The sequence below is a fragment of the Rhizobacter sp. P2_D12 genome (assembly GCF_056404395.1).
Genome location: NZ_JBFUEB010000005.1, coordinates 1 through 57,278, shown reverse-complemented (window position 1 = coordinate 57,278; position 57,278 = coordinate 1). Strand labels below are relative to the sequence as shown.

Here is a 57,278-nt window from a genome sequence, read left to right as displayed (position 1 = left end):
CGTTGAGGGCGTTCAAGGCCTCGGCACATTCCTTCACCAGCGGCACCGACACCTGGTTGGACGGGCGTGGCGACGGGATCACCTGCGCGACGATGGTGCCGCGCGCGAGGCCCCCGACCGATTCGGCCAGTTCGTCCGGGTTCACGAACGACAGCGCCGCCACCGGCACCGGCGTGCCCTTGTCGGTGGACACCTTGAGGAAGTCGCTGACCGCGCCGTACTGCGTGGTGGCGAGCACGTAGTGCGGCGCGTCCTTGAGCAGCGCGTCGATCGCGGCCGCGTCGAGCGGCGCACCGCGCTTCACCGCCACGCCCTTCGGTTTCGGCATGTTCGCTTCGGTGAAGGCACTGGCGACCGTCTCGTAGTTGCTGCGGCCCACCTCGTCGTCATAGTGCAGCACCACCGCCTTGGTCGAACCGACGCTGCGCTTGGCCTCGACGATCTTGACCGCCTCGTCCTTGTACGACGCGCGGATGGTGAAGACGTTGGGGTGGCTGCGCAGGCTGGCCGAGCCGCTGAAGGGCGCGAAGAACAGCAGGTTGTTCTGCGCCGCGATCGGCAGCGAGTCGATGCTGGTGGTGGCCGAGTTGTAGCCGAACAGCACCATCGCGCCGTTCTGGGCCACCAGCTGCTGGGTGTTCTCGAGTGCGCGCTGCCGGTTGTTGGCGTTGTCCAGCGTCACGAGCTGGATCTTGTGCGGCAGCGCGTTGCCCGCATTGGCCTTGGCGAACACCGCGAGCGCGCCGTCGCGCATGTCGCGGCCGATGTCGGCGTTGGGTCCGCTCAGGGCGACCGACTGGCCGACCACGATGTCCTGCGACCAGGCGGCCTGTGCGGCCGCCAAGGTCAGCGCCAGGATGGCGATGCTCTGTTTCATCCGATGTCTCCAACAGCAATGGAACGGGATGTCGTTCGAAGCGATACGCATCCCTTGTCCGGCGTCCAGCTTAGTCGGCGACGCACCGACCTTGCCAGCTTATTCGGCGAACAAGTTCACGCGTTGCGCCGGCAGGCGATGGAGACAGGCCGTTTTCGGGTGCGCTAGGAGCGTGCCGCCGCATCGGTCGCGGCGGTGACGATCAGGTCTGCGACCTCGCGGGGATGGCTGATCAGCGACAGGTGGCTGGACGCCAGCTCGATCGTGCGCGCCTTCATGCGCGCGGCGACGAAGCGCTGCAGCTCCGGCGCCGTGGTGCGGTCCTGCGTCGTGATGGCGTACCACGACGGCTTGCTGCGCCAGGCCGCGGCGCTGGTGCGCGACGCGAACAGCGTGTCGGCGATGCGGCCCTGCAATGCGTAGAGCACGCGGGCCCGCTCGGCGGGCAGGTCGCCGGCGAAGTCGCGCAGGAAGGCTTCTTCGTTCAGCTGCGCGAAGCCACCCGACTTGACCAGGCCGGCGCTGGCCGGCGGCGTCGGGAAGCGGCCGGCGAGCGCGGCGTAGTCTTCGCTGGCATCGGGGGCGCGCGCCGACACGTAGACCAGGCCGGCCACCTTCGGGTCGACGCCGGCTTCGCTGATCACGGTGCCGGCCCACGAGTGGCCGACGAGGATGGTGGGCCCGTCCTGCAGGGCCAGGATGCGCTGCGTCGCGACCACGTCGTCGGCCAGCGAGGTCAACGGGTTCTGCACCGCCGTCGCGCGGTAGCCGGCCTTCTGCAGCAGCGCGATCACGTCCGACCAGCACGAGCCGTCGGCATAGGCGCCGTGCACCAGCACGATGTTGCGGATCGGTGCCGGGCCCTCGGCACGGGCGATGCGGCCAGCGGCGGCGAGGCCGAGGCCGGCGACGAGCTGGGCGCAGAAGTGGCGTCGGTTGAGCATGGGAAGTCCCTGGGTGTGGAACACCCTCGGTCGCGGCCTGCGCGCCGGTTCTTACACGGGCCCGCGCGACATGACTCGTCATACAAGTGACCCGTCGGCATGGCCGATATCCCCGGGCTTACCCGCATGGCAGCGGCCATCCGACCCTCCTCATAATGCGTCCCGCGTTCAAGTTGTACGATGACGTACGACAAGCTGAACGCGATCTACAAGAAGTACCACGGCAAGGACCTTCCGTCGACGGTCCATCCCTGAAGGAGACACGCATGTTCAAGACGATCCTGACTGTGCTGGCGAGCAGCCTGGCGCTGTGCGCCTGTTCGGTGATGCCGGCCGGTGCCGGCGGTGGCGATTCGGCCGTCGCGGCGGCCGAGAGGCTGCGCGTGGCGATGGTCGATCCCGACCAGGCGGTGCTGTCGTCGCTGGTGGCCGACGAGCTGAGCTACGGGCACTCGAGCGGCAAGGTCGACACGAAGACGAGCTTCATCGGCGACCTGGTGGCCGGCAACTCCGATTTCGTCAGCATCGACATCAGCGACCAGGCGGTCAAGGTGGCGCAGGACGTCACGATCATCCGGCACACGCTGGTCGCGAAGACGAACGACCGCGGCGTGGCGGGCAACGTGAAGCTGCACGTGCTGCAGGTGTGGCAGCGGCAGGGCGGGGCGTGGAAGCTGCTGGCACGGCAGGCGGTGCGACCGCCGGCCTGAGAAATGGCTGTCGGTTCAGAGCCGCTGTTTCATGGCGTTGCCGGATGCTGATGGGCCAGCAGCCATTGCTGGCCCCCGGCAGTCAGCCGGTAGCGCTGAAGCCGGCTGGTTGGCTGGTCAGGCAAGGTCATTTCCAGCCAGCCCGCCGTGATGGCGGGTACCAGGTAAGCCTTGCGAAAGTGCTCTGCGTTTCTGAGGCCCAGCGCGGCCTGCAGCGCCTGTCTCGGCATCTCTCCCTGTACAACGCGCAGCAGGGCGGTGACTTCCGTGGTGACTTCCGTGGTGACTTCCGTGGTGGATATTGCGGCAGCCGCTGAAACGGGTCGCGCTCCGTCGTGCACTGGCAGCCGGATCACGAACGATGCGCGGTCGTCGTCGGTCTCGAACAGTGGAGGCGGCGACCCGTTGGCCGCCATCACCTTGAGGATCTTGGGAATGCCGGTGGCCCGTCCTTCGGTCAGGTCCAGCTCTTTCAAGAACTCGCCGATGCGTCGATTGCGGTAGCGCCGACTCACTGCGCGGCCGGCGTGCAGGTCGGCCAGCGTGATCGAGCGGTCCGGCCCCGGAAAACTCAGCACCACCAGTTCGTCGGGGCCGATGCGCACCTCGATCGGTTCGCGTTCTTCGTACGAGCGGTGGTAGACGGCGTTCACGACCGCTTCTTCGATCGCAGCGTAAGGGAAGTTCCAGAACCGGTCGGCCTCGGCACGTTGGGGGTGCTTCACCACCGTTTCGTGCAGGTAGTTGCGCTGGATGTAGCCCAGTGCCTCGCGCGTCATGCGGCCGAGGGGGCCTTTGAAGCTCTTCTCCTCGAAGCGATCGCCACCGGCGCCTTCCGGAAACCACAGCACGTCGATCTGCGTGCCGGGGAAGAAGCGATCGGGCGTTTCGTTGAAGAACAGCAGCCCCACGTTCTTCGGCATGGGCGATTCGGTGGCCCCGCCCACCACATTCATCTGTCGGCCCAAAGCCTCGAGTGAGAACGCAGGGCCCACGACATCGGCCAGTTCGCTGTCGACTTCGCGCAGGAAGGTCTCCATCAACGAGTGCGACAACGCGTCGAGGGGCGCGCCTTGGTGAAAGCGGTCGTCGAACGGCACCTTGGCCGCCAAGCTCAGCAACTCGATCTCGTCGTCGCCTTGGGCTTCCACCGTGCAGGTGTAGCGACGGATGTAGTAGTGCCAGGTCTTTTGCTTCGAAGTGACTGCGGCGGGTACCTTGTAGGGCCGGGTCTGCCCGCCTGGCGCCCAGAGCACGATGAGCTTGCGACCTTCGACTTCCGCGATGCTCAGGATCGGGAAGTAAGGTGGCTGGATCAACTGGCAGTGGGCCAGAAGCTCGCGCTGAATCTTGTCGAGCTGGTTGTCGGCCAGGCCGATGGGAGGAAACACAGGCCGGCCGTCGGCGTCGCAGTCCTGTCCGATGACCAAGTAGCCACCGCCCAGATTGGCGAAGTCGTTGGCGAATGCGCAAAGGGTGCGCAGGACCGGGTCGGGATTCCAGCCGGCCTTGTACTCGATGCGTTCGCCTTCGACGGTGCGCTGCCGCAGCAGGTCGTCCAGGTTGATCGGTAGCTTGGCGGGCATGGGGCTGGCTGGAACAGCAAGTTCGGATTCTGCCCTGACGGGCGTCCCCGAGGACTGGTCTCAATGACTCTCATCGGGCTGCGCCTTCAACAGCCCGATGCCGCTGTACCACAGCGGGCCCGGGTTGATCCGGTCGGGGTGCAGCGCGACCATCCTGTCGAAGAACTCGCGCGGCGTCGGCGTCGGCTTCTGGGCCAGCAGTTGCAGCGCATCCAGCAGGTACTTGCGCGTGTCTTCGAGGCAGGCCGGATCGTCGCTGCGTGAGCGCTGCTTGTGGCCGGCCACGACGGCCCGCGGCTTCAACGCCTGCACGCGGTCGATCGCCTTCAACCACGCCTGCAGGCCGCCGTCGCCGCCTTCGAGCAGGTACTGGTGCAGCCCGTTGTAGGCCACGTCGCCCGCCACCACCAGGCCGATCGATGGAACGTGCAGCACCGTCGTGCCGTCGGTGTCCGAATGCCCGACGGACACCGGCTGGATCCGCTTGCCTTCGAGCAGAAAGCCTTCCGCAGGCACCGGCTTCGCGAGCACCGGCGTCGGCCCGATCTGGCCCGGGAAATCCTTGTCGTACTTCGCGCGGCCGTCGGCCGCCTTGTGCATCTGCCGGATCACGTCGTCGGTCGCATAGACGGTCGCGTCCGGAAAACGCTCCAGCACCTGAGCCGTCCCGAACCAATGGTCGCCGTGGCCGTGCGTCGAGTAGATGACCTTCAGCCGCTTGCCCGACTGCGCGACCCAGGCGATGACCTGCTCGGTCTGCGAGCGCGTCAGCGGCGGGTCCACGAGCACGGCATCCTTCTCGCCGTAGATCAGCGTGCTGGACACCGGCGACGACACGATCGGGCCGCCATCGGGCAGGCGCAGCTCGGAAGCGCGCTGCACGCCATCGGTGACCAGCACCTGGTACGACAGCGGCGGCGAGGCGGTTTGCGCATGGGCGAGGCAGGGCAGCAGCACGGCCGCGGCCAGGGCGCGGCGAAGCGACGAAACGAGTGACATGATGGGATTCCTTGGATGCATGCGAGCCGGAGGGCTCGGACGCCAGTCTGGGCTACAGTGATCGCGGCTTCAAACGGTCTTTTCGCATGGCCTGCATGCGATATCGGAATGCCAAACCATGCGCCGCTACGCACTGCCCCCGCTCGACCAGCTCGAGGCCTTCGAGGCCTCGGCGCGCCACCTGAGCTTCACGAAGGCCGCCGAGGAACTGTTCCTGACACAGTCGGCCGTGAGCCGCCAGATCGCATCGCTCGAGGCGCACTACCAGCTGCCGCTGTTCCGGCGCCTGCACCGCGCGCTGACGCTGACCGACGAAGGCCAGCGCCTGTACCGCACGGTGGGCGAGGTGCTGGAGCGGCTGCACGAGGCCGGCGCGGCGCTCAAGCGCACCCGTGCCACGCGCACCGTGGTCGTCACGACGACGCCGGGCTTTGCCGGCCTGTGGCTGATCCCGCGCCTGGCCGGATTCACCGCCGCCCAGCCCGACGTCGACGTGCGCATCTCCGCCACCTATGACGTGGTGCACCTGAACCGCGACGGCGTCGACCTGGCGATCCGCTACACCGATGCCGAGCGCGCCGGTGCGTCGGCGCAGCTGCTGTTCAACGAGGTGGTGTTCCCGGTGTGCAGCCCGCGGCTGCTGCGCGACCCGAAGCGGCCGCTGAAGCACCCGCGCGACCTGTGCCGGCACACGCTGCTGCAGAAGGAGGCCGACCCGGTCGATTCGCTGCAGCACTGGTCGACCTGGCTGAAGGCGATGAAGCTCGACGACCTGAAGCCGGCCAGCACGCTGCAGTTCACGCTGTACGACCAGCTGATCCAGGCCGCGGTCGACGGGCAGGGCGTCGCGATCGCGCGCAGCCCGCTGGTCGAAGACCTGCTGCGCAAGCGCAAGCTGGTCGCGCCGTTCACCGCGACGCTGGCCTCGCCGCGCAGCTACTACCTGCTGCAGTCGACCGCGGCGCAGCGCAAGCCGGAGGTGCAGCAGTTCATCGCGTGGCTGCGCGCCGAGGTGGACGCGATCCGCACGCCCTGAGGCCGCGGCGCTTGCCATGCGCCGGCCTGCTTCCTATACTAAGCCATATGGCTAACCAATCGATGCAGGCCGCGGCGCAGCTGACCGACGTGTTCTACGCGCTGGCCGACCCGACGCGGCGCGCGATCGTCGGCGCGCTGGGGCCGGGCCCGGCGTCGGTGTCGACGCTGTTCGAGCCGTTCGCGATGGCGCTGCCGTCGTTCATGAAGCACCTGTCGGTGCTGGAGCGCAGCGGGGTGATCCGGTCGAGCAAGCTCGGTCGCGTACGCACCTGCGAGCTGCAGCCCGAGGCGCTGACGCAGGCCGAACAGTGGATGGCGCAGCAGCGTGCCGCGTGGGAAGCCCGAAGCGACCGCATGGCCGCCTTTGCCGAGCAACTTCACCAGGAGAGCCTGTCCCATGACCGACCGAAACGCCGGCGCTGAAACGCGCGACCTCGTCATCTCGCGCCTCGTGCGCGCGCCGCGCGCCACGCTGTGGCGCGCCTGGACCGAGCCCGAGCTGCTGAAGCAGTGGTGGTGTCCGAAGCCGTGGACCACCGAGCTGCGGGCCTTCGACCTGCGCGCCGGCGGCGACTTCCACACCTTCATGAGCGGCCCGGACGGCGGCACCAGCGACAACCCGGGCAGCTTCCTCGAGATCGTGCCGCAGTCGCGCATCGTCTTCAGCTCGCTGCTCACCGGCGGCTGGCGGCCGGCCACGCCGTGGATGCCGTTCACCGCCATCATCACGCTGGCCGACGAAGGCGAGGGCACGCGCTACGTCGCGACCGTCATGCACCCCGACCAGGCCACCAGCGACAAGCACAAGGAGATGGGCTTCTTCGACGGCTGGGGCACCTGCATCGACCAGCTCGCCACGCTGGCGGGCCAGCTCGCGGGCCGCTGATGCGCCCCGCGCTCAGTCCCGCGCCTCGACGGCCGAGGCGAAGACGTAGCCCTCGCTGCGCACCGTCTTGATGTAGCGCGGTTCGCGCGCGTCGTCGCGCAGGCGCTGGCGCAGCCGGCTCACCAGCAGGTCGATCGAGCGCTCGAAGAGTTCCGCGTCGCGGCCCTGCGTCAACCCGAGCAGCTGGTCGCGGCTCAGCACCTTCTGCGGGTGGTCGAGGAAGACGCGCAGCAGCCGGTACTCGGCACCGCTCAGCGCCACCATCACGCCGCTCTCGTCCAGCAGGTGGCGCGCGGTGGTGTCCACCTCCCATTCGCCGAAGGCCAGCCGCGTCGCCGCCTCGGTCGAGCGCATGTTCGGCGGCAGCATGCGGGTGCGCCGCAGCACCGAGCGCAACCGCGCCAGCAGCTCGCGCGCCGAGAACGGCTTGGCCAGGTAGTCGTCGGCGCCCATCTCGAGGCCGAGGATGCGGTCGGCCTCGTCGTTGCGCGCCGTCAGCATCAGGATCGGCGTCGCCTTGTACTTGCCGCTGCGCAGGTCGCGGCACAGCGACAGGCCGTCCTCGCCGGGCAGCATCAGGTCGAGGATGATCAGGTCGAACGGGCCCGATTCCTCCAGCGCCGCGCGCATGTGCCGGCCGGTGGGGACGGCGACCACGCGCAGGCCGTTCTTCACCAGGTAGGTGGTGAGCAGCTCGCGGATCTCGCGGTCGTCGTCGACGATGAGGATGTGGTCGCTGGACTTCGAATTCATGGCCCGCACTGTAGACCGGCTGCCGAGGTGGCCGCGGCGGTTTGTATTCCCATGTATCCGGCCGCGCACGCAGGTACGTGCCAATGCAAATCCCCGGGGTGGCCGACACACCGTCGATACACGCGGCGGGTGCAATGGCGGCTCCCAACCACCTGAACAAGGAACCACCATGACCACGAAGCTCGACAAGCTGCTGTACACCGCCCACACCCACACCACCGGTGGCCGCGACGGATCCGGCCGATCCAGCGACGGTGCGCTCGACGTCAAGCTCAGCCCGCCCGGCTCCGGCAAGCCCGGCACCAACCCGGAACAGCTGCTGGGCGTGGGCTGGTCGGCCTGCTTCATCGGCGCGATGGGCCTGGCGGCCAAGAGCCTGGGCCTGAAGATGCCGCAGGATGCCGCGGTCGAGGCGAACGTCTCGCTGGGCATGACCGACGCCGGTGCCTACGGGCTGGCGGCCACGCTGTCGATCACGCTGCCGGGGCTCACCGCCGGGCAGAAGCAGCAACTGGTCGACACTGCGCACGACACCTGCCCGTACTCGAAGGCGCTGAAGGGCAACATCGAGATCACGCTGCTGATCGCCTGACCCGAACGACGCGCCGACCGCCTGGAGACCCCCGTGACCCGCACCATCGACTACTACTTCGGCCCGCTCAGCCCCTGGTCCTACCTGGGCCACCGGCGCTTCACCGCCATCGTGCAAGAGGCGGGCGCGGCCGTTCGCGTGCGGCCGGTGGACATGAACGCGGTGTTCGCGGTCTCCGGCGGCCTGCCGCTGGGCCAGCGGCCGGCGCAGCGCCAGGCCTACCGGCTGGTCGAGCTGGCGCGTTTCTCGAAGGAACTCGGGGCGCCGATGAACCTGCAGCCGAGGCATTTCCCGGTGCCGCCCGATCACGCGGCCAAGCTGATCGTGGCCGTTGCGCTGCACGATGGCGACGCGGCCGCGATGCAGGTCACGGGCGCGGTGCTGGGGGCGGTGTGGGCGCGCGAGCTCGATGTCTCCGATCCCGAGGTGCTGGCGCAACTGGCCGTCGAATGCGGGCTGCCGGCGCAGCGCGCGATGCAGGCACTGGGCGAGGCGGTGGGCGCGCGGTACCAGGAGAACACGCGCGAGGCCATCGCGGCGCAGGTGTTCGGCGCGCCCAGCTACCTGGTCGACGGCGAGATCTTCTGGGGCCAGGACCGGCTCGAGTTCGTGCGCCGCGCGCTGGCCGCATCATGAGCTTCGCGCCCCGCACGCTGTTCGCGCGCGTGACCCTGGTCATCGTGGTCGGCCTGACGATCGCCCAGCTGCTGACCTTCGCGCTGATCCGCTTCGAGCGCGGCACGGTGCTGCGCGAGCTGATGATGCTGGGCGTCGAGCGCGACATCGCCAGCTCGGTGGCCATCCTCGACCGCCTGCCGGCGGACGAGCGCGATGGCTGGCTGGCGCGGCTGGAGCGTCGCAACTACCGCTTCCAGCTGGGCGGCACGGCCGAGGGCTTCGCGATCGAGTCGCCGTTCTCGCGCATGTTCGCCGACTCCGTCACCGAGGCGCTGCGGCCGTTCGAGATCGTCAAGGTGCTGCAGGTGGCGCAGCCGCGCGACGGCCTGCAGATCCAGGTGCGGCTGGCCGACGGCTCGTCGCTGGTCATCCACTGCCGGCGCGTCGAGATGCCGGTGTCGAACTGGGTGCTGTGGGTGCTGCTGGGGCAGCTGGTGGTGCTGGCGGTCTGCGCCTGGGTGGTCGTGCGGCTGGTCACGCGGCCGCTGGCGCAGCTGGCCGCGGCGGCCGATGACCTGGGGCCCGACCTGAAGGCGCCGCTGGCCGAGGAAGGCCCGAGCGAGGTCGCCCATGCGGCCCGGGCCTTCAACGCGATGCAGCAGCGCATCGCCGGCTACATGGCCGAGCGCGTCGAGATCCTGGCCGCGATCTCGCACGACCTGCAGACCCCCATCACCCGCATGCGCCTGCGCACCGACCTGATGGACAACGAACAGGACCGCGACAAGTTCCGCCAGGACCTGGACGAGATGCTGGCGCTGGTGCGCGAAGGCGTCACGTATGCGCGCACCCTGCATGGCGCGACCGAGCCGGCCTGCCGCATCGATGCCGACGCGCTGTTCGAGAGCATGGTCGCCGACTACGAGGACTCGGGCGAGCAGGTGCGGCTGCAAGGCCGGGCCGGCGCGCCGATCGTGACGCGGCCGAACGCGCTGCGCCGCATCCTGATGAACCTGATCGACAATGCGCTGAAGTTCGGCAGCGACGTGCAGTTGCGCGTGCAGGCCGACGGCGGCCGGCTGGTGCTGGCCGTGCTCGACAACGGGCCGGGCATCCCGCCGGACCAGCTCGAAGCGGTGCTGCAGCCCTTCTACCGCGTGGAGAGCTCGCGCAACCGCAGCACCGGCGGCACCGGCCTGGGCCTGGCCATCGCGCAGCAGCTGTCGGTGGCGATGGGCGCCGAGTTGAAGCTGATGAACCGTGCCGAGGGCGGGCTCGAAGCCCGGCTGACGCTGGGCCCGGGAGACGAATCGTGATCCTGCTGCTCCTTGCCTGGCTGGGCGGCGTGCTCACCATCCTGAGCCCATGCATCCTGCCGGTGCTGCCGTTCGTGTTCGCGCGCGCCGACCGGCCGTTCCGCTCGCACGGGCTGCCGATGCTGGCGGGGATGGCCGTGGCCTTCGCGGCCATCGCGACGCTGGCCGCGGTGGGCGGCGGCTGGGTGGTCGCGCTCAACGAACACGGCCGCCATGCGGCGATGCTGCTGCTGGCCGGCTTCGGCGTCACGCTGCTGTTCCCGGCGCTGGCCGAGCGCATGAGCCGGCCGCTGGTCGCGCTGGGCTTGCGCATTTCCGGATCGCAGCAGCGCACGTCCATCCTGTCGCCGCTGGCGCTGGGCGTGGGCACCGGGCTGCTGTGGGCGCCGTGCGCCGGCCCGATCCTCGGGCTGATCCTGACCGGCGCGGCGCTGAACGGCGCGAGCGCGGGCACCTCGGTGCTGCTGCTGGCGTATGCCGCCGGGGCCTGCAGCTCGCTGGCGGCGGCACTGCTGTTCGGCGGGCGCCTGTTCGCGGTGATGAAGCGCTCGCTGCACACCGGCGAGTGGGTCCGCCGTGCCGCGGGGGCCGCAGTGCTGCTGGGCGTCGGCGCGATCGCGCTGGGCCTGGACACCGGCCTGCTGAGCCGCCTGTCGATCGGCACCACATCGACGCTGGAGGAATCGCTCGTGCAGCGACTCACCCGTAGCCCGGATGCCAATCCGGGACCTACCGCGTCAGTCAAGCAGAAGCTCCCCGTCGAAGGCATCCTGCCTCCGCTGGCCGGCGCCACCGAATGGATCAACTCGCCGCCGCTGACCGCCGAAGGCCTGCGCGGCAAGGTGGTGCTGGTCGATTTCTGGACCTACTCGTGCATCAACTGCCTGCGCACGCTGCCCTACGTTCGCGCCTGGGCCGACAAGTACAAGGACGCGGGCCTGGTGGTGCTGGGCGTGCACACGCCGGAGTTCGCCTTCGAGAAGCAATCGGGCCACGTGCACCGCGCGGTCGCCGAGCTGCAGGTCGGCTACCCGGTGGCGGTCGACAGCAGCTTCGCGATCTGGCGCGCGTTCGGCAACCGCTACTGGCCGGCGTTCTACTTCGTCGATGCACAGGGCCGCATCCGCCATCACCAGTTCGGCGAAGGCGACTATGCGCAGGCCGAGCAGGTGATCCAGCAACTGCTGGCCGAGGCCGGGGCTGCCGCGGTTCCCGCCGGCCTGGTGGCGCCGAAGGGCGAGGGCACGCAGGCGGCACCCGGTGCGTCGCCGGCCTTGTCGCCCGAGACCTACCTCGGCTACCAGCACGCGAGCGGTTTTGCGTCGCCGGGCGGCATCGCCGCCGACCGGGCGCAGGCCTACCAACTGCCGGCCTCGCTGCAGCGCAACCAGTGGGCGCTCGCCGGCACCTGGAACGTGGGCCCCGAGGGCGCGGTGCTCGGCCAGGCGAACGGCCGCCTCGCGCTGCGCTTCCAGGCACGCGACCTGCACCTGGTGCTGGGGCCATCGGCCGATGGCGAGCCGGTGCGCTTCAGGGTGCTGGTCGACGGCAAGCCGCCGCTGGCGGACCGCGGTGCCGATGTCGATGCGCAGGGCAACGGGGTCATCGGTGCGCAGAAGCTCTACCAGCTGGTGCGCCGCTCGGCGAACGGCGGAGATGCCTTGTTCGAGATCGAGTTCCTCGATCCGGGCGCGCAGGCCTTCGTGTTCACCTTCGGTTGACGGCATCCGGCCGCTGTCGATTCCGCCGGGTGTCGATCGTCGTGGTGAGAACCGCAGGAGCAAACCATGACCTCATCCGACACCAACCCCGTCTTCCAGGCGCTCGAAGGCTACCAGTCTGCCGTCCTGGCCAAGGACGCCGGCGCCTTTGCCGCGCTCTACGCCGCCGATGTCCGCGTGTTCGACATGTGGGGCGCCTGGTCTTTCGACGGCCTCGAAGCCTGGTGCCGGGAGACGGCCGACTGGTTCGGCTCGCTGGGCGACGAGCGGGTGCGGGTCGGGTTCAGCGACGTGCAGGCCAGCGTCTCGCAGGACCTGGCCATCGGTCATGCTTTCGTCAGTTTTGCCGCGCTGGGCCCCGACGGCGTCGAGCTGCGCTCGATGAGCAACCGCCTCACCTTGGTGCTCCAGCGCCGGGGCGGCGCCTGGAAGATCACCCACCAGCACACCTCGGCACCTGCGGATCCGCAGACCGCGAAGCTGATCTTCAAGCGCTGACGCAGAAATCGCTCAGTCCCGCCGCGCCTGCGCCGATAACCGGACGCATGGCGGTGCAGATCGGGTCGCTCGAACCTCGCAATTGAGTCTGAATTGCGCGGCAAGGCAAAGTCGTAGCCATTCGTGAAAGACGGCTCAAAGTCGGACTTGATTGCACTTGCTGAAAGGCAAACGTTTCAACACCATTGCAGCATTAAACGAACAGTTCAGGGAGTAGAAGAATGATTCTTTCGAACCTCAAGATAGGTTCGCGGCTCGCGCTGGCCTTCTCGGTCGTCATCGCGTTGTTGCTCGTGATCCTGGCCGTCGCCACCTCGGTCCTGAACGGATTGAGCTCGGTGATGGACAACGTGGTCGACGACCGCTATGCGCAGATCGCGCTGGCCAACAAGATCAAGACCGTCGGCGACCACGGCGCCGTCACCGTCGGGCGCATCCTGCTGGCGACCACGCCGGAGCAGTTGAAGAAATACACCGACGAATACGCGGCCATTCGCGCGGCCAATACGCAGAACCTGGCCGATTTCGAGAAGCTGATCCACACCGACGAAGACAAGGCGCAATTCGCCGAGCAATCGGCGGCGCGCAAGGAATACGGCGTCGTGGTGCGCAAGGTCTTCGACCTGATGGCCGCCGGCAAGCGCGACGAGGCGATGGTGGTCTACCAGGACGAGATGGCCGCCCCCCAGGCGCGCTACTACGCGCTGATCGACAAGATGGTGGCGCGCCAGGCGCAGAGCATGGTGAACGACGTCGCCAGCGCCAAGACCACCTCGCGCTCGGCCAAGATGCAGATGATCGCCGCCTCGGTGCTGGCCATCCTGCTGGGCGTGGGCACGGCGTACTACATCACCCGCTCGATCACGCGCCCGATCCAGCGCGCCATCGGCCTGGCCGAATCGGTGGCGGCCGGCAACCTGACGCACCGCGTCGAGGTCGAGAGCAAGGATGAAGTCGGGCGGCTGATCACCGCGCTGCAGCACATGGTCGAGAGCCTGCACCGCATCGTCTCCGAGGTGCGCACCGGGGCCGACACCATCTCCACCGCGGCGCACGAGGTGTCGCAGGGCAACATGGACCTGTCGTCGCGCACCGAGCAGCAGGCGAGCGCGCTCGAAGAAACCGCCTCGGCGATGGAGCAGCTCACCGCGGCCGTCAAGCTCAGCGCCGACAGCGCGAGCCAGGCCAACCAGTCGGCGATCTCCGCGTCCACCGTCGCGACGCAGGGCGGCGAGGTCGTCGGCCAGGTGATCAACACGATGAGCTCGATCTCGACCTCGTCCAAGCGCATCGTCGAGATCATCGGCGTGATCGACGGCATCGCCTTCCAGACCAACATCCTGGCGCTGAACGCGGCCGTCGAGGCGGCGCGGGCCGGCGAGCAGGGCCGCGGTTTCGCGGTGGTGGCCGCCGAGGTGCGCAGCCTGGCTCAGCGCAGCGCGCTGGCGGCCAAGGAAATCAAGTCGCTGATCTCCGAATCGGTCGACCAGGTGGACCAGGGCAGCAAGATGGTCGAGCAGGCCGGCGTGACGATGAAGCAGGTGGTCAGCAGCATCAAGCGCGTCAGCGACATCGTCGCCGAGATCAGCGCTTCGAGCCGCGAGCAGAGCATGGGCATCGAGCAGGTCAACAGCGCGATCCTGCAGATGGACGATTCGACGCAGCGCAATGCGGCGATGGTGGAGCAGGGCACGGCCTCGGCCGGCGCGTTGAAGGACCAGGCTCGGCAACTGACCGACGTCGTGCGCGCCTTCGAGCTGTAGCCACCCGCTCACCCGACGGGGTGAGAGGAGACACCGTCGGGCGGCAGGCGCCACAGAGCGCCGTCCCGCCTTCCGCAACGTTTCTGTCAGGGGGATGGAATGTCAACCACGTCATACCACGCGGACGCCGAGTTGCGCCCGCTCCACATCGCACCGGACGTCCAGCGCTTCATCGACGCGCACCGCGAGCACGGGCACCGGCATGCGGCGCTCGACCCGCTGGGCGTGTCGAACCCGATGGGCGCGCAGGGCCTGGCGCCCGAGCGCTTCGGGCTGTCGCCCACCGATCCGCACACCGCCGAACTGGACCGGCGCCTGAAGGCCGCCTGGTGCGGGCCGCTGGCGCTCGACGCATCGGCCGTGCGGGACGAGACCCGCCGCGCCTGGCTGCACGCGCGCATGGAGGCCGATGCCGGCGCGGCGCCGCCGCCGGACACCGACCTGCTGGACCGCCTGATCCAGGTGCAGGCCTGGGAGCAGCACGTGGCGCAGCACTTCCCGCACGGCAAGCGCTTCTCGCTGGAAGGGTGCGAGGCGCTGCTGCCGCTGCTCGATGCGTTGATCGAGCAGGCGGCGGCGCACGGCGTCGCCGACGTCTTCATGGGCATGCCGCACCGCGGGCGCGTCAACGTGCTGGTCAACCTGCTGGGCATGGCCCCGGCGCAGGTGCTGGGGTACTTCGACGCGCAGGCGCCGCAGCCCGAACTGCAGCGCGACCTCGTCTACCACCTGGGCGGCCGGCGCACGCTGCCCACGCGCCATGGCGACGTGGCGTTGACGCTGGCGCACAACCCGTCGCACCTGCAGAGCGTCTACCCGGTCGTCACCGGCATGGCGCGCGCGAGCCGCAGCGCGGCGCTGGCGATCGTGATGCACGGCGACGCCGCATTCGCGGGCCAGGGCGTGGTGATGGAGACGCTGATGCTGACGCGCAAGCCGGGCTACACGGTGGGCGGCGTGTTGCACGTCATCATCAACAACCAGCTGGGCTTCACCGAGCCGAACCGGATGGACGCCGACGGCCAGCGCTATTGCACCGACGTGACCCGCATGGTCGACGCGCCGGTGCTGCGCGTGAACGCCGATGCGCCCGGGCAACTGCAGCGGGCCGCGGCGATCGCGCTGGACTACCGCCAGGCGTTCGCGAGCGACGTGGTGATCGACCTGATCGGCTACCGCCGGCTGGGCCATTCGGAGCACGACCTGCCGGCGCTGACCAGCCCGCACGTGTACCCGATGGCCGAGCGCAAGGCCTCGGTGGTCGAGGTGCATGGCGCGGCGCTGGTCGCGGCCGGCCGGGCCACCGAGGAGAGCATGGCGTCGTACATCGCCGACGCGCGGGCGGCGGCGTTCGAGGCGTTCGGGGCGCTGGAGGACTCCGCGCGCGAAGCGGTGCCGCGCCCGGCCGAGGCGCATGCAACGGCGCCGGCCGGGCTGTCGCTCGAGAACCTGCAAGCCGCGGTGTCGGCGATGACCCGGCTGCCGGCGGACTTCCAACCGCATCCGCTGGTGCAGTCGCTCGCACAGCAGTGGGAGCACGCGGTTCGYGGCGAGGACTCGCAGGTCGATTGGTGCCTGGCCGAGAACCTGGTCTATGCGACGACGTTGGCGGCCGGCGTCGACGTGCGCATCTCGGGGCTGGACGTGCAGCGCGGCACCTTCATGCACCGCCAGGCGGTGTGGCACAACCAGGGACAGGGGGGGGCGGCGGAATTCGTTCCGCTGCAGCAACTGGGTGCGGGTCGCTTCGAGGCGGTCAACTCGGTGCTGTCCGAAGAGGCGGTGCTGGGCTTCGAGTACGGGCACAGCGTGCAGGACACGCGCGGCCTGACGGTCTGGGAGGCGCAGTTCGGCGATTTCGTCAATGGCGCGCAGGTGTATGTCGACCAGTATCTCAGTGCCGGCGAGGAGAAGTGGGGCTGCCGTTCGGCGCTGGCGGTGTTGCTGCCGCATGGCTACGAGGGCATCGGGCCGGAGCATTCGAGCGCGTTCCTCGGGCGCTTCCTGCAGCTGTGCGGCGGCGACAACCTGCAGGTGACGGTCCCGTCGACCTCGGCGCAGTGGTTCCACCTGCTGCGCCGGCAGGCCTTCAACGCGGTGCGCAAGCCGCTGGTGGCGATGACGCCGAAGGTGGTGCTGTACAAGGAGCCGAACTCGCACTCGGGCTTGCGCGAGCTGCTGGAGGGGCGCTTCGAGCCGGTGCTAGGCGATGCCGACGTGGCGGATCCGCTGGCCGTGACGCGCGTGGTGGTGTGCAGCGGGAAGCTGTACTACGACTTGCACTGCGCCCGTGTCGCCCAGGGCCGGATCGACGTGGCCTTGCTGCGGCTGGAGCAGTTGTATCCGTTCCCGCATGAAGCAATGCGGCAGGCGCTGCAGTGCTACCCGAACGCGCGCGAGGTGGTGTGGGCGCAGGAGGAGACGCGCAACCAGGGCGCGTGGGCCTTCGTGCGCGATGACCTGGCGGCGGCCTGCCCGGCCGGCCTCGGGTTGAGCGAGGTGTCACGACCGGTGACCGCGTCGGGTGCGACGTCGTCGCAGGTGGTGCACCAGCGCGAGCAGCGCGATCTCGTCGCCGCAGCGCTGTCGTGACCCGGATGCCGATCCGGGATGTGTTGGACAAACCCGGATTGGCATCCGGGCTACAGATCGTGACATTGCCGGACACGGATCAAGGGTTAACCCGAAGGTGACTCCGGTCGCGCACAAGAAGAATCCCGGACTGGAACCGTTTCCACATTCACCCCAGTCCGCCCATGAAACTCCTGCAGCGTTTCGCTCTCCTCCCGCTGGCCGCCTTGATGCTGGCCGGCAATGCCCTGGCCCACAGCAGTTTCCTGAAGGTCGACGGCCGCACGGTGCGCAACCAGAACGGCACCGGCGACCCCATCTACCTGCGCGGCGTCAACCTCGGCGGCTGGCAGGTGCACGAGACCTGGATGTCGCCGCTGGCTGGCGCCGGCGACGACTACACGATGCGCAAGACGCTGAGCCAGCGCTTCGGCGACAGCGGCCGCGATGCGCTGATCAACGCCTACCAGGACAGCTACCTGCAGGAGAAGGATTTCCGCATCCTCGGCGACCTCGGCATGAGCGCGGTGCGCCTGCCGATCTACTACCTGAACCACATGAACGAAGACGGCTCGTGGAAGCGCGACCCGTCCGGCAAGATCGACTTCCGCCGCATCGAGTGGGTGGTCGCGATGGCGAAGAAGTACCGCATGTACGTCATCCTCGACCTGCACGGCGCTCCCGGTTCGCAGAACGGCGCCGACCACAGCGGCCGCATCGGCGGCTCGGGCGCGCTGTGGAACAACACCACGTTCCAGAACCAGTCGCTGAACTTCTGGCGCGAGATCGCCACGCGCTTCCGCGACGAGCCGACGGTGGCCGGCTACGACCTGCTGAACGAGCCGTCGCTCAGCTACCCGGCGCCGGCCACGCGCCCGGTGCTGGACATGTACGACCGGTTCTACAAGGAGATCCGTGCGGTCGACCCGAACCACATCGTGATCATGGAAGGCATCTGGGACTGGAGCGCGATCACGCGCCCGTCCGACTACGGGTGGACCAACGTGATCTACGAGTTCCACTACTACAACTGGGGCAACGAATCCAACTACCAGGCCCAGGTGAACTTCACCGAAGGCAAGATCAACCAGGAGAAGCAGTACCTGTCGTACAACGTGCCGCACTACGTCGGCGAGTTCATGCTGTTCAACCTGCAAAGCAGCTGGGAGTACGCGCTGCGCCGCTACAACGAGGCCGGCTGGCACTGGACCAGCTGGACCTACAAGGGCACCAACGTCGGCAACTGGGCGCTGTACAACAGCACCAACGCCGGCGCCAACACGCCCAACGTCGCCAGTGACTCGTACGCGACCATCGAAGCCAAGTGGCGCAACTGGGACGTCGAGAAGAACATGGCGCCCAACACCATGCTCAACAGCGTGTTCAAGGCGGCGCTCACCGGCAAGAACAGCCTGATCCGCAACCTGCAGTACGAAGGCAACTGGCGCGCCACCAACAAGCTCGAGGCCGAGCAGTTCTATGCGCAGAGCGGCGTCAGCTTCGATTCGACCGGCATCGGCAGCTTCGACGCCGGCGACTGGCTGCGCTACATCGACGTCGACTTCGGCAGCGGCGTCGACCGGCTGAAGCTGCGGCTGGCGGTGGATGCCGCCTATGCCGGCAAGCAGATCGAGCTGCACCTGGACAGCCCGACCGGCGCGCACGTCGGCACCGTCACCGTGCCCGGCACCGGCGGCTGGACGACGTTCCAGGAAGTGACCACGCCGATCCAGCGCAGCAGCGGCGTGCACAACATCTACCTGGTCGCCAAGGGCGGGTTGGGCGTCGCGAACCTCGACTGGCTGCAGTTCGAGGACTCGACCGGCAGCAACCAGCCGACGCCGCCGACCAACCCGCCGGCGACCGGGCCGGTGTCGGGCCAGGCCTATGCGATCGTCGCCAGGCACAGCGGCCGGGCGCTCGACGTGCGCGATCGCCTCACCACCGACGGCGCCCTGCTGCAGCAATGGAGCTACGGTGGCGGCAGCAACCAGCAATGGGTGGCGCAGAGCGCCGGCAACGGGCTGTGGCAGCTGCGCTCGGTGCTGAGCGGCAAGTGTGTGGACGTCACCGGCGTCAGCACGGCCAACGGCGCGGCGATCCAGCAATGGACCTGCACCGGCGGTGCGAACCAGCTGTTCAAGCTGGAAGACCAGGGCGGCGGCTACTTCTACCTGCGCGCCTCGCACAGCAACAAGTGCCTGGACGTGAGCGACGTGTCGACGGCGGATGGTGCGGCGGTGCACCAATGGGATTGCGTGGGGGGCGACAACGCACGCTGGACGTTCCGCTGACCCCGGATTGGCATCCGGGCTGCGAATCATGCAGCCCGGACGACAATCCGGGTGCTGCCTCGCCTACAACAGGATGTAACCGGACGGCTCCTAGAATCCGTCCCATGGCGACCAAACCCAATTCTTCCTACGGCGAGTCATCGATCCGTGTTCTCAAGGGCCTCGAGCCCGTCAAGCAGCGGCCGGGCATGTACACCCGCACCGACAACCCGCTGCACATCATCCAGGAGGTCATCGACAACGCGGCCGACGAGGCGCTGGCCGGCCATGGCAAACGCATCGACGTCGTGCTGCACACCGATGGCTCCGTCAGCGTGCAGGACGACGGCCGCGGCATCCCGTTCGGGCTGCACCCGGAGGAGCAGGTCCCGGTGGTCGAGATCGTCTACACCCGGCTGCACGCCGGCGGCAAGTTCGACAAGGGCTCGGGCGGCGCCTACAGCTTCTCCGGCGGCCTGCACGGCGTGGGCGTCAGCGTGACCAACGCGCTGGCGAAACGCCTCGAGGTCACCGTCTACCGCGAAGGCCAGGTGGCCCGGCTCGCGTTCTCGGGCGGCGACGTGATCGAGGCGCTGGTCGTGCGCAAGGCGGCCGCCGGCGATCGCAAGACCGGCACCACCGTGCGCGCCTGGCCGGACCCGAAATACTTCGAGAGCGTCGAATTCCCGAAGGCCGAGCTGACCCACCTGCTGCGCAGCAAGGCCGTGCTGATGCCGGGGGTGGTCGTGTCGCTGACGATCGAGAAGAGCGGCGAGGTGCTGAGCTGGACCTACAAGGGCGGCCTGCGCGACTACCTGATGCAGGCGCTCAGCGCCGACCCGGTGATCCCGTTGTTCGAGGGCGAGCGCTACGCCGACGCGCGCGAGACCGAGAACTTCGCCGAGGGCGAGGGCGCGGCCTGGTGCGTCGCCTTCACCGAAGAAGGCGCGCCGATGCGCGAGAGCTACGTCAACCTGATCCCGACGGTCAACGGCGGCACGCACGAATCCGGGCTGAAGGACGGCCTGTTCGGCGCGGTCAAGGGCTTCATCGACCTGCACAGCCTGCTGCCCAAGGGCGTCAAGCTGATGCCCGAAGACGTGTTCTCGCGCGCCAGCTTCGTGCTGTCGGCCAAGGTGCTCGATCCGCAGTTCCAGGGCCAGATCAAGGAGCGCCTGAACAGCCGCGACGCGCTGCGCCTGGTGTCCACCTACGTGAAGCCGGCGTTGGAGCTGTGGCTGAACCAGCACGTCGACCTGGGCCGCAAGTTGGCCGACCTGGTGATCCGGCAGGCGCAGACGCGCCAGCGCGCGAGCCAGAAGGTCGAGAAGCGCAAGGGCTCGGGCGTGGCCGTGCTGCCCGGCAAGCTGACCGATTGCGAGAGCCGCGACCTGAACCTGAACGAGCTGTTCCTGGTCGAGGGCGACTCGGCCGGCGGCAGCGCCAAGATGGGCCGCAACAAGGAAACCCAGGCGGTACTGCCGCTGCGCGGCAAGGTGCTGAACTCCTGGGAGGTCGAGCGCGACCGGCTGTTCGCCAACAACGAGATCCACGACATTGCCGTGGCGATCGGTGTCGATCCGCACGGCGCCAACGACACGCCCGACCTGTCCGGCCTGCGCTACGGCAAGATCTGCATCCTGAGCGACGCCGACGTCGACGGCTCGCACATCCAGGTCTTGCTCTTGACGCTCTTTTTCCGCCATTTCCCGAAGCTGATCGAGCGCGGCAACGTCTACATCGCCAAGCCGCCGCTGTTCCGCGTCGATGCGCCGGCGCGCGGCAAGAAGCCGGCCGCCAAGCTGTACGTGCTCGACGAAGGCGAACTGGCGGCCACGCTCGACAAGCTGCGCAAGGAAGGCGCGCGCGACAACAGCTGGACCATCGGCCGCTTCAAGGGCCTGGGCGAGATGAATGCCGAGCAGCTGTGGGACACCACGCTGAACCCCGACACGCGGCGCCTGCTGCAGGTGGCCTTCGGCGCGCTCGACTTCGCGGGCACCACCGAGTCGCTGACCAAGCTGATGGGCAAGGGCGAGGCGGCGGCGCGTCGCGAGCTGATGGAGCTGCACGGTGACGACGTCGAGGTCGACGTGTGAATGCTTCCGCAAGCTCGGTGCGCCTGAGGCCGACGATGCAGAGCGACCTGGACTTCGTGCTGAGTGTCGAGCGGGACCCGGCCAACCTGCCGTTCATCACGCCCTGGGACCGCACGCAGCACGAGGGCGCGATCCGCTTTCCGGATTTCCGGCACTTCATCGTCGAGGCCGGCACCGGCACGCAGGCCGCCGGCTTCGTGATCCTGCAGGGCTGCCGCAACCCGCACCACTCGGTCGAGCTGAAGCGCATCGTGCTGCAGGACAAGGGCCGCGGCCTCGGCCGGGCCTGCGTGCGCCTGCTCGCCGGCATGGCCTTCGAATCGCTCGGTGCGCACCGCTTCTGGCTCGACGTGAAAGCCCGCAACGTGCGCGCGCAGGCGCTCTACCGCAGCGAGGGCTTCGTCGAGGAAGGCCGGCTGCGCGACAGCGTGAAGGACGAGGACGGCTGGGACTCGCTGGTCGTGATGTCGCTGCTCGAGCACGAGTACCGCGCCCGGAAGGCTGCCGCGTGAAGACCCTGCTGGCGAAGACCTGGCTGTCGATGGCCGCCCTGGCCGTGCCCGCGCTCGCGCAAGCCGAGCTGTGGGGCTACGTCGACGGCAGCGGCACAGCGCACCTCGCGCCGACCCAGGTCGACTCGCGCTACCACCTGGTGCTGGGCGACTCGAAAGGCGACCAGCGCGTGCCCGGCAAGACCGACGCCGCCGGCGGCCTGCTGACCTGGCTCGAATTCGCGCCCGAGGTCAAGTCGCTGCAGCCGCTGCTGCGCGAGGCGGCCGCGCAGCACGGCGTCGACATCGAGCTGCTGAAGGCCATCATCGCGGTCGAGTCGGGCTTCAACCCGAAGGCGGTCTCGCCGCGCGGCGCGCTCGGCCTGATGCAGCTGACGCCCGTCTCGGCGCAGCACTATGGCGGGCTGACCGGCGCCGTGCGCGATCAATTGCTCGACCCGCGCACCAACATCCTTGCCGGTGCGCGCATGCTCTCCACCCTGACGCGCCGCTTCGGCCGCATCGACGTCGCGCTCGCGGCGTGGAATGCCGGCGAATCGGCGGTGCGCAAGGCCGGCGGCGAGATGCCGGCCATCCCCGAAACCCAGGCGCACGTGCACCTGGTGCTGGAGCTGTACTGGGCGCTGCTGCAGGCCCGCATGCCGCGCGAACTCCAGATCCACGACGGCAAACAACCACAATGACGACCGACCTCTTCGACACCGGCGATTCCAACGACGCCATCACGCTGGCCCACTACGCCGAACGGGCCTACCTCGAATACGCGCTCAGCGTCGTGAAGGGCCGCGCGCTGCCCGACGTCTGCGACGGCCAGAAGCCTGTGCAGCGGCGCATCCTGTACGCGATGCAGCGCCTGGGCCTGGCCTTCAGCGGCACGGCCGGGGCTCGGCCGGTCAAGAGCGCGCGCGTCGTCGGCGACGTGATCGGCAAGTTCCACCCGCACGGCGACCAGGCGGCCTATGACGCGATGGTGCGCATGGCGCAGGACTTCTCGCAGCGTTACCCGCTGGTCGACGGCCAGGGCAACTTCGGCTCGCGCGATGGCGACAACGCGGCGGCGATGCGCTACACCGAAGCGCGCCTGGCGCCGATCTCGCGCCTGCTGCTCGACGAACTCGACGAAGGCACGGTCGACTTCGTGCCCAACTACGACGGTGTCGAACGCGAGCCCCGGTTGCTGCCGGCACGCCTGCCGTTCGTGCTGCTGAACGGCGCGAGCGGCATCGCGGTCGGCCTGGCCACCGAGCTGCCGTCGCACAACCTGCGCGAGATTGCCGCCGCCACCGTGGCGCTGATCCGCAACGAGTCGCTGAGCGACGACGAGCTGTTCACGCTGGTGCCCGGCCCCGATTACCCGGGCGGCGGCCAGATCATCAGCGCGCCGGAAGACATCCGCGCCGCGTACACCACGGGTCGCGGCAGCCTGAAGGTGCGCGCGCGCTGGAAGATCGAAGACCTGGCGCGCGGCCAGTGGCAGCTGGTGATCAACGAGCTGCCGCACGGCACCAGCGTGCAGAAGGTGCTCGAAGAGATCGAGGAGCTGATCAACCCGAAGGTCAAGGCCGGCAAGAAGGCGCTGGCCGCCGAGCAGGTGCAGCTGAAGGCGAYCGTGCTGGCGGTGCTGGACGCGGTGCGCGACGAATCGAACAAGGATGCGCCGGTGCGCATCGTGATCGAGCCCAAGACCAGCCGCATCGAGCAGCAGGACCTGATCAACACCTTGCTCGCCCACACCAGCCTGGAGAGCTCGGCACCGATCAACCTGACGATGATCGGCGCCGACGGCCGGCCGACGCAGAAGACGCTGCGGCTGATGCTGCAGGAGTGGATCGAATACCGCGCGCAGACGGTGCAGCGGCGCACCCAGCACCGCCTCGACAAGGTGCTGGAGCGCATCCACGTGCTCGAGGGCCGGCAGCTGGTGCTGCTGAACATCGACGAGGTGATCCGCATCATCCGCCAGTCGGACGAGCCGAAGGCGGCGCTGATCGAGCGCTTCAAGCTCAGCGACCGCCAGGCCGACGACATCCTCGAACTGCGGCTGCGCCAGCTGGCGCGGCTGGAGTCGATCAAGATCGAGCAGGAGCTGAAGGACCTGCGCGGCGACCGCGACAAGCTGCAGGAGATCCTGGGCAGCCCGGCCGTGCTGCGCCGCACGATGATCAAGGAGATCGAGGCCGACGCCAAGCAGTACGGCGACGACCGGCGCACGCTGATCCAGGCCGGCAAGCGCACCGTGCTGGAGGTGAAGGTGCTCGACGAACCGGTCACCGTGGTGGTGAGCCTGAAGGGCTGGGCGCGTGCGCTGAAGGGGCACGAAGTCGACCCGGCGGCGGTCGCCTTCAAGGCCGGCGACGGGCTGTACGGCACCTTCCCGTGCCGCAGCGTCGACACCTTGCTGGTGTTCGGCAGCAACGGCCGCGTGTACTCGATCCCGGCAGCCCAGTTGCCGGGCGGGCGCGGCGACGGCCAGCCGATCACGACGCTGGTCGACCTGGAAAGCGGTACCCAGCCGCTGCACTACTTTGCGGCGAGTGCCGAGACGAAGCTGCTGCTGTCCAACACCGGCGGCTTCGGGCTGCTGGCCCAGGTGTCCGACATGGTCAGCCGCCAGCGCGGCGGCAAGGGCTTCCTGTCGCTGGAAGAGGGCGACAAGCTGCTGCCGCCGGTGCCGCTGGCGGCCGCGCACACGCAGGTGGCCTGCCTGAGCCTGTCGGGCCGGCTGCTGGTGTTCGCGCTGGACGAACTGAAGCTGCAGTCGAACGGCGGGCGCGGGCTGACGCTGATGGACGTGGACGCGAAGGACCCGCTGGTTTCCACCGCGACCTGCGCCGGCACGCTGAAGGTGCTGGGCCTGGGCCGCGGCGGCAAGCCGAAGGAAGAGGACCTGAAGGGCGCATCGCTCGCCGTCTACGGCGGCAAGCGGGCGCGCAAGGGGAAGGTGCTGGAGGCGGGGATGAAGCCGCAGCGGGTGCTGGCGGGCGCTTGATCCTCAGTGCTTGCGCGTCTGCAGCGAATGCCGCCCATCCGGCTGTGACGCGCGCTTGCGCGCCGGCACGACGCGTTCGGGCCGCGCGGCGCGCACGGGTTTGGGTGGGGGTTCGGGCTGGACTTCGTGCGGCGCCGATGGCGGCGTCACCTGTCCGATGGTGGGAAAAGTAGGCGCCGGCAGCGCCGCGAGCCAGAAGCTCCAGGCCGAGCGGCTGGCACTGAGCATGTGTTCCCAGTTGCGTGCCTGCCAGGCCGCGAAGTGCTCGACGCCCCACGGGCCGCGCCACAGCGGCGGGGGTTCGGTGGCGGTCGGGTTGTCCGGCCGCGGTTCCCACCACGAATTCCAGTGCCACATCATGTCGTGTCCCCGGTAGTGCAGGTAGGGGGACAGCTTAGCGCGATGGTGGCGCGGGCGCCACCTTGCACTGCATCAGCGCGAGCGCAGTGCGGACAACACCAGCAGCCCGAGCACCGCAAACAACGCGAGGCTCCAGAACTCGAACGGCACGCCGAGGATGGACACCGCGGCTTCGGCGCAGCTGCCGGTCACCGAGAACACCGACGGGATCAGCTTGTCGATGCCGATGCCGCTGATGATCTTGTCGGCGAAGGTCAGGTTGCACGAGGTCGACTTGGCGGCCACCAGGTTCTGGTACAGCGCCGCCGCGATGCCGCAGGCACTCAGCACCACCGCGATGCCGCCCAGCGCCACGCGTGCCCCGCCGCGCAGCCAGGCCGCGACCACGCAGACGATGGCCACCACCGCGAACAGCAGGCGCTGCAGGATGCACCACGGGCAGGGGCGCATGTCGAACATGTATTGCGCGAACAGCGCGGCGCCGATGGCCAGCACGCACAGCACGGCGACGGCATACAGGCGCTGCGTCGCGCCGAAACGGGAGGCGGCCATCGTCAGGCCACCTGGGCAATCAGCTCGATCTCGACGCAGGCGCCCATCGGCACCTGGGCCACGCCGAAGGCGCTGCGGGCGTGCTTGCCCTGTTCGCCGAACACCTCGGCCAGCAGCTCGGAGCAACCGTTGGTGACCAAGTGCTGCTCGGTGAAGTCGCCGGTGCTGTTGACCAGGCTCATCACCTTGACGATGCGCTCGACCTTGTTCAGGTCGCCGCCGACGGCCGCCTGCAGCGTGCCCAGCAGGTCGATCGCGATCGCGCGCGCGGCCTGCTTGCCGGTCGCGGTGTCGACGTCGCGGCCCAGCTGGCCGACCCAGGGCTTGCCGTCGCGCTTGGCGATGTGGCCCGACAGGAAGACCAGGTTGCCGGTGCGCACGAAGGGCACGTAGGCGGCGGCGGGGATGGACACCGGCGGGAGTTCGATGCCGAGGGCTTTCAGGCGGTCGTAGACGGAGGTGGCGGTCATGGCAGGCGAGGGCAGGTGAGAGTGGCGGGGATCCTACCCAAGTTCGCCGGCAATCTGGAATCTGCGGGTATCCGACGGCGGGAACGACTGATTACAGAACCGAACCTGGATTCCACGGATGATGTTTGCAGAACAAATGTTCTTCAACAGCTCAAGGAGGCTCACCATGGACATCACCACGACCTGGAAGATCCCGAACGCAGGCGCGCTGCGGCGGCTTGCCTGGTGCGGACCGCTGGCCCTCGCGTCGGCGTTCGCCGCGTTGCCCGGTGCGGCCGCTGCCGCGACGACGACACTGGTCGGCAAGGCCAGCGGACGCTGCATGGACGTCACCGGCAACAGCATGACCGCGGGTGCGAGGGTCCAGATCTGGGACTGCCATGGTGGCGCCAACCAGAAATGGGAGTTCACCGCCTCCGGCGAGCTGCGCACCTTCGGCGGCACGCGCTGCCTCGATGCCAAGGGCCAGGGCACCGCGAACGGCACGCCGGTCAGCTCGTACACCTGCAACGGCCAGGCCAACCAGCAGTGGCGCTACAACGCCAACGGCACGATCCAAGGCTCGCAGTCGGGGCTGTGCCTGGATGTCACGAGCGCCAGCAACGCCAACGGGGCACCGCTGCAGCTGTGGGCCTGCCACGGCAACGGCAACCAGGTGTGGACGCGCAGCGACGGCGGGACCAACGACACCCAGGCGCCGTCGATCCCCGGCAACCTGCGCAGCGCCAACCTGCAATGCCGCTCGGTCACGCTGTCGTGGTCGGCTTCGACCGACAACGTCGGCGTCGCGTTCTACGACATCTACCACGACGGCCAGGCCATGGCCTCGGTGAGCGGCAGCACGCTCAGCACCTCGCTCACCTTGACCCCGGGCGCCAGCTGGGGGCTGTACGTGAACGCCCGCGACGCGGCCGGCAATGTCTCGCAGGCCAGTGCGACGCTGCCGATCACGGTGCCGCAGTGCAGCGCCGACACCGAGCCGCCCACCACGCCCGCCGGCCTGACCGGCACGGTGGCCGGCACCGCCGCGACGCTGAACTGGAAGGCCTCGACCGACAACGTCGCGGTGAGCGCGTACGACATCTACCGCGACGATGCCAAGGTCGGCTCCACCTCCAACCTGAGCTACACCGACAGCGGCCTGGCGGCCAACACCACCTACCGTTATGCGGTGGCGGCGCGCGATGCACAGGGCAACGTGTCGTCGCGCAGCACCAGCGTCAGCCTGACGACGGGCGGCGCCTGCAGCAACCCGGTGTGCTCGGTGGGCCAGGTGGCCGCCGACACCGACGTCCCCTGGGGCCTGGTCACGCTGCCCGACGGCAACATCCTCTACAGCCGCCGCGATGCGCAGGACATCATCCGGCTGAACCCCGCCACCGGCGCCAAGACCACCGTCGGCAAGATCCCGAACGTGTCGGGCACCGACGGCGAGGGCGGCTTGATGGGCTTGGCGGTGACGCCGGCCTTCCCGGCGACCGACCCGTGGCTCTACGTGATGCACACGACGGCCAGCGACAACCGCGTGATCCGCCTGAAGTACGTCAACGGCACGCTCGACACGTCGACGATCCAGGTGCTGCTGAGCGGCATCCTGCGCAACAAGTACCACAACGGCGGGCGGCTGCGCTTCGGCCCGGACGGCAAGCTCTACGTGGCCACCGGCGATGCGCAGAACGGCGCCAACGCGCAGAACACCAGCGGGCTGAACGGCAAGGTGCTGCGGATGAACCCGGACGGCACGCGGCCGTCCGATAACCCGTTCGGCAACTACGTGTGGAGCTATGGCCACCGCAACCCGCAAGGCCTGGCCTTCGATGCGCAGGGCCGGCTGTGGGAGCAGGAGTTCGGCGACGGCACGATGGACGAGACCAACCTGATCCAGAAGGGTGGCAACTACGGCTGGCCCGACTGCGAAGGCACCTCGTCGCGCAGCGGCGGCGGCTGCGGCACCTCGGGCTACATCGCGCCCAAGCACACCTACCCGACGGCGGATGGCTCGTGCAGCGGCATCGCGATCGTGCGCGGCGTGCTGTACGTGGCCTGCCAGCGCGGCACGCGGGTGTATCGCGAAGTGATCAGCGGCGACAGCCTGACCAACGTGCAGGAACTGTTCCGCGGGACCTACGGCCGCATCCGCACGGTGGAGCCGACGATCGACGGCAACCTGTGGATGACCACCACCAACACCGGGGACAAGGACAGCACGCCCAACAACAGCAACGAGAAGATCTTCAAGGTGATGTTGGGGAATTAGTCGGCCTCGTCGAAGCCGCTTCGTCAAAGGGGCCTTTTGCCGAAGGCGGCTTCGACCAAACCATCCGCAGTCTTCAGGTCGTTCATCTGGTCGATCTTGATGAGCTGCTTCGCGATCTCATTCGAGAGATCGAGTGGCAGCACCCTGCCGGCATTGAAGATCAGACCCAAGATCCATCCGGTGCGCGACGGCATCTGCTGTTGCCACGCGCAGTTTTTCACCGTCACGGCTTGGCCAACGGCTTGGAGGGCCAAGTTGCTGCACACGAAGGTCAATAGCGACTTGTTTGCTCTCAATGCCGGTTTCAGGATTTCCTTGGCCTCTTCGGATGTGCCTCCGATGCCGATGTGGATCTCGAGAAAGGAGAGGTGACAGTGCTCGCTTCTCAGGGTAGACGCGATTGCTTCGGCCAGCGCCTTGCCTAGATGGTCGACCCCAAGGGAAAGCGACATCAAGCTGGTGCTTGTGGCGATCCCGGTGTAGATGGGGGCCAAGGAGACGTCGAGGGGCGAAGTCTTGGATTTCCTTGTCAGCACACCTCGCCGAAGCTCCCGCTTGACGGCTTGTTTGATGCTCTTTTTGTGCCGGCTGTCGTACTCGCAATGGGGATAGAACGAGATGTCCCTGATGTCAAGGTGATGCAGCGTATTCGCTTCGATCAGTTCGCCAAGAGCCTTGGCGTCTTTGCTAGCGCCCCGTGCTGAGCGGAGGCTGAACTCTTCGAGGTTGGGACTCTTCTGTGCCGCCTTGCAGATTGCGGCGATACCACCGTTGCTTCGATGCTGGTCGAGATTGATGGCTGTCAGCTTCTCGTTGGCCTTCAGTGCGAGAGCCAGCATGCCCAGCCCTTTGTCAGTGAATCGGTTGGAGCCGAGGTTGAGGACCTTGAGATGAGGGTGGCGCTTGAGCTCTTCGGCGATAACGCCCATGTGCTGGTCGTTCAGGCTGCAGCTCGCAAGACTCAGCGCCCTGACTGGCGTGGTCTGGAGCAGCTTGGCGACAAGTTGCACTTCATCCTCCGTGATGGCGCGGGGCCAGAAGGAATAGGTGAATCCTATCGGCACCGGATGCATGCGGGAGATGCACCACTCGTTGACAACCCATTCCAGGGCCTCGGGCGCCATGTCCTCTGTCAGCTGCAGTCCCGCTACGGGTTGCATCTTGTGGTTCTCGACTGGTTCAGACCGACGGCTCAGCCATTCCAGGATGGGGCCGTTGCGTTCCTGGATGCAGATGCGGAGGGCCCGTTGCCACGCGTACCGCCAATCGCGCTGCTCCCATGGATCCCGGGCCTTGAGCGCAAGGAATTCCTGAAGAGCCTCTTCGAGCTCCCTGCTTGTGCTGCGTGGCGGGCTCGATGCCGCGATCGGGCACGGTGGCAGCTGTTCCGAATGCTTGCATGAACTGCTCAAGGATCCTGATTTTTGTACTGGGCGCACCGAGAAACTCCTGCCGAGGGTGATGAGTGCGATTCAGTAACGTGCCACGGGCCTGAGTTCAGCTTCTTCGCGCCGTTCCGCATCCGCAGCCAGGAGCGTCCCACCTACACTCGCACGATGGGCGGAGCAGGCGGCTTGGTTCTCGCAGGCACGGCGGTCGCATGGCTGCTGGGGGTGGCCTGGCAACTCCAGCAACCGGCGATTCGATCAATGACAACCGGTGCGTGGTTGTTGGTGGCGGCCATCTCCTGTGGGGTGCTCGCATGGCGCTGGCGCCGCTGGGCTGTGCTTGGCGCGGTCGCGGCAGCGCTGGCCGGCTTTGCCATGGCCGACCTGCGTTCGGGCGTGCGCCTCGCCGAGCTGCTCCCTGCGTCGCTCGAAGGCCAGGACCTCGAACTGACCGGCGTCGTCGCCAGCCTTCCCGACCACACCCCCGCCGGCCTGCAATTCCGCTTCGAGGTCGACCAGGCGCGCCACCGCGGCGAGCGCGTCGCCGTTCCGCCGTTGCTGTCCCTCGGCTGGTACAAGGGCTGGCATGACGAAGGCGCGTTGAGCGGCCCGCAGTCCGAACTGCGCGCCGGCCAGGCCTGGCGCTTCACCGTGCGCCTGCGCCAGCCGCACGGCAACCTGAACCCGCAGGGCTTCGACTACGAACTGCTGCTGTTCGAGCAAGGCGTGCGCGCCACCGGCTACGTGCTGGGCGACCGCGCCGAGCTGCTCGACCCCGCCGCCGCCCACCCGGTCGAACGCCTGCGCCAGCAGGTGCGCGACCGCCTCTACGAACGCGTCGCCGATCCGCAAGCCGCCGGCGTGCTGGCCGCGCTGGCGGTCGGCGACCAGTCCGCCATCGAGCGCAGCGACTGGCAGCTGTTCCGCACCACCGGCATCGCCCACCTGGTCAGCATCAGCGGCCTGCACGTCACGATGTTCGCGTGGTTGGCCGGCGCCGCGGCCGGCTGGCTGTGGCGGCGCTCGGTGCGCGCGATGCTGTGGCTGCCGGCGCCGCTGGCGGCGCGCTGGATCGGGCTGGCCGCGGCGATGGCCTATGCACTGTTTTCCGGCTGGGGCGTGCCGGCCCAGCGCACCATCTGGATGCTCGCGGTCGTCACGCTGCTGCAGGCCGGCGGGCGTCGCTGGCCGTGGACGCTGGTGCTGCTGGCCGCGGCCGTCGTCGTCAGCGCCTTCGACCCCTGGGCGCTGCTGCAGCCGGGCTTCTGGCTGTCGTTCATGGCGGTGGGGCTGCTGATGGCGTCCGAGCCGGTGCACGGCCGCGTGCAACCGCCCGAAGGAGGGCGCTGGGCCGCCCTGCGCCGCGCCGTGGCCGGCGGGCTGCGCACCCAGCTCATCGCCACCGTCGGCCTGGCGCCGCTGACGCTGATCTTCTTCCAGCAGATCTCGCTGGTCGGCTTCGCGGCCAACCTGGTGGCGATCCCGCTGGTCACGCTGGTGATCACGCCGCTGGCGCTGCTGGGTGCGGCCTGGCCGCTGCTGTGGACGGCCGGGGCCTGGGTCGAGCAGCAGCTGGTCGCCGGCCTCACGCTGCTGGCGCAGGTGCCGATGGCGGTGTGGAACGTCCCGGCCGCCCCGGGCTGGGCCCAGCTCGCCGGCCTGCTCGCCGCCGCCTTGCTGGTGCTGCCCTTGCCCTGGCGCCTGCGCCTGCTCGCGCTGCCGCTGGCCTTGCCCTTGCTGATGCCGCCGCTGGACCGTCCATCCGCCGGCCAGTTCGAGCTGGTCGCGCTCGACGTCGGGCAGGGCACCGCCGTGCTGCTGCGCACGCAGCGCCACCTGCTGGTCTACGACGCCGGCCCGCAGTACTCGCGCGAGACCGATGCCGGCCAGCGCGTGCTGCTGCCGCTGCTGCGCGCGCAGGGCGAGTCGCGCATCGACCGGCTGGTGCTGAGCCACCGCGACGCCGACCACACCGGCGGCGCCGCCGCGCTGCTGGCCGGCCTGCCGGTGGACGAACTGCACAGCTCGCTCGAGGACGGCCACCCACTGCACGAGGCCGGCGCACCCAGCACCCGCTGCGTCGCCGGCCAATCCTGGGACTGGGACGGCGTGCAGTTCCAGATGCTGCACCCGTTTCCCGACGACTACGGCCGCGCCCGCAAGCCCAACGCCGTCTCGTGCGTGCTGCGCGTCAGCGCCGGCGGCCGCAGCGCGCTGCTGGCCGGCGACATCGAGCGCGAACAGGAAGGCGCGCTGGTCGAGCGCAGCCGCGACTTGCTGCGCAGCGAGCTGCTGCTGGTCGCCCACCACGGCAGCCGCACCTCGTCGACCGCCGATTTCCTCGATGCGGTGCAGCCGCAGGTGGCGCTGATCCAGGCCGGCTACCGCAACCGCTTCGGCCACCCGGTGCCCGAGGTGCTGGCCCGGCTGCACGAGCGCGACGTGCTGGTGGCCGCCAGCCCGTCCTGCGGCGCCTGGCGCTGGCGCAGCGACCACCCGGCCGCTGCTGGCGTTTGCGAGCGTGACCGGGCGCGGCGCTACTGGCACCATCGGGTGGCGTCTCCCTGACGTGAATGGCCTGGAATTTGCTAACCTGAACCCCGAGGAGACTGAACCGATGAGAGCGAGCTTCGACGAGATGCAGGCCACCAGCACCACGGTGCGCGAGCACTACCGGGTGTACGACCGCTGGCTGGCCCAGCAGCCGGGCGACGTGATGCGCTCGCGCCGCGAAGAAGCCGAGATGATCTTCCGCCGCGTCGGCATCACCTTCGCGGTGTACGGCGCCAAGGACGAAGACGGCTCCGGCACCGAGCGCCTGATCCCGTTCGACCTGATCCCGCGCGTGATCCCGGCCTTCGAGTGGACCGAGATGGAAGCCGGCCTGCGCCAGCGCGTGACCGCGCTGAACCGCTTCATCCACGATGTCTACCACGCCCAGGAGATCATCAAGGCCGGCATCGTGCCGGGCGACCAGATCTTCAAGAACGCGCAGTTCCGCCCCGAGATGATGGGCGTCGACGTGCCGGGCGGCGTGTATTCGCACATCAGCGGCATCGACATCGTGCGCGCCGCCAACCCCGACGGCAGCGGCTCGTACTACGTGCTCGAGGACAACCTGCGCGTGCCCAGCGGCGTGAGCTACATGCTCGAGAACCGCAAGATGATGATGCGGCTGTTCCCCGAGCTGTTCAGCCAGCACCGCATCGCGCCGGTCGCGCACTACCCCGACCTGCTGCTCGAGACCCTGCGCGCGGTCGCGCCGGCCGCCGTCAACGACCCGACCGTGGTGGTGCTGACGCCCGGCATGTACAACAGCGCCTACTTCGAGCACGCCTTCCTTGCGCAGCAGATGGGCGTCGAGCTGGTCGAGGGGCAAGACCTGTTCGTCAAGGACAACTTCGTCTACATGCGCACGACGCAGGGGCCGAAGCGGGTCGACGTGATCTACCGCCGCGTCGATGACGACTTCCTCGACCCGCTGGCCTTCCGGCCCGATTCGACGCTGGGCTGTGCCGGCCTGCTGAGCGTCTACCGCGCCGGCAACGTGACGCTGTCCAACGCCATCGGCACCGGCGTGGCCGACGACAAGTCGATCTACCCGTACGTGCCGAAGATGATCGAGTTCTACCTCGGCGAGAAGCCGATCCTGAACAACGTGCCGACCTGGCAGTGCCGCAACGACGAGGACCTCAAGTACGTGCTGGCCCACCTGGGCGAGCTGGTCGTCAAGGAGGTGCACGGCGCCGGCGGCTACGGCATGCTGGTCGGCCCGGCCGCGACGAAGGAGGAGATCGCCGATTTCCGCAAGGCGCTCGAGGCCAACCCGGCCGGCTACATCGCGCAGCCGACGCTCAGCCTGTCGACCTGCCCGACCTTCGTCGACAGCGGCATCGCGCCGCGCCACATCGACCTGCGCCCGTTCGTGCTGAGCGGCAAGACGGTGCAGATGGTGCCGGGCGGGCTGACGCGCGTCGCGCTGAAGGAAGGCTCGCTGGTGGTCAACTCGTCGCAGGGCGGCGGGACCAAGGACACGTGGATGCTGGAGGCCTGAGATGCTGTCAAGAACCGCCGATCACCTCTTCTGGATGGCCCGCTACATGGAGCGCGCCGAGAACACCGCCCGCATGCTGGACGTCAACTACCAGACCTCGCTGCTGCCGCAATCGGCCGATGCCGCCGAGAATGGCTGGAAGGGCCTGCTGAGCATCTCCGAGCTGAGCCCCGACTATGCCAAGCGCTACGGCGAGGTCGACGCGCGCAAGGTGATGGACTACATGGTCAGCGACGAGCGCAACCCGTCCAGCATCTACAGCTGCCTGATGGCCGCGCGCGAGAACGCCCGCGCGGTGCGCGGCACCCTGACCACCGAGGTGTGGGAGACGCAGAACCAGACCTGGCTCGAGTTCCAGCGCATGCTGCGCCACAAGACCTTCCAGAAGGACCCGGGCGAGGGCTTCGAATGGGTCAAGTTCCGCTCGCACCTGTCGCGCGGCGTGACGGTGGGCACGATGCTGCAGGACGAGGCCTTCCACTTCCTGCGCATCGGCAGCTTCCTCGAGCGCGCCGACAACACCGCGCGCATGCTGGACGTCAAGTTCCACGCGGTCGAGAGCGAATTTTTCGGCACCGGCACGGCCAACGGCAACGGCAAGGACCAGGAATACGATTTCTACCACTGGTCGGCGATCCTGCGATCGGTGTCCGGCTTCGAGGTCTACCGCAAGGCCTACCGCAACGTGATCCGCCCCGAGAAGGTGGYCGAGCTGCTGATCCTGCGCGCCGACATGCCGCGCTCGCTCGCGGCCTGCATGGACGAAGTGGTCAACAACCTGCGCCAGGTGGCCAACGAGCAGTCGTCCGACACGCTGCGCCGCGCCGGCCGGCTGCAGGCCGACCTGCGCTTCGGCCGCATCGACGAGATCCTGGCCACCGGCCTGCATGCCTTCCTGACGCAGTTCCTCGAGCGCGTGGGCACGCTGGGGGTGGGCATCAGCCGCGACTTCCTCGTGCCGGTCGCCGCGTGATGACGAAGCCCGTCGGATGAAACTCGGCATCCGCCACGTCACCCACTACGACTACAGCGCGCCGCTGCAGTACGCGCTGCAGTCGCTGTGCCTCACGCCGCAGCCGAGCGCCCACCAGACGGTGCTCGACTGGGAGCTGAGCGCGCCCGGCCGCCTGTTCGCGCTGCGCGACGGCTTCGGCAACCTGGCCCACACCTGGACGCTGCGCCAGCGCGCCTGGCGCGGCGTGGTGCGGGCGAGCGGCGTGGTGCGCACGCACGCGTCGCCGCTGCTGGTGGACGACGCGATCGCGCCGGCCTTCTACCTGCGCGACACGCCGCTCACGGCGCCGTCGCCGGCCATCGCCGCGCTCGGCAAGCTGCACCTCGCCACCGGGGCCGATGCGCCGCGCGCGATGGCGCTGGCGCTCGACGTGGCCGAGCGCATCGCCTACCGGCCCAAGGTCACGACCACGCGCACCACCGCCGCCGAGGCACTGGCGCTGGGCGCCGGCGTGTGCCAGGACCAGGCCCACGTCTACCTCGCGGCCTGCCGCGCGGCCGGCGTGCCGGCGCGCTACGTCAGCGGCTATTTCCACGCGCCCGAGGCACCGGCGCTGGCAAGCCACGCCTGGGTCGACGTCTGCGTCGACCGCCAGGCGCAGCACTGGCTCAGCGTCGACATCACCCACCGCTGCCTGATGGACGAGCGCCACGTGCGCCTGGCCGTCGGGCCGGACTATGCCGCGTGCCCGCCGATCCGCGGCGTGCGCGAGGGCGGCGGCGACGAGTCGATGACGGTTCGCATCGACATCGAGGCGCTGCCCGAATCCCTGCCCGATTCCCTCCCTGTTCCGCTCGATGCCCTGGAGCCCTGAATGTCCATCCACGTTGCGCTGAACCACGTGACCCACTACCGGTACGACCGGCCGATCAACCTGGGTCCGCAGATCGTGCGGCTGCGCCCGGCACCGCATTCGCGCACGCGCATCCTGAGCTACTCGATGCGCATCGAGCCGGCCACGCACTTCGTCAACTGGCAGCAGGATCCGCAGTCCAATTACCTGGCGCGGCTGGTGATCCCGGACAAGACCACGTCGTTCCGCATCGAGATCGACCTGGTGGCCGAGATGTCGGTGCTGAACCCGTTCGACTTCTTCCTCGAGCCGGCGGCCGAGCACTTTCCGTTCGAGTACGACCCGTCGCTCGCCACCGAGCTGGAGCCGTACCGCCACAAGATGCCGCTGACGCCGGCCTTCGAGAAGTACCTGGCCGGCATCTCGCGCGAGAAGATGCAGACCACCAACTTCCTGGTGGCGCTGAACCAGCGGTTGCAGAAGGACATCGGCTACCTGATCCGCATGGAGCCCGGCGTGCAGACGCCCGAGCAGACGCTGGTCAACGCGAGCGGCTCGTGCCGCGATTCCGGCTGGCTGCTGGTGCAGCTGCTGCGCCACCTGGGCTTCGCGTCGCGCTTCGTGTCGGGCTACCTGATCCAGCTCAAGAGCGACGTCAAGTCGCTCGACGGCCCGAGCGGCACCGAGGTCGACTTCACCGACCTGCACGCCTGGTGCGAGGTCTACCTGCCCGGCGCCGGCTGGATCGGGCTCGACCCGACCTCGGGGCTGCTGGCCGGCGAGGGCCACATCCCGCTCGCGTGCTCGCCCGAGCCGTCGTCGGCGGCGCCGGTGAGCGGTGCGCTCGACGAGTGCGAGACCGAGTTCGAGCACCACATGAAGGTCACGCGCATCTGGGAGGCGCCGCGCGTGACGCTGCCCTACACCGATGCGCAGTGGGGCGATATCGAGGCCATGGGCCACCGCGTCGACGACGACCTGCGCCGCCACGACGTGCGGCTGACGCAGGGCGGCGAGCCGACCTTCGTGTCGGTGGACGACCGCGACGGCGCCGAGTGGAACACCGACGCGCTGGGCCCGACCAAGCGGCTGCTGAGCGCCGAGCTGATGGACAAGCTGCGCCGCAAGTACGGCGACGGCGGGCTGCTGCACTACGGGCAGGGCAAGTGGTACCCGGGCGAGCAGCTGCCGCGCTGGTCGCTGAACCTGTTCTGGCGCAAGGACCGCGAGCCGATCTGGACCCACCCCGAGCTGTTCGGCGACGAACACCGCGACGACGGCGTCACCGAAGCCTCCGCGCAGAAGTTCCTGAAGGGTGTCGCGCAGCGCCTGGGGCTGGACGGCAAGTACGTGTTCCCGGCCTTCGAGGACGTCTGGTACTACCTGTGGCGCGAGCGCAAGCTGCCGACCAACGTCGACCCGTTCGATGCGCGGCTGGCCGATCCGCTGGAGCGCGAGCGCGTGCGCAAGGTGTTCTCGCAGGGGCTGGACAAGGTGGTCGGGCACGTGCTGCCGGTCGCGCGCCACCCGGGCCAGGGCAGCAAGCCCGGGCCGCGCTGGCAGAGCGGCCCGTGGTTCCTGCGTTCCGAGCGCTGCTACCTGATCCCGGGCGATTCGGCGATGGGCTACCGGCTGCCGCTCGATTCGCAACCGTGGGCCGCCGATGGCGACCTGCCGTGGGTGCATCCGCCCGACCAGACGCAGCCGTTCGCGCCGCTGCCGCCGTACCGCCGGCTGCGCTATGCGCAAGGCGGCAGCGAGGGCACGACCGCGCACGAGCGCAGCGAGACCGGCGGAGGCTTTGCCGACCGCTCGAGGGCGGCGCTGGGAACAGGACCGGCCACCGCCCGCAGCGCCACCGTCGACGCGCCGGTGCGGCGCCCGGCCGCGCTCGAATCCGCCGGCTGGATCACGCGCACCGCGATGAGCGCCGAGCCGCGCGGCGGCCGGCTGTACGTCTTCATGCCGCCGGTGACGGCGCTGGAGGACTACCTGGAGCTGGTGGCCGCGATCGAGGACACCGCGGTCGAGCTGAAGCTGCCGGTGATCCTGGAAGGCTACGAGCCGCCGAAGGACCCGCGGCTGTCGACGCTGCGCGTCACGCCGGACCCGGGCGTGATCGAGGTCAACATCCACCCGGCGCACAGCTGGGCCGAGCTGGTCGACCAGACCACGCACCTGTACCAGGCGGCGCACGAGACGCGGCTGTCGACCGAGAAGTTCATGGTCGACGGCCGCCACACCGGCACCGGCGGCGGCAACCACTTCGTGCTGGGCGGCGCGACGGTGGCCGATTCGCCGTTCCTGCGCCGGCCCGACCTGCTGGCCAGCATGGTCGGCTACTGGCACAACCACCCGGCGCTGAGCTACCTGTTCTCGGGGCTGTTCATCGGCCCGACCAGCCWGGCGCCGCGCGTCGACGAGGCGCGCAACGACTCGGTCTACGAGATCGAGATCGCGTTCGCCGAGCTGCAGCGCGTGACGGCACAGACCAACGGGCAATGCCCGCCGTGGCTGGTCGACCGGCTGATGCGCAACCTGCTGATCGACGTCAGCGGCAACACGCACCGGGCCGAGTTCTGCATCGACAAGCTGTATTCGCCCGACGGCCCGACCGGGCGGTTGGGGCTGCTGGAGATGCGCGCCTTCGAGATGCCGCCGCACGAGCGCATGAGCCTCACGCAGCAGCTGTTGATGCGCGCGCTGGTGTCGCGCTTCTGGCAGCGGCCGTACCAGCCGCCGCGCCTGAAGCGCTGGGGCACCGAGCTGCACGACCGCTTCATGCTGCCGCATTTCGTGTGGCAGGACCTGTGCGACGTCATCGAGGAGCTGAACCAGTTCGGCTATGCGTTCAAGCCGGAGTGGTTTGCGCCGCACCTGAACTTCCGCTTCCCGCGGCTGGGCGATTTCAGCGCGCTGGGCACCGAGGTCGAGCTGCGGCTGGCACTGGAGCCGTGGCACGTGATGGGCGAGGAGGGCGCGCCGGGCGGCACGGTGCGCTTCGTCGATTCGTCGGTCGAGCGGCTGCAGGTCAGGGCCACCGGCCTGGTCGGCGACCGCCACGTGCTCACCTGCAACGGCCGCGCGATCCCGATGCAGCCCACCGGCAAGGTGGGCGAGTTCGTCGGCGCGGTGCGCTACCGCGCCTGGGCGCCGCCGTCGGCGCTGCACCCGACGATCGGCGTGCACGCGCCGCTGACGATCGACCTGGTCGACAGCTGGATGAGCCGCTCGCTGGGCGGCTGCCAGTACCACGTGGCGCACCCGGGCGGGCGCAACTACGACACCGCGCCGGTGAATGCCTACGAGGCCGAGGCCCGGCGCCTGGCGCGCTTCTTCCGCGTCGGCCACACGCCGGGCGTGATGGTGCTGCCGAAGGACGAGCGCAACCCCAATTTCCCGTTCACCTTGGACCTGCGGAGAGCGTGTATGACAAACTGATGGCTGTCTTGATGTCATCACATGCTGCGAAATCTGCTTGAGGGGTACACCGTCCGCGAAGGCCGCTACGACGAGTTGCTGGCCGAACCCGGCGAACCCCGCCCCCACTGGGAAGCCTTCCTGAAAGCCCTGGCCTCGCGCCAGGGGCCCGACATCGGCGACACCCTGTCGCTGATGGAGCGCGAGATCCGCGAGAACGGCATCACCTACAACGTCTATGCCGACCCGCAGGGGGCCGACCGCCCCTGGGAGGTCGACCCGCTGCCGCTGCTGATCTCGCCCGCCGAATGGGACGAGATCGAGGCCGGCATCGCGCAGCGCGCCGACCTGCTGAACCGCGTGCTGGCCGACGTCTACGGCCCGCAGCAGCTGCTGCAGGACGGCAGCATCCCGCCGTCGGTGGTGTTCGGCCACAGCGGCTTCCTGCACCAGGTGCAGGGCATCCGCCCGGCCGGCGGCGTGCACCTGTTCCAGTACGCCGCCGACCTGGCGCGCTCGCCCGACGGCCGCTGGTGGGTGGTCAACGACCGCACGCAGGCGCCGTCCGGCGCCGGCTATGCGCTGGAGAACCGGCTGGTGGTCTCGCGCGTGTTCCCGCAGATGTTCCGCGACCTGCACGTGCAGCACCTGGCGTCGTTCTTCTCGAGCCTGCGCGAATCGTTGCTGCGCCTGGCGCCCAAGGGCGACGGCGCGCCGCTGATCGGCCTGCTGACGCCGGGCCCGTACAACGAGACCTACTTCGAGCATGCGCTGCTGGCGCGCTACCTCGGCTTCGCGCTGGTCGAGGGCAGCGACCTGACGGTGCGCGACGGCTGCGTGTGGATGAAGACCGTCGACGGGCTGAAGCGCGTGCATGCGCTGCTGCGCCGCCAGGACGACGACTACTGCGACCCGCTCGAGCTGCGCTCCGATTCGGCGCTGGGCGTGGCCGGCCTCACCGACTGCGCGCGCCGCGGCACGGTGCTGCTGGCCAACGCGCTGGGTTCGGGCGTGCTCGAATCCGGCGCGCTGCTCGGCTACCTGCCGCAGCTCAGCGAGCAACTGCTCGGCGAGCCTTTGAGACTGCCGTCGGTGGCCACCTGGTGGCTGGGCGAGCCGGCCGCCTTCGAGGACGCCTGGAAGCGCATCGACCACCTGATCATCAAGCCGCTGGATCGCTCGGCCGGCGAGCCGGCGGTGTTCGGCGCCGACCTGAGCGACGACGAACGCGTGCTGCTGCGCGCCCGCGTCGCGGCCCGGCCGCAGCGCTACGTGGCGCAGGAATGGGTGCGCGTGTCGCAGGCGCCGGTGCTCGAGCGCGAGCAGCGCAGTAGTGCGCAACACAGCGACCGCCACCGCGAGCACCTGAGCGCGCGCACCGTCGGGCTGCGCGTGTTCGCGGTCGCGACGCCCGGCGGCTACCGCGTGATGCCCGGCGGGCTGACGCGCGTGGCCGGCGACGAGGACGATCGCGTGATCGGCATGCAGCGCGGCGGCCGCTCGAAGGACACCTGGGTGCTGTCCGACCGCCCGGTGAATGCCTCGTTCTCGCTGCTGACGCGCACCGTGACGCCGGCCGACCTGGCGTCGACCAAGGGCACGGTGCCGTCGCGCACCGCCGAGAACCTGTTCTGGTTCGGCCGCTACGGCGAGCGCTGCGACGCCTCGGCGCGGCTGCTGCGCGTCGCGGTGGCGGGGGTGCTGGGCAATGTCGATGCGCGCGCCGACGACCCGGAGGACGGGTTGACGCCGACGCTGGCGCTCGCGAAACGCATGGGCCTGATCGACTCGCTCGACAACGTCGGCACCGAGTTGCTGCGCGCCGCGACGCACCCGGACGAGGGCCTGAGCGTGCGGCTGCGGCAGCTGCTGCGCGTGGCCTTCAACCTGCGCGACCGCATGTCGGCCGACAACTGGCGCACGCTGAACCAGCTGATCGCCGACCCGGTGTTCCAGCGCGGCGGCTCGCTGGCGCTGGCGCTGGCCTGGCTGGACCGCGCGGTGACGTCGATGATGACGCTGTCGGGCTTCGTGCTCGACGGCATGACGCGCAGCACCTCGTGGCGYTTCCTGTCGATCGGGCGGCGCATCGAGCGGCTGTCCAACCTGTGCCTGGCGCTGAAGACCGCGACGCGCGAAGGCCGCAGCAGCGGGCTCGATTGGCTGCTGGAGCTGGCCGATTCGACCGTCACCTACCGCTCGCGCTACCTGGTGGCGCCCGAATGGCTGCCGGTGCTCGACCTGCTGCTGCGCGACGAGACCAACCCGCGCTCGGTGGCCTTCCAGGTGAAGGGGCTGGTCGAATACACCGACCGGCTGGAGCGCACGCATGGCCGCTTCGCGAGCGACGTGCTCGGCCCGGCGCAGGCGGCCTTGCTGGCGCTCGGCCCGAACGACCTGCACCCGGAAAGCGAGGCGCTGGCGGCGGTGATCGAGCAGTTGCAGAAGGCCGCCTACACGGTGTCCGACGAGCTGACGCTGAAGTTCTTCTCGCACGCCGCGTCGCGCAGCGTCTTGTCGCTGGTGGCTTAGCATGAAGACATGCAAGCGCACGCCGGCCGAGCGCCGGGCCGTCCCAAGCCGGCCGGCATCCCCTCGGGGGATCGGCGGATGTACCCATCCGACGAGGGGCTGACATGAACCGCTACACGGTCGAGCACGAGACGCGCTATGCGTACTCGGCGCCGGTCTCGCAATCGTGGCAGCTGGCCCGCCTGGCGCCGCGCCCGCTGCCGTGGCAGAAGCTGCTGTCGTGGCAGCTGCAGATCGACCCGCCGCCGGACGAGCGCCACGAGGCGCCCGACAGCTTCGGCAACACCGTCACGCACTTCGGGCTGCACGGCGCGCACCGGCTGCTGCGCGTGCGCATGCACTGCAGCGTCGAGGTCGGCACGCGGCCGGTCTGGGCCAGCGCCACGCAGGCCTGGGAATCGGTGCGCGACGCGGTGCGCAACACACCGGCGGTCGGCGGGCTGGAGCCGGCCTGCATGTGCGAGCCGACGGCGCTGGTGCCGCTGTCCGAAGGGGCGCGGCTCTATGCGCGCAGCGCGCTGGCGCCGGGGCGCGACTGGTTCGAGGCCGTGATGGCGCTGACGCAGGCGATCCACCAGGATTTCGAGTTCGAATCGGGCGCGACCACCGTCAGCACCTCGGTCGACGAGGTGCTGTACCAGAAGCGCGGCGTGTGCCAGGACTTCGCGCACCTGATGATCGCGTGCCTGCGCGGCCACGGCCTGCCGGCGCGCTATGTCTCGGGTTACCTGCTGACCGATCCGCCCGAGGGCCGGCCGCGGCTGCTGGGCGTGGATGCCTCGCACGCCTGGGTGGCCGCCTGGTCGCCGGCCCATGGCTGGGTGGAGTTCGACCCGACCAACAACCAGTTGGCCGACGAGCGCTACATCACGCTCGCCTGGGGCGCGGATTTCGCCGACGTGGTGCCGCTGCGCGGCGTGATCCTGGGCGGCGGGGACCAGCAGCTGGATGTGTCGGTCAGCGTGATCCCGGCCTGAGCAAACCAGACCCGAGAGTGGTTCGGGTCCGGCCACACGCGCGCCATTGCGAACCGCTCGCCCTGAGCCTGTCGAAGGGCCTGCGCGCGAGGCACGAAGGCTTCGACAGGCTCAGCCCGAACGGTTTTTCTTGCCATCGCCGGGTCCGGTGTCGGGGAGGCGCGCGTCAGCCAAATCCTACGCGGCGGGGCGGCCTTCGACGATAGGCAGCGCGGCCGGCAGCCGGCTCAATGCAGGCATCTCCAGCCGGGAGCTTGCCATGCCGATGTTCACCCACGCCTCTTCGAAGATGCACGACCCGGTCCGCGGCAAGACGCTGCGGCTGTCGTGGACCGACGGCCCGACCCGGGGCACGACCGACGAGCATCATTTTCAGGACGACGGCGCCGTCGACTGGGTCACCGACCAGGTCTGCCTGGTGTCCTACCTGTCGACCACGGGCGACACGCTGACGGTGGTGCTGGACTTCAGCGAGCACTCGGTGACCGGCGTCGCATCGAACGAGTCGCACTGGGAGCCGGTGTACGGGCGCTTCGAAGAAGTCGCATGAGGCGATCGGCATGCCCGTCACCGGAAGCTGCCATTGCGGCGACACCGCGTTCGCGATGGACGCCGAGATCCCGGCCCAGCTGACGCGCTGCACCTGCTCGTTCTGCGCCAGGCGAGGGGCGCTGCTCGCGTACTGCGCGCCGGCGCAGTTCCGGCTGACCCGGGCGCCGGACCATGACCAGGTCTACCTGTGGAACACCCGCCAGGTGCTGCACCACTTCTGCAACCGCTGCGGCGTCGGCACCTACAGCGACAGCCCGGATTTCCAGTCCGACGGCAGCTGGGACGGCAAGACGCGGCGCATCGGCATCAATGCGCGGCTGTTCGACCACTACAACGCGGCCGAGGCGGCGGTGCAGGTGATCGACGGCAAGCACCTCTGGTGACGCCGGCGGTCCGTGGGCCTGGTTCATCTGGACATCGAACGAAGCGCTGTTCCCACCCACTCAGCAGCATTCCCCCGGGGGGACGCATCGGCGAGCACAAGCCCGTCGATCGGGGGGCTGTGCGAACCTGAGGATGCTGCTCATGGGCGATGTCAGAGTGGGGTCACATGGTCCGCTGCCTGGTGTCGCCCCCGGCATGGGCTCCAAGCTTCGGAAGGTCGAGCCGCAAGCCCCCAGCCCCGAAGAACTGCAGCGGCGTGCCCAGCAGGCGTTGAAGGAGCTCGAAGACCTGGCGACGCAGGCCATCGCGGCCGAGGTGGAGCGCCTGGCCCGCAAGCTGGTGGCCCGCGGCCTGGTGACCGAATCCGGGCGCGGCGTCTACCTGCCGGCGCCATCCGTGCCGACCCGCTACGACGCCGTGCGGGCCAAGCCGGCCGAACTGCGGCGTCAAACCGGGTTCGCGAGCCGAAGCGTCCTGAATCGGCCGCGCAAGACGGGCAGCAAGGCGTTCAGGGCCGGCGGCGACGCGAGGACGCTGGTGGCGCCCGTGACCGGCGGGGCCGCGGGGCTGTGGTCCGGCAATCTGCTGTTTCGGGGGGCGTTGAACGGCGCGACGACACCCACCGGCTCCGGCTGTCCGGCACCTGCCGGTGCACTGGAAGCGTTGGGTGTCACTGGTGCGGTGGTCACCGGATGCACGTTGCTGGACAGCCTGGATCAGTTCAACACATTTCTCGACACGGTCCGCGAGCAGGATCGCTCGAAGGTCGAGATCGTCGTCTTCTACCGGCACTTCCGGGAGTACCTCCACCACCGCGAACCGGGAAAGCCGCCGGCCCCGGGCCCGGAGGTGGTCTACGGCTTCCGCCGCTGCCAGGCCGCGCTGTCGCGCTGCACCTTGTTCGACAAGGAGGCTCGCCAGGCCTGGAAGCGCTGCTGCGCCGCCACGGTGCGAGACACCGGCCTCTCGTCCATCGGCGCCCTGCTTGGCGCCGCCGGCATGGGCCTCAAGGTCCACTCGGGGGCCGATCTCGCTGCCTGTGGCCTGAGCGCCGCCGGCACGGCGCTGGCGGGGGCAGGCGTGGTCCTGACGCTCGCGTGCGCCGGAATCGACATTTCGGTCGGGCTCGGTGAGCTCAGCTTTCGCAAGCAGGAATACCGCCGCTGCAAGGCCAGTTGTCGGCAAATCCGGCAACTCATCGAGCAGCTGCGCAAGGGCTGCCCGGTTGACGTCGCTGGCGACCGCGGCATCCTCATCGACGTCCTGGAGGCGGCGCTGAAGCAGCAGCGGCGCCTGATGCAGCAGGCGCGCTACGAGAAGGGATTCGCACGCGTGCGCATCGGCAGGGGGGTTTGCAATGCCGTCGGGAGCACGCCGCTCGCGACGGCAGCGGTCGTCACCGGTGCGGTGGGCACGGCGGCGCTGGCATGGCCGCTGGCCGTGACCGCCGCCGCCTTCAGCACGCTCGTCGGCGCGGTGTACCTCGGAACCTACTGCGTGAAGGCGGGTACCCGGGAAGAGCTGCGTTCCAAGGCGCGGCGGGGGCAATATGACGCGACCACGCTGGCCGGCACCACACCGGCAGGGGACCGGAGCAAGACCTTCGCGGACACAGGCCGTGTCTCGGTGGCCGGCACCCAAGGCTACTGGACGGGCGGGCGCGACGGTTTCGCCGGCGGGTACGTCCGCAAGATCGAGTTGCGCCGCCATGCGCACGTCTCGCTGGATCAGTTCGCCGACCTGCTGTCCCGCCGGCCGACCGATGGGCACCTCGATCCTGTGATCGAGGCGGCGATCCAGGCGTTTCTGGCGCTCTCGTCCATCGACGCGGCATTGCTCGCCGACATCGAAGCGATGGTCCGGGCGAACGCGTGCGAGATGCGGCGTCGTGGCGCGAGCGAGCGTGACATCGAGTGGGCAGAGCTGGTGGCACGCCGCGCGGAATACGCAACGGCATTCGGACTGGCGTCGATGCCGCCCAAGTTGCCGCCGGGCGCGCTGCTGCCGAGCTTCCAGGCCGCCTGCTGGATCGCGCGCCTGCACAAGCGCGCGGACCCCCAGGCCCGCAAGTTCGCGGTGTTGCTCGATCGGCACCTGAAAGGCGAACAGATCGACCTGCACGGGATGAATGAATGGCTGCAGCAGAACGGGTATTTCCGCGATGCGCGTGCGTTGACGAACGAGGAGATGTGGGCCGCAGCCGATCGCCTGTTCCGCAGTGTGCCGCCGACCCTGTTCATGGATCACATGCAGGCGCTGCTGGCCTCGGTCGCCGCCGAGACGCGTGACCGCGATGCCTTCCAGTGGCAGGAAGGCAGCCTGGTGCGTGATGATCTCGATGCGTTCTGTCGCTTCGCCGACAGGCACTGGAACGGCGGGCGCCAGGCGATCCTGGCTGTGCACGGCGTGCTCGGCAAGCCGGTCGAGGGCAACGCGGTCCGCATCCATCGGCATTTTCTGACGAGCCGAAAGGTGTGCACCGATGAAGACCTGTGGCTGGCGATCCAGTATCTGGCGTCGGGCTGTGCGCTGCCGGATCAGGTGGCGCCGCAGACCGATCGAGAGGAACTGGAACGGGTCCTGCGCGAAGAATGGACACGGCGATTCGGTGGGGCGGGAGATCGTCCTCCGGCCGCGTTCCTCCGCCATCCCTCGATCCGCAGACGGTTTCCCAGGCAGACCTGGCATCGCGCCGCGAATGGCGATTTCCATTGCGACCCGGGCCATGGCACGTTGGCGGTCGTCCGGGCCGATGCGCTGCGGCGCTGGGTCGCGCGCTGCGATTGGGGGCAGCCGGTGCCGGTCGAGCGGCGAAGCGGTGCGCCGGCGGCCGCACTGCGCTGGCTGGTCGACGAACCGGGGTCCGGTGTCGATGCGGCGTTCATCCGCAGCGCCGGCGCCGCGGCGTCGCTGCGCGAGCTGTCGCAGGGCTTCGAGCGTTCGCACGGCCTCGAGGGTACGGTCTTGCATGACCGCCTGATCAGTCGGGACAACATCGCTGAAGGCACCCCGTGGCTGGAACAGAAGCTCGGCTCGGGCTGCCGCGTGGTGCTGACCGATGTGCCGATGTCGGCCGGCAGCCCGTGGCTCCTGCTGGAAAGAACCCGGTCATCCGGCGCATCGCCGCCCTGGCGCTGCGCGCAGGACCCCGGCGAATCCCATGCCACGCTCGCGTCCGCGCTGCAGGCCTTCTGCACCGAGCACGGCAAGGAGACCGTCCGCGTCGTGCTGCTCGCCAAGGGGGCCTGAGCCGCAGCTCCTACAATCCGGGCCCCACTCCTGTTGTGCCCATGTTCAAGAACGCGCTCCTCTACCGCATCGACCAATGGACCCCGCCGCCCCTCGACGAGGTCGAAGAACGCCTCTCCGGCAGCCGCTTCACCGCCTGCGGCGCGACGCAGCCTGAATCCGCCGGCTGGCTGCAGCCGCGCGGCGACAAGGAAGGCGCGCTGATCGAGAACGTCGGCGGCCACCTGGTGCTGCGCCTGGGCGTCGAGCGCAAGGCGGTGCCGGCCTCGGTGATCAAGGCCGAACTCGAGGCCCGGCTCGACCGCATCGAGGCCGAGACCGGCCGCCGCCCCAAGGGCAAGATCGCCAAGGAGCTGAAGGAGGAGATCGTGCAGGACCTGCTGCCGCGCGCCTTCCCGAAGCGCTCCGCCACCCTCGTCTGGATCGACGTGCGCGCCGGCTTCGTCGTGATCGACGCCGCCAGCACCGCCAAGGCCGACCGCGTCGTCACGATGCTGGTCGAGCTGCTGGGCGGCGGCATCCGGCTCAGCCTCGCGCAAAGCGAGATCTCGCCCGCCACCGCGATGGCCGAATGGCTGACCAGCAAGGAGGCGCCTGCCGGCTTCACGATCGACCGCGAATGCGAGCTGAAGCAGCCCGACAGCGAGAAGGCCACCGTGCGCTATGCGCGCCACACGCTCGACATCGACGAGGTCGGCCTGCACATCACGCAGGGCAAGCTGCCGACGCAGCTGGCCATGACCTGGTCGAGCCGGGTCTCGTTCGTGCTCACCGATGCGATGACGATCAAGAAGGTCAAGCTGCTCGACGTCGTGCTCGAAGGCGCCTCCACCGCCACCAAGGACGAGGATCACTTCGATGCCGACGTGGCACTGGTCACCGGCGAGCTGAAGCAGCTGATCCCGGCGCTGATCGAGGCGCTGGGCGGCGAACTCAACCGCCCGGCAGCGGACGCAGCGGCAGCCCCGGTGCCGCTGGCGGCCTGAGCCTTCAGCGCTTGCAGCGCTCGGTGTAGGCCGCCTCGAAGCGCTGCAGGTCGCCGCGCTCGCCGTCGTTCATGCCGTCGGCCTGCTTGCGCTTGCCGGCCAGGATGCGCAGCATCTCGCTGCACTGCTCCTGCGTCAGCTTGACCTGCTGCTGCTGCTGCCGCTCGGCCACCTGGGCCGAGCGCTTCGAGTCGCGGTCGCGCTGCCGGTCTTCGGCGACGCGCTGCCGCGCCGCCATGTCGTCGTCGGCGCACTTCTCGCGGTATTCCTTGTGCAGCCCGGCGATCACGTCGCCGCGCACCCCGCGCGACGGGCCGGTGCGGATCGCCTCGCTGATGTCGGCGCAGGCCGAACTCAGGTAGGCGGTGTGCTCGGGGGCCTGTTGCGGCCGCGGCACGTAGGTCGCCTGCGGCGGCTGCGAGCCATGCGCCGGCGCCGGTGCCATCGCGCCGAGCGTCGAGCCGGTACCGGCGGTGCAGGGCCGGTCCGACACATAGGTCGAGTTGCCCGCCTTGCAGCGGTACATCGTCTGCGCGAACGCACCGCTCGCCGCCAGCACGGCCAGCACCCCCACCACGCTCTTCTTCACCATCAGCTCCCGCCCTCCAGGTCTTGTGTCCGAATGTGATGGCGGATTCTAGGAGGGGGCGCTGCCGCCGGGAGCCCCCATCAAGGGGGGCTGCGGCGCAAGGTTTGCACGATCTGCGCCTGCATCGCATCGGCTGCCGGGCTGCCCTGGCTGGCCTTGCTGCGCACCACCGCGACCTCCATGTCGTGCAGCGGCGGCAGGCCGTGCCGCTGGTCCAGCACCTGCAGGCCGGCCGGCACGCTGCAGCGCGTCAGTGCGGCCACGGCCAGCCCACCCTCGACCGCCGCCAGCTGGCCGACCAGGCTCGGGCTGTTCGAGACGATGCGGTGGCTGCGCCGCTGCCCGGCCAGCGCATCCAGCACCGCCTTGCGCGCCAGGCTGCCGGCTTCGTACATCGCCAGCGGCAGCGGGTCGCGCCGCCAGGCCTCGTGCTGCGCCGCGCCCACCCAGGCCATCGGCTCGCGGAACAGCAGCGTGCCGCGCTGCGGCCGGTCGCGCGTGACGATGGCCACGTCCACCTCGCCGCGCTGCAGCTTGGGGATCAGCACGGTGGACTGCTCGCAGACCAGCGTGATCTCGACCCGCCCGTGCCGGCTGGCGAAGGTGCGCAGCACCGGCGCGAGGTAGGCCACCGCGTAGTCGTCGGGCACGCCCAGCCGCACGTGGCCGCTGACGCGCGTGTCGTTCATCGCGCCGACGGCCTCGGCGTGCAGCTCGAGCAGGCGGCGCGCATAGCCGAGCAGCTCGTGCCCGGCCGGCGTCAGCGCCAGGTGGCGCGGGCCGCGCGTCAGCACCGGCCGGCCGACCGCATCCTCCAGCTTGCGGATCTGCATGCTCAGCGCCGATTGCGAGCGGTGCACCTGCGGCGCGGCGGCCGTCAGCGAGCCGGCATCGACGACGGCGACGAAGGCGCGCAGCCAGTCGAGTTGAAGGTCGGGACGGTTCATGGAATCGAATGATAGCCAGCTGAACTATGCGCTTTACGGGATCTCCGGCCGCGCCGACGATGTGGCGATGAACACTGCCGCGCCGCTGCCCGCCACCCCGCCTGCGCCGTCGCCGGCCGAGCGCGGCGCGTGGCTGATGACGGCCGGCGGCCTGCTGCTGGGCACGCTGGGCGTCTTCGTCGAGGAGGCCGGCGCGCACCCGCTGATGGCCGTGTGCTTTCGCTGCGGCTTCGGCGCGCTGGCGCTGCTGGCCTGGGGCGCGGCCAGCGGCCGGCTGGGCGAGCTGCGCCTCGCGCCGCGCGCGCTGCTGGCGGCGGTGGCCGCCGGGGTGCTGATGGTGGCGAACTGGGCGCTGTTCTTCGCGGCGATCCAGCGCACCTCGATCGCGGTGGCCACCGTGGTGTTCCACGTGCAGCCGCTGTGGGTGATGGGCTTCGGCGCGTGGTGGCTGCGCGAGCGCATCCCGCCGCGCCGCTGGGCCGCTGCGCTGCTGGCGCTGGCAGGCCTTGCGCTGGCGACCGGGCTGGTGCAGCCCGGGCAGGGCGCCGCGCTGTCGTCCGGCTACCTGGCCGGCCTGGCGATGTGCCTGGGCGGCTCGCTCAGCTATGCGGCGGTCACGCTGATCGCGAAGACGGTGCAAGGGGCTTCATCGTTCGCGCTGGCCTGGTGGCAATGCGGGGTCGGGCTGGTGCTGACGGCCTGGTGGCCGCTGGCGCAGGGCTGGCCGGCGCAACCGGCCACATGGGCCTGGCTGGCCGGGCTGGGGGTGATCCACACCGGGCTGGCCTATGTGCTGCTGTACGCCGGCATGGCAAGGCTGCCGACCAGCCGCATCGCGCTGCTGCAGTTCGTCTACCCGTTCACGGCCGTCTGCATGGACTGGCTGGTCTACGGGCGCAGCCTGTCGGTGCTGCAGGCGGTGGGGATGGTGGTGATGGGGGGCGCGCTGTGGGCGGCGCGCGGCGTGGCTCAGAGCGACTGCGCCTCGAAGAACCCGAGCACCGGCTGTTCCTCCGGCAGCACGTAGACCACCGCGCGCTCACGACCCAGCACCGGCGCGACGACACGTTCGTAGAACGCCACCGGCACCACCACGCAGCCGAGCGAGATGCGGTTGTCGTCCGGCGCGGCCGAGGCCAGCCGCTGTGCACGCCGCTCCTGCGCGGGGCTCGGGCGCAGCCGGTGGATCGCGAGCGAGGCCGCATAGTCGATCCACACGATGTCTTCGCCGTGCAGGTTGCGGCCCGGTCGCGATTCGAAGCGCCCGGCCGGCGTCGTGCGCTCGGCGGGGCGCAGGCTCGACGGTGCGCGCTGCGCGATGCCGGCGATCGCCTGGTCGCCCGGCGCCAGGCCGAGCAGCACCGGCGTGCTGCCGATCAGGTGGCCATCGGCCGCATGGATGCGCAGCTGCGCCGCCTTCTTGTCGACGATCGCGAACGGCCGGCCCTGGTTGTCGTGCGTGCCGAGGATCCAGTGCATCGCGACGCGCGCATCGGGCGAGGCGTCGGATGGCAGTTGTTGCGCGCCCGCCCAGCCGCTGGCGATCCCCAGGCCGGCAAGAACTGCCGATCGAAACCATCTTCCTACAACACGCATGCCGATGTCCCTGCCGGGCCCCTGTCATGAAGAAGCCGGGCCCGAAAGCCCGGCTTGAGAACACGAATGCTATGGAAAGCGCGCGCGGCGCGCGGCAGGGAAATCGCGACAAAGTCCACGCCTGCCTGCCGTGCGCACACGAGGTCCCGGCACCGACCGTCCTATCCCACAGGCATGCCGATTGCCGCTGTGCCGCATGACGCCCGAGCCCCTTCGCGATCCGGCAGACATCGCCATGGCCAAGCTGCCGACGCCCGGCAAAAATGACCGGTCGGCAGCCCGCCAGGAGGCGCTGCTTGAGTGGGTCAATGCCGGGCTGATGGGTGTGGCGACGGTGGTGCTGTGCCTGATCGCGCAGCCGATCTCCCCGGCCTTCCGCGAACAGCAGGCGCTCAACGCATGGCACGCCTCGGCGGTGCACCGCGCGCGGCACCTGGATTTCGCGAAAGAGGATGCATCGAACGACGTGCGCCGCCTGGGCGACTGGGTGATCGGCCGCAACGACAACCGCGGCCTGCCGTTCGTGCTGATCGACAAGCCGCGTGCGCACGTCTTCGCGTTCGATGCCGCGGGCCGCCTGCTGGGCTCGGCGCCCGCGCTGCTCGGCGCGGCGCGCGGCGACGATTCGGTGCCGGACATCGGCGAGCGCAAGATCGCCGACATCCTGCCGTCCGAGCGCATCACGCCGGCCGGCCGCTTCGTCGCGCGTCCGGGCCGCAATGCGGACGGCGAGGACATCGTCTGGGTCGACTACGGCGCCGCGGTGTCGATGCACCGCGTGCGCACCACCAACCCGCGCGAGCGCCGCGCGCAGCGCCTGGCCTCGCCGGGCATCGACGACAACCGCATCAGCTACGGCTGCATCAACCTGCCGCCGGCCTTCTACAACGGCGTGATCAGCCCGATGTTCAGCCGCGGCCGGGCGATGGTGTACCTGGTGCCCGATCGCCGCACGCTGGCCCAGGTGTTCGGCATGCCCGAGGCGGCACCGACGCGGCTGGCCCAGACCGCCACGAACGAAGGGCCGGGCAAGCCTTGACTTGCCCGGCCCTTCGGCGTTGAACTGAACGCCTTTAGTTGCGGTCGGCGCGCGGTGCCAGCGGATCGCTGCTGATGGTCGTGGCCGAATCGCTGTTGTCCGGCTTCGACATCGTGGCCGGGGCGGCCGAGTTGTCCGGGTTGTTCGGGCTGACCTGCGTGTCCTGCGCAGTCGGCGTGGCCGTCGTGTTCTGGTTCGTTGGCGTCGTCGTCATGTCGGGCGTCGTCGCCGGCCCGTTCGGCTGGTTCGGATCGGCAGCGCTCGAGCCCGGTGCCGCGGTGTTGCTGCCGCCGGCGGTGGTGCTGTTGGTCGACTGGGCCGACGACAGCGAGACGACGGCCGCCAGCGCGGCGGCCGATACGAGGGTCAGCGTGGTGGTGAGCTTGGTCATGTCCTACTCCTTTGCAGATGTTGGAAGAGGTGACGTGCCGGCCCGTGCCGGTCGCGTCCCGCTCTCGGGCCGTGGGCCCGAAGCTGCGGTATGAAAGGGTGGCAATCCGCGTGCCCTCTGCCTGTGCCCCGTGGCCCGGGCACGCCGCGTGCCTTGCATTGGCTACCATGCAGGCGCGGTCGGTCCGACGCGGGTGGCAGTCAAGTTCAACCGAAAGGATTCGGATGGGGTGGCGTCTGAGCTCGTGCGCGGTCCGTGTGGCGGTGAGCCTCGCCTGGGGCGGCGCGTGCATCGCGCCCTGGCCCTCGGCAGCACAGAGCGAGCCCGCGCCGCCGGCCGAGGAGAAACCGCCGGTGCTGCCGGCCGGCGAGGCGCCGTCGGATGACGACGGTCCGCCGCGCCCCAAGGCCCCCGAACTCGAACGCCCGCGCCCGGCCGAAGTGCCGGCCGACGAAGCGCTGGTGGCCGCCGGGGCCCGCGTCGGCGAGATCCGCATCCAGCGCCTGAACCTGTTCGACACGCGCCTGCCCGAAGAGGACAAGTGGCTGTTCCGCTGGGCCAACCGGCTGCACCCGCTGACGCGCGAATCGGTGGTGGCCTCGCACCTGCTCTTCAAGACCGGCGAGCCCTACGACCCGCGGCTGTTGCGCGAATCCGAACGCATCCTGCGTGCCGAGTCGTACTTCCGCGATGCACACATCCGCCCGATCAGCCTGCACGACGGCGTGGTCGACCTCGAGGTGGTGACGCAGGACGTGTGGACCTTGAACCCGGGCGTCTCGCTCGGCCGCTCGGGCGGCAAGAACAGCAGCGGCTTCAGCCTGGAGGACGCGAACGTGCTGGGGCTGGGCAAGGAGCTCGGTTTCGCGTTCAAGTCCGAGGTCGATCGCACCAGCAAGAGCGTCAACTACCACGACCGCCACGTGCTCGACAGCTGGTGGGAGCTGCAGGGCCTCTACTCGAACAACAGCGACGGCCACGTGCACGAACTGATCGTCGGACGGCCGTTCTACGCGCTCGACACGCCGTGGACGGCCGGCCTGCAGGTGCGCAACGAGGCGCGCGTCGATTCGGTCTACGACCGCGGCGAGGTGATCCGGCAGCTGGACGTGAACGACCGGCTGCTGGTGGCGTATGGCGGCTGGTCGGCCGGCTTGCGCGACGGCTGGGTCACGCGCTGGACGGCCGGCATCACCTTCGACGAGCACCGGGCCACGCGGGTGGTGGCGGCCGGCGAGCCGATGCCGGCCGGCACCGAGCGCCAGCTGGTCTACCCGTGGATCGGCGTCGAGCTGGTCCAGGATGCCTTCAGCGAAGTGCGCAACCAGGACCAGATCGGCAAGACCGAGGACGTCTCGCTCGGCTGGCACCTGAAGGGCAAGCTCGGCCAGTCGCTGCCCAGCCTGGGCGCGGACCGGCGCGCGACGATGTTCGACCTGCGGGGCTCGCTGGGCCATGCGCTGACGCCGAACCAGACGGTGCTGCTGGCCGGGTCGGGCATCGGGCGCGTCGAGGACGGCCACCTGCAGAACAGCCTCTTCAAGGCCGAGGGCCGCTACTACCTGAAGCAATCGGCCCGGCGCACGTTCTTCATGGGCCTGTCGGGGCAGCGCGGCGTGGCGCTGGACGACGGCCAGCAGGTGCTGCTGGGCGGCGACACCGGCCTGCGCGGCTACCCGCTGCGCTACCAGAGCGGCGAGGGGCGCTGGCTCTTCACGACCGAGCAGCGGGTGTTCACGAACTGGTACCCGTTCCGCCTCTTCAACGTCGGCGGCGCGGTGTTCTACGACATGGGCCGCACCTGGGGGCAGGGGGCGGTGCCGGATGCATCGCACAAGCTGCTGAAGGACATCGGCTTCGGGCTGCGGCTGGGCAACAGCCGCACGTCGCTGGGCAACGTGATCCACGTCGACGTCGCGTTCCCGCTCGACGGCGACAGCTCGATCAAGCGGGCGCAGTTCGTCGTCGAGGTCAAGGAAAGTTTCTGAGGGCGTCAGTCCGGCTGGGCCCAGGCCCGCACCTGCTCCAGCACGGTGGCCACGTCCAGGCTCTTGTCATACAGCCCGTCCGCGCCCAGCTGCTCGGCCATCGGCCGCAGCGGGCCGGTGTCCTGGTTCGTCAGCACCAGCACCTTGCAGGTGTGGCCGGCCTGGCGCAGCGCCTTCAGCACGTTGAAGCCATGGCCGGGTGACAGCGCCATGTCCAGCGTCACCAGGTCGGGTTCCAGGCGGTCGATCATCGCGATCGCCTCGTCCTGCGCGGCGGCGACCCCCACCACCTCGACCCCCGGCACCGAGACCAGCAAGCGTTGCAGCCATTTCTGGATCAGTTCGGAATCCTCGACGATCACGACGTTCATACAGCATCCGTCAGTCCGCGTGCGACACAGTATTTTGTCAGCTCGGTGTTGTTCTTCCAGCCGGTCTTTTCCAGCAGGCGCGCCCGGTAGGTGCCGATGGTCTTGACCGACAGGTTCATCAGCAGGGCCATCTCGGCCGGCGTCTTGCCGGCGGCGATCAGCATCATCACGCGCGTCTCCTGGGTCGACAGCAGCTCGTGCGGATCGCAGGCCTGCGTGCGCCCGCCCAGCAGGTCGACCAGGTGGTTGGCGGCTTCCTCGGTCACGTACTTGCGGCCCTCGCCGATGCACCGCAGCGCGGTCACCAGCTCGTCTCCGGCACGGTCCTTCGGCAGGTAGCCGGCCACGCCCATCTTCAGCAACTGCGCCGCATAGGCGGCCTCGACGTTGAAGCTCAGCACCAGGATCGGCACGCCCGGGGCCAGCTGCAGCATGCGCTTCACGCCCTCGGTGCCGGTGGTGTCCGGCAGGCCCAGGTCGAGCACGATCAACTCCGGCCCGAAGCGCACGAGCTTGTCGCAGGCCTCGGCCAGCGTCGGCGCCTCGTCCACCTGGGCCTGCGGCCACGCGCCGGTGATCAGCTGGCGCACGCCCAGGCGCATGATCGGGTGGTCGTCGACGACCAGCACCTTCATGCCGGCTGCTCCTCGCGCTGCGCGATCGGGATGCGCGCCACCACCTCCGAGCCGCCGTGCGCCCCGGGGCCGAACTCGAACGAGCCGCCGACCATCGCGGCACGCTCGCGCATGTTGCGCAGGCCGCTCGCATCGGCGCGCACCGGCTGCGGGCCGATGCCGTCGTCGGCGATCCGCAGCACGTACTCGCCGCGGCACAGGCAGCCGCTGACGACGATGCGCGCCGCGTGCGCGTGGCGCAGCGCATTCGTCGTCGCCTCCTGGACGATGCGGAACAGTTGGTTGGCCTGGTCGCCGTCGAGGTGCTCGTCCTGCCGCACGTCGGCCACCACCTCGAGCCGGCCCGGCAGCCGGGTGCGCTGCGCGAAATGCGCCACCGCCGCCGCGAACCCCAGGTCGTCGAGCAGCGGCGGGCGCAGTGCGCTGGCGATGCGGCGCGCGGTCGCGATCGATTCGTCGAGCAGCCCGACCAGCTGCGCCACCTTGTCGGGCGGCAACTCGGGGTGCTGGCGCGCCAGCTCCTGCACCACCATCTTCGTGCCGGTGACGATCTGGCCGAACTGGTCGTGCACCTCGCGCGCGAGGCGTCGCCGCTCGGCCTCGATGCTCTCGTCCAGCTGGCGGGCGAACGACTGCATGCGGTCGCGTGCCGCGCGCAGCTCGGCCGTGCGGTCGTCCACCATGCTCTCGAGCAACTGGCTGAAGCGCCGCAGCGCCGCCTCGGCGCTGTCGCGCCGACGTCGCTCGTCGACCAGCAGCCAGACCGCGCCCACCATCAGCGCGACGCCGCCGGCCGTCAGCGCGATGATCAGCGCCGCGGTGCGCGCCTGCAGCTGCGCGGCGACCGCTTCGAGCGCGGCCAGCCGTTCGCGCAGGGCCGCGCCCAGCGTCTCGAACTCGAAGCGGATCGCGTCCATCGCGAGCCTGCCGTCCAGGTCTGTGCCGGCCTCGCTGCCGGCGGCCGGGCCCTCGGCCCGCCGCTTCAGCACGTGGGCATCGGCGATCGCGATGCGCTGCTGCACCAGCGCCTCGAGGCGCTGGTGCCGGGCCCGTGCCGCGCCGCCCGGCTCGTCGACCGCCAGGTGCCGCAGCAGGTCCAGCCAGGTGTCCGGGAAGCGCGCCTTGCCACGTTCGTACGGCTCCAGGCTGGCCGGGTTGCCGCTCAGCAGGAAGCCGCGCTGGCCGGTCTCGATGTCCAGCAGCAGCGCGAGCGTCTTGTCGAGCAGCGCCAGCGTGGCCTCGGCATGCCGGCGCTCGACGGCGTGCGCGGCGAGGTCCTGCAGCCCGCGGTAGCCGGCGCCCGCCGTCACGCCGAACGCGGCGGCGCCGGCCAGGATCAGCCACAGCGCCAGGCGTGGTGTGCGCCACCAGGGCAACAGCCTGCGATCCGACACTGCGAGTTCCAAGGGCACACCTCCCGGCAAGCCGTGTGGTCGGCGCATCTTAGTCCGGCATGTTGGGGATGACGATGGGGCGCCTCAGGCCGCACAGTCGGGCCGATGAGCTGTAGCAATATGTGTCAGACAGGCGCGTTTGCGGTTAGATTTCCCCCAGGGGGAAGATCAGATGCGCAATGCGCGAGCCCAGGGTTTGCCGCCGTTCCAGCTCACGGCACGCCTGGACGACACCGGCCACTACGACGCGTTCCTGACCGACGGACGATCGGTGGGGCGGCACGCGCGCGTGCGCGCCGAGCTGCCCGCTTGGCGCCGGCTGTCGCAGGCGGCTGAATCCGATCCATCCGCGGGGCCCGCCTTGTACGCGCAGCTGTTTCCCGGCGCAATCGGTGCGACGCTGCAGCGCAGCGCGCCGCGGCAGCTCAACCTGCAGCTGCAGGCGCCCCTCGCCGAGCTGCACTGGGAGGCCRCCGCCGACGGCTATGGCCCGCTCGGCCAGCGCTGGCGCGTCGCGCGCCACCTGCTGGCCGACGACGACGACGAGGCCGCCGTGGCCGAGGCGCCGCCCGCCGCGACACCGCGGCGCGGGCC

General features: G+C 69.5%; 48 protein-coding genes (1 of these 48 running past the window's edge). 32 read left to right on the top strand and 16 right to left on the bottom strand.

The window, feature by feature from the left end; translation table 11 throughout:
* A protein-coding gene (locus AC1DYN_RS02790) for an ABC transporter substrate-binding protein (RefSeq protein WP_477957578.1) crosses the window boundary here: on the bottom strand, positions 1–877 show its 5' portion. It extends 233 nt beyond the left edge of the window; 877 of the gene's 1,110 nt are visible here — the first part of the coding sequence; the start codon lies at positions 875–877; the stop codon falls past the left edge of the window.
* Positions 878–1,041: 164 nt separating this feature from the next.
* On the bottom strand, positions 1,042–1,821 hold the full coding sequence (locus AC1DYN_RS02785; protein WP_477957577.1) for an alpha/beta fold hydrolase: 780 nt from the start codon (positions 1,819–1,821) through the stop codon (positions 1,042–1,044).
* 266 nt (positions 1,822–2,087) lie between these two features.
* On the opposite strand from AC1DYN_RS02785, the gene AC1DYN_RS02780 reads away from it, so the two are divergent.
* Positions 2,088–2,531, top strand: a complete 444-nt coding sequence (locus AC1DYN_RS02780) for a nuclear transport factor 2 family protein (protein ID WP_477957576.1) — start codon at positions 2,088–2,090, stop codon at positions 2,529–2,531.
* A 29-nt stretch (positions 2,532–2,560) separates the two neighbouring features.
* On the opposite strand, the gene AC1DYN_RS02775 is transcribed toward AC1DYN_RS02780, so the two are convergent.
* Together AC1DYN_RS02775 and AC1DYN_RS02770 are read right to left on the bottom strand one after the other, a co-directional pair.
* Positions 2,561–4,117 (bottom strand): RNA/DNA-binding domain-containing protein, encoded by a 1,557-nt coding sequence (locus AC1DYN_RS02775; RefSeq protein WP_477957575.1) that lies wholly within the window; start codon positions 4,115–4,117, stop codon positions 2,561–2,563.
* A 60-nt stretch (positions 4,118–4,177) separates the two neighbouring features.
* A complete protein-coding gene (locus tag AC1DYN_RS02770) occupies positions 4,178–5,116 on the bottom strand; it encodes an MBL fold metallo-hydrolase (RefSeq protein WP_477957574.1) in 939 nt (312 codons plus the stop codon).
* A gap of 118 nt (positions 5,117–5,234) precedes the next feature.
* Between AC1DYN_RS02770 and gcvA the strand changes: the two genes are divergently transcribed.
* Genes gcvA through AC1DYN_RS02755 form a run of 3 tightly spaced genes read left to right on the top strand, consistent with a single transcriptional unit; the run spans position 5,235 to position 7,040 of the window.
* Entirely contained in the window at positions 5,235–6,152 is a 918-nt protein-coding gene (gene gcvA / locus AC1DYN_RS02765; protein ID WP_477957573.1) for a transcriptional regulator GcvA, read from the top strand.
* A gap of 47 nt (positions 6,153–6,199) precedes the next feature.
* Entirely contained in the window at positions 6,200–6,577 is a 378-nt protein-coding gene (locus AC1DYN_RS02760) for an ArsR/SmtB family transcription factor (protein ID WP_477957572.1), read from the top strand.
* A complete protein-coding gene (locus AC1DYN_RS02755) occupies positions 6,552–7,040 on the top strand; it encodes an SRPBCC family protein (RefSeq protein ID WP_477957571.1) in 489 nt (162 codons plus the stop codon). Before AC1DYN_RS02760 ends, AC1DYN_RS02755 begins: the two co-directional genes overlap by 26 nt.
* A gap of 12 nt (positions 7,041–7,052) precedes the next feature.
* Here AC1DYN_RS02755 and AC1DYN_RS02750 read toward each other — a convergent pair whose 3' ends face one another.
* Positions 7,053–7,793 (bottom strand): response regulator, encoded by a 741-nt coding sequence (locus tag AC1DYN_RS02750; RefSeq protein ID WP_477957570.1) that lies wholly within the window; start codon positions 7,791–7,793, stop codon positions 7,053–7,055.
* 169 nt (positions 7,794–7,962) lie between these two features.
* On the opposite strand from AC1DYN_RS02750, the gene AC1DYN_RS02745 reads away from it, so the two are divergent.
* The 12 genes from AC1DYN_RS02745 (at position 7,963) to parC (ending at position 24,745) form a co-directional block, all read left to right on the top strand.
* Positions 7,963–8,385 carry an organic hydroperoxide resistance protein gene (locus AC1DYN_RS02745; RefSeq protein WP_477957569.1) on the top strand — a complete coding sequence of 141 codons (423 nt, stop codon included), beginning with the start codon at positions 7,963–7,965 and terminating at the stop codon, positions 8,383–8,385.
* Positions 8,386–8,418: 33 nt separating this feature from the next.
* Complete coding sequence (locus AC1DYN_RS02740; RefSeq protein ID WP_477957568.1) at positions 8,419–9,021, top strand: 2-hydroxychromene-2-carboxylate isomerase; 603 nt, start codon at positions 8,419–8,421, stop codon at positions 9,019–9,021.
* Entirely contained in the window at positions 9,018–10,319 is a 1,302-nt protein-coding gene (locus tag AC1DYN_RS02735) for an ATP-binding protein (protein ID WP_477957567.1), read from the top strand. The genes AC1DYN_RS02740 and AC1DYN_RS02735 overlap by 4 nt, the downstream gene beginning before the upstream one ends.
* Positions 10,316–12,040 (top strand): cytochrome c biogenesis protein DipZ, encoded by a 1,725-nt coding sequence (locus AC1DYN_RS02730; RefSeq protein WP_477957566.1) that lies wholly within the window; start codon positions 10,316–10,318, stop codon positions 12,038–12,040. The genes AC1DYN_RS02735 and AC1DYN_RS02730 overlap by 4 nt, the downstream gene beginning before the upstream one ends.
* A gap of 66 nt (positions 12,041–12,106) precedes the next feature.
* On the top strand, positions 12,107–12,538 hold the full coding sequence (locus AC1DYN_RS02725) for a YybH family protein (protein WP_477957565.1): 432 nt from the start codon (positions 12,107–12,109) through the stop codon (positions 12,536–12,538).
* Between the two features lie 221 nt (positions 12,539–12,759).
* Positions 12,760–14,301, top strand: a complete 1,542-nt coding sequence (locus AC1DYN_RS02720; RefSeq protein WP_477957564.1) for a methyl-accepting chemotaxis protein — start codon at positions 12,760–12,762, stop codon at positions 14,299–14,301.
* 99 nt (positions 14,302–14,400) lie between these two features.
* Positions 14,401–16,893 carry a 2-oxoglutarate dehydrogenase E1 component gene (locus AC1DYN_RS02715; RefSeq protein ID WP_477957563.1) on the top strand — a complete coding sequence of 831 codons (2,493 nt, stop codon included), beginning with the start codon at positions 14,401–14,403 and terminating at the stop codon, positions 16,891–16,893.
* Between the two features lie 164 nt (positions 16,894–17,057).
* Entirely contained in the window at positions 17,058–19,166 is a 2,109-nt protein-coding gene (locus tag AC1DYN_RS02710) for an RICIN domain-containing protein (RefSeq protein WP_477957562.1), read from the top strand.
* Positions 19,167–19,270: 104 nt separating this feature from the next.
* The gene (locus tag AC1DYN_RS02705) at positions 19,271–21,244 is read left to right on the top strand and encodes a DNA topoisomerase IV subunit B (protein ID WP_477957561.1); all 1,974 of its coding nucleotides are present in this window, start codon (positions 19,271–19,273) and stop codon (positions 21,242–21,244) included.
* On the top strand, positions 21,241–21,756 hold the full coding sequence (locus tag AC1DYN_RS02700; protein ID WP_477957560.1) for a GNAT family N-acetyltransferase: 516 nt from the start codon (positions 21,241–21,243) through the stop codon (positions 21,754–21,756). Before AC1DYN_RS02705 ends, AC1DYN_RS02700 begins: the two co-directional genes overlap by 4 nt.
* The gene (locus AC1DYN_RS02695; protein ID WP_477957559.1) at positions 21,753–22,439 is read left to right on the top strand and encodes a lytic transglycosylase domain-containing protein; all 687 of its coding nucleotides are present in this window, start codon (positions 21,753–21,755) and stop codon (positions 22,437–22,439) included. The genes AC1DYN_RS02700 and AC1DYN_RS02695 overlap by 4 nt, the downstream gene beginning before the upstream one ends.
* Positions 22,436–24,745, top strand: a complete 2,310-nt coding sequence (gene parC / locus AC1DYN_RS02690; protein WP_477957558.1) for a DNA topoisomerase IV subunit A — start codon at positions 22,436–22,438, stop codon at positions 24,743–24,745. The genes AC1DYN_RS02695 and parC overlap by 4 nt, the downstream gene beginning before the upstream one ends.
* Before the next feature lie 3 nt (positions 24,746–24,748).
* Here the strand turns inward: parC and AC1DYN_RS02685 are convergent, their stop codons facing one another.
* From AC1DYN_RS02685 to AC1DYN_RS02675, 3 genes are all read right to left on the bottom strand, one after another.
* On the bottom strand, positions 24,749–25,105 hold the full coding sequence (locus AC1DYN_RS02685) for a hypothetical protein (RefSeq protein ID WP_477957557.1): 357 nt from the start codon (positions 25,103–25,105) through the stop codon (positions 24,749–24,751).
* 72 nt (positions 25,106–25,177) lie between these two features.
* Positions 25,178–25,657 carry a disulfide bond formation protein B gene (locus tag AC1DYN_RS02680; protein WP_477957556.1) on the bottom strand — a complete coding sequence of 160 codons (480 nt, stop codon included), beginning with the start codon at positions 25,655–25,657 and terminating at the stop codon, positions 25,178–25,180.
* A gap of 2 nt (positions 25,658–25,659) precedes the next feature.
* Complete coding sequence (locus AC1DYN_RS02675; protein WP_477957555.1) at positions 25,660–26,127, bottom strand: RidA family protein; 468 nt, start codon at positions 26,125–26,127, stop codon at positions 25,660–25,662.
* 166 nt (positions 26,128–26,293) lie between these two features.
* Between AC1DYN_RS02675 and AC1DYN_RS02670 the strand changes: the two genes are divergently transcribed.
* Positions 26,294–28,384 (top strand): PQQ-dependent sugar dehydrogenase, encoded by a 2,091-nt coding sequence (locus AC1DYN_RS02670; protein ID WP_477957554.1) that lies wholly within the window; start codon positions 26,294–26,296, stop codon positions 28,382–28,384.
* A gap of 23 nt (positions 28,385–28,407) precedes the next feature.
* On the opposite strand, the gene AC1DYN_RS02665 is transcribed toward AC1DYN_RS02670, so the two are convergent.
* Entirely contained in the window at positions 28,408–29,544 is a 1,137-nt protein-coding gene (locus AC1DYN_RS02665) for a leucine-rich repeat domain-containing protein (protein WP_477957553.1), read from the bottom strand.
* A gap of 396 nt (positions 29,545–29,940) precedes the next feature.
* Here AC1DYN_RS02665 and AC1DYN_RS02660 point away from each other — a divergent pair, with 396 nt between their 5' ends.
* The 11 genes from AC1DYN_RS02660 (at position 29,941) to AC1DYN_RS02610 (ending at position 47,734) form a co-directional block, all read left to right on the top strand.
* Positions 29,941–32,340, top strand: coding sequence for a DNA internalization-related competence protein ComEC/Rec2 (locus AC1DYN_RS02660; RefSeq protein ID WP_477957552.1), 2,400 nt, complete (start codon positions 29,941–29,943; stop codon positions 32,338–32,340).
* A 49-nt stretch (positions 32,341–32,389) separates the two neighbouring features.
* Positions 32,390–33,826 (top strand): circularly permuted type 2 ATP-grasp protein, encoded by a 1,437-nt coding sequence (locus AC1DYN_RS02655; RefSeq protein WP_477957551.1) that lies wholly within the window; start codon positions 32,390–32,392, stop codon positions 33,824–33,826.
* Between the two features lies 1 nt (position 33,827).
* Complete coding sequence (locus tag AC1DYN_RS02650; RefSeq protein ID WP_477957550.1) at positions 33,828–34,799, top strand: alpha-E domain-containing protein; 972 nt, start codon at positions 33,828–33,830, stop codon at positions 34,797–34,799.
* A gap of 16 nt (positions 34,800–34,815) precedes the next feature.
* Entirely contained in the window at positions 34,816–35,655 is an 840-nt protein-coding gene (locus tag AC1DYN_RS02645) for a transglutaminase family protein (protein ID WP_477957549.1), read from the top strand.
* Positions 35,656–39,075 carry a transglutaminase family protein gene (locus AC1DYN_RS02640; RefSeq protein ID WP_477957548.1) on the top strand — a complete coding sequence of 1,140 codons (3,420 nt, stop codon included), beginning with the start codon at positions 35,656–35,658 and terminating at the stop codon, positions 39,073–39,075.
* 21 nt (positions 39,076–39,096) lie between these two features.
* Positions 39,097–41,586: a circularly permuted type 2 ATP-grasp protein gene (locus AC1DYN_RS02635; RefSeq protein WP_477957547.1), complete on the top strand. Its 2,490-nt coding sequence runs from the start codon at positions 39,097–39,099 to the stop codon at positions 41,584–41,586.
* 104 nt (positions 41,587–41,690) lie between these two features.
* Positions 41,691–42,563: a transglutaminase family protein gene (locus AC1DYN_RS02630; RefSeq protein WP_477957546.1), complete on the top strand. Its 873-nt coding sequence runs from the start codon at positions 41,691–41,693 to the stop codon at positions 42,561–42,563.
* A gap of 259 nt (positions 42,564–42,822) precedes the next feature.
* Complete coding sequence (locus AC1DYN_RS02625; RefSeq protein ID WP_477957545.1) at positions 42,823–43,113, top strand: hypothetical protein; 291 nt, start codon at positions 42,823–42,825, stop codon at positions 43,111–43,113.
* Between the two features lie 10 nt (positions 43,114–43,123).
* The gene (locus AC1DYN_RS02620; RefSeq protein WP_477957544.1) at positions 43,124–43,498 is read left to right on the top strand and encodes a GFA family protein; all 375 of its coding nucleotides are present in this window, start codon (positions 43,124–43,126) and stop codon (positions 43,496–43,498) included.
* Between the two features lie 196 nt (positions 43,499–43,694).
* Positions 43,695–46,748 carry a hypothetical protein gene (locus AC1DYN_RS02615; protein WP_477957543.1) on the top strand — a complete coding sequence of 1,018 codons (3,054 nt, stop codon included), beginning with the start codon at positions 43,695–43,697 and terminating at the stop codon, positions 46,746–46,748.
* Between the two features lie 41 nt (positions 46,749–46,789).
* The gene (locus AC1DYN_RS02610) at positions 46,790–47,734 is read left to right on the top strand and encodes a recombination-associated protein RdgC (protein WP_477957542.1); all 945 of its coding nucleotides are present in this window, start codon (positions 46,790–46,792) and stop codon (positions 47,732–47,734) included.
* Positions 47,735–47,738: 4 nt separating this feature from the next.
* Here the strand turns inward: AC1DYN_RS02610 and AC1DYN_RS02605 are convergent, their stop codons facing one another.
* Positions 47,739–48,326, bottom strand: a complete 588-nt coding sequence (locus AC1DYN_RS02605) for a hypothetical protein (RefSeq protein ID WP_477957541.1) — start codon at positions 48,324–48,326, stop codon at positions 47,739–47,741.
* 77 nt (positions 48,327–48,403) lie between these two features.
* Positions 48,404–49,270, bottom strand: coding sequence for a LysR family transcriptional regulator (locus AC1DYN_RS02600; RefSeq protein ID WP_477957540.1), 867 nt, complete (start codon positions 49,268–49,270; stop codon positions 48,404–48,406).
* Between the two features lie 67 nt (positions 49,271–49,337).
* Here AC1DYN_RS02600 and AC1DYN_RS02595 point away from each other — a divergent pair, with 67 nt between their 5' ends.
* On the top strand, positions 49,338–50,297 hold the full coding sequence (locus AC1DYN_RS02595; protein WP_477957539.1) for a DMT family transporter: 960 nt from the start codon (positions 49,338–49,340) through the stop codon (positions 50,295–50,297).
* On the opposite strand, the gene AC1DYN_RS02590 is transcribed toward AC1DYN_RS02595, so the two are convergent.
* The gene (locus AC1DYN_RS02590; protein WP_477957538.1) at positions 50,240–50,866 is read right to left on the bottom strand and encodes a L,D-transpeptidase; all 627 of its coding nucleotides are present in this window, start codon (positions 50,864–50,866) and stop codon (positions 50,240–50,242) included. The two genes, AC1DYN_RS02595 and AC1DYN_RS02590, sit on opposite strands and share 58 nt — an antisense overlap.
* A 235-nt stretch (positions 50,867–51,101) precedes the next feature.
* Here AC1DYN_RS02590 and AC1DYN_RS02585 point away from each other — a divergent pair, with 235 nt between their 5' ends.
* Positions 51,102–51,905, top strand: a complete 804-nt coding sequence (locus AC1DYN_RS02585; protein WP_477957537.1) for a hypothetical protein — start codon at positions 51,102–51,104, stop codon at positions 51,903–51,905.
* A 34-nt stretch (positions 51,906–51,939) separates the two neighbouring features.
* Here AC1DYN_RS02585 and AC1DYN_RS02580 read toward each other — a convergent pair whose 3' ends face one another.
* Entirely contained in the window at positions 51,940–52,296 is a 357-nt protein-coding gene (locus AC1DYN_RS02580) for a hypothetical protein (protein WP_477957536.1), read from the bottom strand.
* Positions 52,297–52,520: 224 nt separating this feature from the next.
* Between AC1DYN_RS02580 and AC1DYN_RS02575 the strand changes: the two genes are divergently transcribed.
* Complete coding sequence (locus AC1DYN_RS02575; protein ID WP_477957535.1) at positions 52,521–54,284, top strand: BamA/TamA family outer membrane protein; 1,764 nt, start codon at positions 52,521–52,523, stop codon at positions 54,282–54,284.
* Positions 54,285–54,289: 5 nt separating this feature from the next.
* On the opposite strand, the gene AC1DYN_RS02570 is transcribed toward AC1DYN_RS02575, so the two are convergent.
* Genes AC1DYN_RS02570 through AC1DYN_RS02560 form a run of 3 tightly spaced genes read right to left on the bottom strand, consistent with a single transcriptional unit; the run spans position 54,290 to position 56,666 of the window.
* Positions 54,290–54,655, bottom strand: a complete 366-nt coding sequence (locus tag AC1DYN_RS02570; protein ID WP_477957534.1) for a response regulator — start codon at positions 54,653–54,655, stop codon at positions 54,290–54,292.
* Positions 54,652–55,290, bottom strand: a complete 639-nt coding sequence (locus AC1DYN_RS02565; protein WP_477957533.1) for a response regulator — start codon at positions 55,288–55,290, stop codon at positions 54,652–54,654. The genes AC1DYN_RS02570 and AC1DYN_RS02565 overlap by 4 nt, the downstream gene beginning before the upstream one ends.
* Complete coding sequence (locus tag AC1DYN_RS02560) at positions 55,287–56,666, bottom strand: CHASE3 domain-containing protein (protein ID WP_477957532.1); 1,380 nt, start codon at positions 56,664–56,666, stop codon at positions 55,287–55,289. Before AC1DYN_RS02560 ends, AC1DYN_RS02565 begins: the two co-directional genes overlap by 4 nt.
* 190 nt (positions 56,667–56,856) lie before the next feature.
* Here AC1DYN_RS02560 and AC1DYN_RS02555 point away from each other — a divergent pair.
* Positions 56,857–57,278: hypothetical protein (locus AC1DYN_RS02555; protein WP_477957531.1), on the top strand; the 422-nt coding region annotated here is incomplete at its 3' end.

What these genes read in the sequence shown, in the direction of transcription:
- AC1DYN_RS02785 (WP_477957577.1), bottom strand. Translation starts at nt 1,821, where the DNA reads ATGCTCAACCGACGCCACTTCTGCGCCCAGCTCGTCGCCGGCCTCGGC.
- AC1DYN_RS02780 (WP_477957576.1), top strand. Translation starts at nt 2,088, where the DNA reads ATGTTCAAGACGATCCTGACTGTGCTGGCGAGCAGCCTGGCGCTGTGC.
- AC1DYN_RS02775 (WP_477957575.1), bottom strand. Translation starts at nt 4,117, where the DNA reads ATGCCCGCCAAGCTACCGATCAACCTGGACGACCTGCTGCGGCAGCGC.
- AC1DYN_RS02770 (WP_477957574.1), bottom strand. Translation starts at nt 5,116, where the DNA reads ATGTCACTCGTTTCGTCGCTTCGCCGCGCCCTGGCCGCGGCCGTGCTG.
- gcvA (WP_477957573.1), top strand. Translation starts at nt 5,235, where the DNA reads ATGCGCCGCTACGCACTGCCCCCGCTCGACCAGCTCGAGGCCTTCGAG.
- AC1DYN_RS02760 (WP_477957572.1), top strand. Translation starts at nt 6,200, where the DNA reads ATGGCTAACCAATCGATGCAGGCCGCGGCGCAGCTGACCGACGTGTTC.
- AC1DYN_RS02755 (WP_477957571.1), top strand. Translation starts at nt 6,552, where the DNA reads ATGACCGACCGAAACGCCGGCGCTGAAACGCGCGACCTCGTCATCTCG.
- AC1DYN_RS02750 (WP_477957570.1), bottom strand. Translation starts at nt 7,793, where the DNA reads ATGAATTCGAAGTCCAGCGACCACATCCTCATCGTCGACGACGACCGC.
- AC1DYN_RS02745 (WP_477957569.1), top strand. Translation starts at nt 7,963, where the DNA reads ATGACCACGAAGCTCGACAAGCTGCTGTACACCGCCCACACCCACACC.
- AC1DYN_RS02735 (WP_477957567.1), top strand. Translation starts at nt 9,018, where the DNA reads ATGAGCTTCGCGCCCCGCACGCTGTTCGCGCGCGTGACCCTGGTCATC.
- AC1DYN_RS02725 (WP_477957565.1), top strand. Translation starts at nt 12,107, where the DNA reads ATGACCTCATCCGACACCAACCCCGTCTTCCAGGCGCTCGAAGGCTAC.
- AC1DYN_RS02720 (WP_477957564.1), top strand. Translation starts at nt 12,760, where the DNA reads ATGATTCTTTCGAACCTCAAGATAGGTTCGCGGCTCGCGCTGGCCTTC.
- AC1DYN_RS02710 (WP_477957562.1), top strand. Translation starts at nt 17,058, where the DNA reads ATGAAACTCCTGCAGCGTTTCGCTCTCCTCCCGCTGGCCGCCTTGATG.
- AC1DYN_RS02705 (WP_477957561.1), top strand. Translation starts at nt 19,271, where the DNA reads ATGGCGACCAAACCCAATTCTTCCTACGGCGAGTCATCGATCCGTGTT.
- AC1DYN_RS02685 (WP_477957557.1), bottom strand. Translation starts at nt 25,105, where the DNA reads ATGATGTGGCACTGGAATTCGTGGTGGGAACCGCGGCCGGACAACCCG.
- AC1DYN_RS02680 (WP_477957556.1), bottom strand. Translation starts at nt 25,657, where the DNA reads ATGGCCGCCTCCCGTTTCGGCGCGACGCAGCGCCTGTATGCCGTCGCC.
- AC1DYN_RS02675 (WP_477957555.1), bottom strand. Translation starts at nt 26,127, where the DNA reads ATGACCGCCACCTCCGTCTACGACCGCCTGAAAGCCCTCGGCATCGAA.
- AC1DYN_RS02670 (WP_477957554.1), top strand. Translation starts at nt 26,294, where the DNA reads ATGGACATCACCACGACCTGGAAGATCCCGAACGCAGGCGCGCTGCGG.
- AC1DYN_RS02665 (WP_477957553.1), bottom strand. Translation starts at nt 29,544, where the DNA reads ATGCAACCCGTAGCGGGACTGCAGCTGACAGAGGACATGGCGCCCGAG.
- AC1DYN_RS02660 (WP_477957552.1), top strand. Translation starts at nt 29,941, where the DNA reads ATGGGCGGAGCAGGCGGCTTGGTTCTCGCAGGCACGGCGGTCGCATGG.
- AC1DYN_RS02655 (WP_477957551.1), top strand. Translation starts at nt 32,390, where the DNA reads ATGAGAGCGAGCTTCGACGAGATGCAGGCCACCAGCACCACGGTGCGC.
- AC1DYN_RS02645 (WP_477957549.1), top strand. Translation starts at nt 34,816, where the DNA reads ATGAAACTCGGCATCCGCCACGTCACCCACTACGACTACAGCGCGCCG.
- AC1DYN_RS02630 (WP_477957546.1), top strand. Translation starts at nt 41,691, where the DNA reads ATGAACCGCTACACGGTCGAGCACGAGACGCGCTATGCGTACTCGGCG.
- AC1DYN_RS02625 (WP_477957545.1), top strand. Translation starts at nt 42,823, where the DNA reads ATGCCGATGTTCACCCACGCCTCTTCGAAGATGCACGACCCGGTCCGC.
- AC1DYN_RS02620 (WP_477957544.1), top strand. Translation starts at nt 43,124, where the DNA reads ATGCCCGTCACCGGAAGCTGCCATTGCGGCGACACCGCGTTCGCGATG.
- AC1DYN_RS02615 (WP_477957543.1), top strand. Translation starts at nt 43,695, where the DNA reads ATGGGCTCCAAGCTTCGGAAGGTCGAGCCGCAAGCCCCCAGCCCCGAA.
- AC1DYN_RS02610 (WP_477957542.1), top strand. Translation starts at nt 46,790, where the DNA reads ATGTTCAAGAACGCGCTCCTCTACCGCATCGACCAATGGACCCCGCCG.
- AC1DYN_RS02605 (WP_477957541.1), bottom strand. Translation starts at nt 48,326, where the DNA reads ATGGTGAAGAAGAGCGTGGTGGGGGTGCTGGCCGTGCTGGCGGCGAGC.
- AC1DYN_RS02600 (WP_477957540.1), bottom strand. Translation starts at nt 49,270, where the DNA reads ATGAACCGTCCCGACCTTCAACTCGACTGGCTGCGCGCCTTCGTCGCC.
- AC1DYN_RS02595 (WP_477957539.1), top strand. Translation starts at nt 49,338, where the DNA reads ATGAACACTGCCGCGCCGCTGCCCGCCACCCCGCCTGCGCCGTCGCCG.
- AC1DYN_RS02590 (WP_477957538.1), bottom strand. Translation starts at nt 50,866, where the DNA reads ATGCGTGTTGTAGGAAGATGGTTTCGATCGGCAGTTCTTGCCGGCCTG.
- AC1DYN_RS02585 (WP_477957537.1), top strand. Translation starts at nt 51,102, where the DNA reads ATGGCCAAGCTGCCGACGCCCGGCAAAAATGACCGGTCGGCAGCCCGC.
- AC1DYN_RS02580 (WP_477957536.1), bottom strand. Translation starts at nt 52,296, where the DNA reads ATGACCAAGCTCACCACCACGCTGACCCTCGTATCGGCCGCCGCGCTG.
- AC1DYN_RS02575 (WP_477957535.1), top strand. Translation starts at nt 52,521, where the DNA reads ATGGGGTGGCGTCTGAGCTCGTGCGCGGTCCGTGTGGCGGTGAGCCTC.
- AC1DYN_RS02570 (WP_477957534.1), bottom strand. Translation starts at nt 54,655, where the DNA reads ATGAACGTCGTGATCGTCGAGGATTCCGAACTGATCCAGAAATGGCTG.
- AC1DYN_RS02565 (WP_477957533.1), bottom strand. Translation starts at nt 55,290, where the DNA reads ATGAAGGTGCTGGTCGTCGACGACCACCCGATCATGCGCCTGGGCGTG.